50 protein-coding genes and 1 tRNA gene (2 of these 51 only partly in view) are annotated in these 56,943 nt (G+C 62.7%); 23 read left to right on the top strand and 28 right to left on the bottom strand.

All coding sequences use genetic code 11. The annotated features are described in order from the left end of the window. Nucleotides 1-554, top strand: partial view of a glycerol kinase GlpK gene (gene glpK / locus AC2FML_RS11420; RefSeq protein WP_496736007.1) — the 3' end only. It extends 925 nt beyond the left edge of the window; only the last 554 of its 1,479 coding nucleotides appear in the window; the start codon falls outside the window, past its left edge; it ends in the stop codon at nucleotides 552-554. A gap of 28 nt (nucleotides 555-582) precedes the next feature. Here glpK and smpB read toward each other — a convergent pair whose 3' ends face one another. From smpB to AC2FML_RS11370, 10 genes are all read right to left on the bottom strand, one after another. After that, entirely contained in the window at nucleotides 583-1,059 is a 477-nt protein-coding gene (gene smpB / locus AC2FML_RS11415; RefSeq protein ID WP_170360447.1) for an SsrA-binding protein SmpB, read from the bottom strand. Between the two features lie 47 nt (nucleotides 1,060-1,106). Then, on the bottom strand, nucleotides 1,107-1,649 hold the full coding sequence (gene idi / locus AC2FML_RS11410) for an isopentenyl-diphosphate Delta-isomerase (RefSeq protein ID WP_093964071.1): 543 nt from the start codon (nucleotides 1,647-1,649) through the stop codon (nucleotides 1,107-1,109). Nucleotides 1,650-1,837: 188 nt separating this feature from the next. After that, complete coding sequence (locus tag AC2FML_RS11405) at nucleotides 1,838-2,251, bottom strand: c-type cytochrome (RefSeq protein ID WP_170405871.1); 414 nt, start codon at nucleotides 2,249-2,251, stop codon at nucleotides 1,838-1,840. 112 nt (nucleotides 2,252-2,363) lie between these two features. Continuing rightward, entirely contained in the window at nucleotides 2,364-3,377 is a 1,014-nt protein-coding gene (locus tag AC2FML_RS11400) for a P1 family peptidase (protein ID WP_496783204.1), read from the bottom strand. Nucleotides 3,378-3,459: 82 nt separating this feature from the next. Beyond that, on the bottom strand, nucleotides 3,460-4,206 hold the full coding sequence (locus tag AC2FML_RS11395) for an SDR family oxidoreductase (protein WP_496736010.1): 747 nt from the start codon (nucleotides 4,204-4,206) through the stop codon (nucleotides 3,460-3,462). 60 nt (nucleotides 4,207-4,266) lie between these two features. After that, nucleotides 4,267-4,686: an alternative ribosome rescue aminoacyl-tRNA hydrolase ArfB gene (arfB, locus tag AC2FML_RS11390; protein ID WP_005980088.1), complete on the bottom strand. Its 420-nt coding sequence runs from the start codon at nucleotides 4,684-4,686 to the stop codon at nucleotides 4,267-4,269. Nucleotides 4,687-4,948: 262 nt separating this feature from the next. Then, a complete protein-coding gene (locus tag AC2FML_RS11385) occupies nucleotides 4,949-5,593 on the bottom strand; it encodes a queuosine precursor transporter (RefSeq protein WP_170340977.1) in 645 nt (214 codons plus the stop codon). A gap of 91 nt (nucleotides 5,594-5,684) precedes the next feature. Next, nucleotides 5,685-6,569, bottom strand: a complete 885-nt coding sequence (locus AC2FML_RS11380) for an esterase-like activity of phytase family protein (RefSeq protein WP_170582418.1) — start codon at nucleotides 6,567-6,569, stop codon at nucleotides 5,685-5,687. After that, on the bottom strand, nucleotides 6,542-7,405 hold the full coding sequence (gene mepA, locus AC2FML_RS11375; protein ID WP_170391302.1) for a penicillin-insensitive murein endopeptidase: 864 nt from the start codon (nucleotides 7,403-7,405) through the stop codon (nucleotides 6,542-6,544). The genes AC2FML_RS11380 and mepA overlap by 28 nt, the downstream gene beginning before the upstream one ends. Further along, nucleotides 7,402-8,769, bottom strand: coding sequence for an MFS transporter (locus AC2FML_RS11370; protein ID WP_496783202.1), 1,368 nt, complete (start codon nucleotides 8,767-8,769; stop codon nucleotides 7,402-7,404). Before AC2FML_RS11370 ends, mepA begins: the two co-directional genes overlap by 4 nt. Nucleotides 8,770-8,900: 131 nt before the next feature. Here AC2FML_RS11370 and AC2FML_RS11365 point away from each other — a divergent pair, with 131 nt between their 5' ends. The 3 genes from AC2FML_RS11365 (at nucleotide 8,901) to yaaA (ending at nucleotide 12,109) form a co-directional block, all read left to right on the top strand. Next, nucleotides 8,901-9,188: a YggT family protein gene (locus AC2FML_RS11365; protein WP_005980077.1), complete on the top strand. Its 288-nt coding sequence runs from the start codon at nucleotides 8,901-8,903 to the stop codon at nucleotides 9,186-9,188. Between the two features lie 76 nt (nucleotides 9,189-9,264). Continuing rightward, nucleotides 9,265-11,304: a DNA helicase RecQ gene (gene recQ, locus AC2FML_RS11360; RefSeq protein WP_496783200.1), complete on the top strand. Its 2,040-nt coding sequence runs from the start codon at nucleotides 9,265-9,267 to the stop codon at nucleotides 11,302-11,304. Nucleotides 11,305-11,338: 34 nt separating this feature from the next. Beyond that, nucleotides 11,339-12,109 carry a peroxide stress protein YaaA gene (yaaA, locus tag AC2FML_RS11355; RefSeq protein ID WP_496783198.1) on the top strand — a complete coding sequence of 257 codons (771 nt, stop codon included), beginning with the start codon at nucleotides 11,339-11,341 and terminating at the stop codon, nucleotides 12,107-12,109. Here the strand turns inward: yaaA and AC2FML_RS11350 are convergent. The 6 genes from AC2FML_RS11350 to AC2FML_RS11325 all read right to left on the bottom strand — a co-directional run bounded on the left by AC2FML_RS11350 (nucleotide 12,100) and on the right by AC2FML_RS11325 (nucleotide 21,534). Next, on the bottom strand, nucleotides 12,100-12,528 hold the full coding sequence (locus tag AC2FML_RS11350) for a VOC family protein (RefSeq protein ID WP_496783196.1): 429 nt from the start codon (nucleotides 12,526-12,528) through the stop codon (nucleotides 12,100-12,102). The genes yaaA and AC2FML_RS11350 overlap by 10 nt on opposite strands. A gap of 42 nt (nucleotides 12,529-12,570) precedes the next feature. Then, the gene (locus AC2FML_RS11345) at nucleotides 12,571-14,784 is read right to left on the bottom strand and encodes a response regulator (protein ID WP_496783195.1); all 2,214 of its coding nucleotides are present in this window, start codon (nucleotides 14,782-14,784) and stop codon (nucleotides 12,571-12,573) included. A 72-nt stretch (nucleotides 14,785-14,856) separates the two neighbouring features. Then, nucleotides 14,857-16,899 carry a DUF7408 domain-containing protein gene (locus tag AC2FML_RS11340; RefSeq protein ID WP_170529576.1) on the bottom strand — a complete coding sequence of 681 codons (2,043 nt, stop codon included), beginning with the start codon at nucleotides 16,897-16,899 and terminating at the stop codon, nucleotides 14,857-14,859. Then, complete coding sequence (locus tag AC2FML_RS11335; RefSeq protein WP_496783194.1) at nucleotides 16,896-19,658, bottom strand: DUF4159 domain-containing protein; 2,763 nt, start codon at nucleotides 19,656-19,658, stop codon at nucleotides 16,896-16,898. The genes AC2FML_RS11340 and AC2FML_RS11335 overlap by 4 nt, the downstream gene beginning before the upstream one ends. Further along, entirely contained in the window at nucleotides 19,655-20,530 is an 876-nt protein-coding gene (locus AC2FML_RS11330) for a DUF58 domain-containing protein (RefSeq protein WP_170457197.1), read from the bottom strand. Before AC2FML_RS11330 ends, AC2FML_RS11335 begins: the two co-directional genes overlap by 4 nt. Further along, nucleotides 20,527-21,534, bottom strand: a complete 1,008-nt coding sequence (locus tag AC2FML_RS11325; protein ID WP_170364062.1) for an AAA family ATPase — start codon at nucleotides 21,532-21,534, stop codon at nucleotides 20,527-20,529. Before AC2FML_RS11325 ends, AC2FML_RS11330 begins: the two co-directional genes overlap by 4 nt. 65 nt (nucleotides 21,535-21,599) lie before the next feature. Between AC2FML_RS11325 and AC2FML_RS11320 the strand changes: the two genes are divergently transcribed. Next, the gene (locus AC2FML_RS11320) at nucleotides 21,600-22,175 is read left to right on the top strand and encodes a DUF1285 domain-containing protein (protein ID WP_496783192.1); all 576 of its coding nucleotides are present in this window, start codon (nucleotides 21,600-21,602) and stop codon (nucleotides 22,173-22,175) included. Here AC2FML_RS11320 and AC2FML_RS11315 read toward each other — a convergent pair. Next, nucleotides 22,172-23,116: a DMT family transporter gene (locus AC2FML_RS11315; RefSeq protein WP_170582400.1), complete on the bottom strand. Its 945-nt coding sequence runs from the start codon at nucleotides 23,114-23,116 to the stop codon at nucleotides 22,172-22,174. The two genes, AC2FML_RS11320 and AC2FML_RS11315, sit on opposite strands and share 4 nt — an antisense overlap. Nucleotides 23,117-23,290: 174 nt before the next feature. On the opposite strand from AC2FML_RS11315, the gene AC2FML_RS11310 reads away from it, so the two are divergent. Together AC2FML_RS11310 and AC2FML_RS11305 are read left to right on the top strand one after the other, a co-directional pair. Beyond that, nucleotides 23,291-24,043, top strand: coding sequence for a hydroxypyruvate isomerase family protein (locus tag AC2FML_RS11310; RefSeq protein WP_496783190.1), 753 nt, complete (start codon nucleotides 23,291-23,293; stop codon nucleotides 24,041-24,043). 76 nt (nucleotides 24,044-24,119) lie between these two features. Further along, nucleotides 24,120-24,350, top strand: coding sequence for a DUF2798 domain-containing protein (locus tag AC2FML_RS11305; RefSeq protein ID WP_170340948.1), 231 nt, complete (start codon nucleotides 24,120-24,122; stop codon nucleotides 24,348-24,350). A gap of 49 nt (nucleotides 24,351-24,399) precedes the next feature. On the opposite strand, the gene polA is transcribed toward AC2FML_RS11305, so the two are convergent. The 3 genes from polA to AC2FML_RS11290 form a co-directional block, all read right to left on the bottom strand. Continuing rightward, a complete protein-coding gene (polA, locus tag AC2FML_RS11300) occupies nucleotides 24,400-27,198 on the bottom strand; it encodes a DNA polymerase I (RefSeq protein WP_496783188.1) in 2,799 nt (932 codons plus the stop codon). 70 nt (nucleotides 27,199-27,268) lie between these two features. Beyond that, a complete protein-coding gene (locus tag AC2FML_RS11295; RefSeq protein WP_496783187.1) occupies nucleotides 27,269-27,739 on the bottom strand; it encodes a hypothetical protein in 471 nt (156 codons plus the stop codon). An 81-nt stretch (nucleotides 27,740-27,820) separates the two neighbouring features. Further along, nucleotides 27,821-27,997, bottom strand: a complete 177-nt coding sequence (locus AC2FML_RS11290) for a zinc-finger domain-containing protein (RefSeq protein ID WP_496783186.1) — start codon at nucleotides 27,995-27,997, stop codon at nucleotides 27,821-27,823. Between the two features lie 89 nt (nucleotides 27,998-28,086). On the opposite strand from AC2FML_RS11290, the gene AC2FML_RS11285 reads away from it, so the two are divergent. Next, on the top strand, nucleotides 28,087-29,079 hold the full coding sequence (locus AC2FML_RS11285) for an ABC transporter ATP-binding protein (RefSeq protein ID WP_496783185.1): 993 nt from the start codon (nucleotides 28,087-28,089) through the stop codon (nucleotides 29,077-29,079). Here the strand turns inward: AC2FML_RS11285 and AC2FML_RS11280 are convergent. Beyond that, nucleotides 29,069-29,539, bottom strand: a complete 471-nt coding sequence (locus AC2FML_RS11280; RefSeq protein WP_170340942.1) for a DUF1203 domain-containing protein — start codon at nucleotides 29,537-29,539, stop codon at nucleotides 29,069-29,071. The two genes, AC2FML_RS11285 and AC2FML_RS11280, sit on opposite strands and share 11 nt — an antisense overlap. 122 nt (nucleotides 29,540-29,661) lie before the next feature. Here AC2FML_RS11280 and AC2FML_RS11275 point away from each other — a divergent pair, with 122 nt between their 5' ends. From AC2FML_RS11275 to AC2FML_RS11265, 3 genes are all read left to right on the top strand, one after another. Next, nucleotides 29,662-32,616, top strand: coding sequence for an error-prone DNA polymerase (locus AC2FML_RS11275; protein WP_496783183.1), 2,955 nt, complete (start codon nucleotides 29,662-29,664; stop codon nucleotides 32,614-32,616). Between the two features lie 16 nt (nucleotides 32,617-32,632). Beyond that, the gene (locus AC2FML_RS11270; protein ID WP_496783181.1) at nucleotides 32,633-33,046 is read left to right on the top strand and encodes a group III truncated hemoglobin; all 414 of its coding nucleotides are present in this window, start codon (nucleotides 32,633-32,635) and stop codon (nucleotides 33,044-33,046) included. Nucleotides 33,047-33,161: 115 nt separating this feature from the next. After that, nucleotides 33,162-34,100, top strand: coding sequence for a DMT family transporter (locus AC2FML_RS11265; RefSeq protein WP_170433682.1), 939 nt, complete (start codon nucleotides 33,162-33,164; stop codon nucleotides 34,098-34,100). An 8-nt stretch (nucleotides 34,101-34,108) separates the two neighbouring features. Here the strand turns inward: AC2FML_RS11265 and AC2FML_RS11260 are convergent, their stop codons facing one another. Next, a complete protein-coding gene (locus AC2FML_RS11260) occupies nucleotides 34,109-34,828 on the bottom strand; it encodes an NYN domain-containing protein (RefSeq protein WP_496783179.1) in 720 nt (239 codons plus the stop codon). Nucleotides 34,829-34,917: 89 nt separating this feature from the next. Beyond that, nucleotides 34,918-36,030, bottom strand: a complete 1,113-nt coding sequence (locus tag AC2FML_RS11255; protein WP_496783177.1) for an S-(hydroxymethyl)glutathione dehydrogenase/class III alcohol dehydrogenase — start codon at nucleotides 36,028-36,030, stop codon at nucleotides 34,918-34,920. Nucleotides 36,031-36,160: 130 nt separating this feature from the next. Here AC2FML_RS11255 and AC2FML_RS11250 point away from each other — a divergent pair, with 130 nt between their 5' ends. Together AC2FML_RS11250 and AC2FML_RS11245 are read left to right on the top strand one after the other, a co-directional pair. Next, complete coding sequence (locus tag AC2FML_RS11250) at nucleotides 36,161-36,448, top strand: I78 family peptidase inhibitor (RefSeq protein WP_170341819.1); 288 nt, start codon at nucleotides 36,161-36,163, stop codon at nucleotides 36,446-36,448. Between the two features lie 67 nt (nucleotides 36,449-36,515). Continuing rightward, nucleotides 36,516-38,168: a Y-family DNA polymerase gene (locus AC2FML_RS11245; RefSeq protein ID WP_496783175.1), complete on the top strand. Its 1,653-nt coding sequence runs from the start codon at nucleotides 36,516-36,518 to the stop codon at nucleotides 38,166-38,168. A gap of 3 nt (nucleotides 38,169-38,171) precedes the next feature. Here the strand turns inward: AC2FML_RS11245 and AC2FML_RS11240 are convergent, their stop codons facing one another. Next, on the bottom strand, nucleotides 38,172-38,897 hold the full coding sequence (locus AC2FML_RS11240; protein ID WP_496783174.1) for an SDR family NAD(P)-dependent oxidoreductase: 726 nt from the start codon (nucleotides 38,895-38,897) through the stop codon (nucleotides 38,172-38,174). Between the two features lie 239 nt (nucleotides 38,898-39,136). On the opposite strand from AC2FML_RS11240, the gene AC2FML_RS11235 reads away from it, so the two are divergent. From AC2FML_RS11235 to AC2FML_RS11210, 6 genes are all read left to right on the top strand, one after another. Further along, nucleotides 39,137-40,471: an NAD(P)/FAD-dependent oxidoreductase gene (locus AC2FML_RS11235; RefSeq protein WP_170405794.1), complete on the top strand. Its 1,335-nt coding sequence runs from the start codon at nucleotides 39,137-39,139 to the stop codon at nucleotides 40,469-40,471. Continuing rightward, the gene (locus tag AC2FML_RS11230) at nucleotides 40,422-40,958 is read left to right on the top strand and encodes a hypothetical protein (RefSeq protein ID WP_496783171.1); all 537 of its coding nucleotides are present in this window, start codon (nucleotides 40,422-40,424) and stop codon (nucleotides 40,956-40,958) included. The genes AC2FML_RS11235 and AC2FML_RS11230 overlap by 50 nt, the downstream gene beginning before the upstream one ends. After that, nucleotides 40,958-42,181, top strand: coding sequence for an MFS transporter (locus tag AC2FML_RS11225; RefSeq protein ID WP_496783169.1), 1,224 nt, complete (start codon nucleotides 40,958-40,960; stop codon nucleotides 42,179-42,181). The genes AC2FML_RS11230 and AC2FML_RS11225 overlap by 1 nt, the downstream gene beginning before the upstream one ends. After that, entirely contained in the window at nucleotides 42,178-42,795 is a 618-nt protein-coding gene (locus AC2FML_RS11220; RefSeq protein ID WP_170360381.1) for a DUF3833 domain-containing protein, read from the top strand. Before AC2FML_RS11225 ends, AC2FML_RS11220 begins: the two co-directional genes overlap by 4 nt. Before the next feature lie 8 nt (nucleotides 42,796-42,803). Continuing rightward, nucleotides 42,804-43,325, top strand: coding sequence for a DUF3833 family protein (locus tag AC2FML_RS11215; RefSeq protein ID WP_170360946.1), 522 nt, complete (start codon nucleotides 42,804-42,806; stop codon nucleotides 43,323-43,325). Nucleotides 43,326-43,557: 232 nt separating this feature from the next. Continuing rightward, a complete protein-coding gene (locus AC2FML_RS11210; RefSeq protein WP_496783167.1) occupies nucleotides 43,558-44,835 on the top strand; it encodes a tyrosine-type recombinase/integrase in 1,278 nt (425 codons plus the stop codon). A 438-nt stretch (nucleotides 44,836-45,273) separates the two neighbouring features. On the opposite strand, the gene AC2FML_RS11205 is transcribed toward AC2FML_RS11210, so the two are convergent. Next, complete coding sequence (locus tag AC2FML_RS11205) at nucleotides 45,274-46,677, bottom strand: hypothetical protein (RefSeq protein ID WP_496783165.1); 1,404 nt, start codon at nucleotides 46,675-46,677, stop codon at nucleotides 45,274-45,276. Beyond that, a complete protein-coding gene (locus AC2FML_RS11200) occupies nucleotides 46,674-51,548 on the bottom strand; it encodes an NACHT domain-containing protein (RefSeq protein WP_496783163.1) in 4,875 nt (1,624 codons plus the stop codon). The genes AC2FML_RS11205 and AC2FML_RS11200 overlap by 4 nt, the downstream gene beginning before the upstream one ends. Before the next feature lie 445 nt (nucleotides 51,549-51,993). Here AC2FML_RS11200 and AC2FML_RS11195 point away from each other — a divergent pair, with 445 nt between their 5' ends. Together AC2FML_RS11195 and AC2FML_RS11190 are read left to right on the top strand one after the other, a co-directional pair. Further along, on the top strand, nucleotides 51,994-52,245 hold the full coding sequence (locus AC2FML_RS11195) for a hypothetical protein (RefSeq protein WP_170740941.1): 252 nt from the start codon (nucleotides 51,994-51,996) through the stop codon (nucleotides 52,243-52,245). Between the two features lies 1 nt (nucleotide 52,246). Continuing rightward, entirely contained in the window at nucleotides 52,247-54,325 is a 2,079-nt protein-coding gene (locus tag AC2FML_RS11190) for an AAA family ATPase (RefSeq protein WP_496783161.1), read from the top strand. A gap of 140 nt (nucleotides 54,326-54,465) precedes the next feature. On the opposite strand, the gene AC2FML_RS11185 is transcribed toward AC2FML_RS11190, so the two are convergent. Together AC2FML_RS11185 and AC2FML_RS11180 are read right to left on the bottom strand one after the other, a co-directional pair. Continuing rightward, nucleotides 54,466-54,912 (bottom strand): terminase small subunit, encoded by a 447-nt coding sequence (locus AC2FML_RS11185; protein WP_496783159.1) that lies wholly within the window; start codon nucleotides 54,910-54,912, stop codon nucleotides 54,466-54,468. A 390-nt stretch (nucleotides 54,913-55,302) separates the two neighbouring features. After that, a tRNA-Lys gene (locus AC2FML_RS11180) sits at nucleotides 55,303-55,378 on the bottom strand. 211 nt (nucleotides 55,379-55,589) lie between these two features. Here AC2FML_RS11180 and dapF point away from each other — a divergent pair. Together dapF and mtaB are read left to right on the top strand one after the other, a co-directional pair. Further along, nucleotides 55,590-56,432: a diaminopimelate epimerase gene (dapF, locus tag AC2FML_RS11175; protein ID WP_496783158.1), complete on the top strand. Its 843-nt coding sequence runs from the start codon at nucleotides 55,590-55,592 to the stop codon at nucleotides 56,430-56,432. Further along, nucleotides 56,429-56,943: the beginning of a tRNA (N(6)-L-threonylcarbamoyladenosine(37)-C(2))-methylthiotransferase MtaB gene (mtaB, locus tag AC2FML_RS11170; RefSeq protein ID WP_170443970.1), read on the top strand. The gene runs 742 nt beyond the window's last position; the window shows 515 of its 1,257 coding nt (coding positions 1-515); it begins with the start codon at nucleotides 56,429-56,431; its stop codon lies off the right edge, out of view. The genes dapF and mtaB overlap by 4 nt, the downstream gene beginning before the upstream one ends.

Genomic DNA, 56,943 nt, shown 5'->3' with positions numbered 1-56,943 from the left:
AGTGGCTGCGCGACGCGCTGCGGATCATCGACTCGGCCCCGCAAAGCGGCGAACTGGCCGCGCAGGCCGACCCCAACCAGCATGTGGTTCTGGTGCCCGCCTTCACCGGGCTGGGCGCGCCCTATTGGAAGCCCGACTGCCGCGGCGCCATGTTCGGTCTGACCCGCAACTCGGGCCGGGCCGAGATCGCACGAGCCACGTTGGAAAGCATCGCCTTCCAGACCCGCGACCTATGGCACGCGATGCAGGGCGACTGGGGCGCCGACGCGGACGTGATCCTGCGGGTCGATGGCGGGATGAGCGCGTCCGACTGGGCGATGCAGGGTCTGTCGGACATTCTGGGCGCGCCGGTCGACCGGCCGGTGATGCAGGAAACCACGGCGCTGGGCGCGGCCTGGCTGGCCGGGATGAAGGCCGGGGTCTATCCCGATCAGGCGGGATTCGCCGACACCTGGGCGCTGGACCAGCGGTTCGAACCGATCCTGCCCGAGGCTGACCGCGAAGCGGCCTATGCGCGCTGGCAGCGGGCGGTGCAGGCCACCATGGCGTTCTGATTCATCCTGATCCGCGGAGCAGCCCGGGTCAGCTGTGATCCTTCAGCAGGCGCTGTTTTTGGCGAGACCAGTCGCGCTTGGCCTGGGTTTCGCGCTTGTCGTGGATCTTCTTGCCCTTGGCGATGCCGATCTTCAGCTTGGCCCGGCCCTTGTGGTTGAAATACAGCACCAGCGGCACCAGCGTCATGCCCTTGCGCTGCGTGGCGTTCCACAGGTTCGACAGCTCTTTGCGGGACACCAGCAGCTTGCGCCGGCGGCGCTCCTCGTGCTTGAACGCCTTGGCCTGTTCGTAGGGCGCGATGTAGCTGTTGATCAGCCACAGTTCGCCATCCTCGACCGCGGCATAGCTTTCCGCGATGTTGGCCCCGCCCGCGCGCAGAGACTTGACCTCGGACCCTTCCAGCACGATGCCGCACTCGATATCCTCTTCGATCGCGTAATCGAAGCGGGCCCGCCGATTTTCGGCGATCACCTTGTAGTTGGGGTCTGTCTTCTGTTTGGCCATGACGCCGTGATGTATGCGGCTTCGTCAGCCCTTGCAAGATGGGCGCGTCAGGATTTGGCCGAGATGATCAGGTCGGGGCCAAAGATCGTGTCGGCGTGATTGTGCAGATAGATCTTCAGCCACGGGGTGAACCGTTCGGGATGACGGCGCACTTCGGCCAGCAGGTCGTGATAGTCGATCCAGCGGATCTCCATCACCTCGTCGGGGTTCGGCTCGATCTTCAGGGGTCCGCGCACATGCGCCAGGAACACGTCCACGACCTCATTCTCGACCATCCCGTTGCCGACATCCGCGTGATATTCCAGCCGGTGCCGGTATTCAGGATACAGCCCGGTAATGCCCAACTCCTCGCGCAGGCGGCGCACGGCGCAGTCCGAGGAGTTTTCGTCCCAGTCGGGATGGGTGCAACAGGTATTCGCCCACAGGCCGGGCGTGTGATACTTGCCCAGCGCGCGGCGCTGCATCAGAATCTCGGTGCCCCGCACGACGAAGACCGAGACCGCCTTGTGCTTGAGCCCCTTTTCGTGGGCTTCCAGCTTGTCCACGGGTGTCAGCTCGCCATGAACCCAAGCCGGGATCATGATTCCCATCTGTCCTCTCCTGATGTGACTGCGTCGATCTGGCGGCATCGGCGACTGGGCGCGATGCGCGGGCGGGTTGGGCGCAGTGTTTTTTGGTCTGCGACAAAACTGGCGATGATCGACGTTTCAATCAAGCGCACGAAAGGCCGCAGGGCTGCGGCCTTTTGTACTTGTTCCGATTTTTCAGCAAGTGCGGCTTATTCGGCCGAAACGCTCTGCAGATAGGCAAAGACGTCCTCGCCACCGCTTTTCAGCTTGAAGGTCATCTTCGACTTGGCCGAGGTTTCACCCAGGTAGTCTTTCAGGAACGCCTTGGGGTCCTGAACATAGGCGACAAAGCTTTCTTCGTCCCAGACCAGACCTTTTTCGCCGGCCGCAACCAGGCTGTCGCCGTATTTGAAGCCTTCCTCGGTGCCGGCGGTACGGCCTGCAATGCCGTAGAGGTTCGGCCCGGTTTTGCCGCCCTTGACGATGGCTTCGCCGTCCGGCGTTGCGATCATGTGGCAGGACTTGCACTTGTTGAAGGTCTTGGCGCCGGCTTCGGCGTCGCCTTCGGCCAGGGCCGGCACAGCCAGCAGGCCGACGATGGCAGTCGCGATGATACGTTTCATTGGCGTTGCTCCGATATGAATTGGCTGCCCTTTAACCAGTATCAAACGCACGCAGAGTCAATGCGCAATTTGACGCGCGGCGGCGACCTGACGCAGCCGAAAAGGTATATTTTCAAGGCGTATTTTGCAGATCCGACCAGCACGGCAACAGGTCGCCCGGCGCCGGTTTCGCTTGGTAGACCGCGCGTGCGATGGCGCGGGTCAGGCACTGAGCCGCAGTATGGCTCAGCAGGGCCAGATCGGCCTCGGAGGAAGGGATCCGTCCCGTGCTGACGCCGAACACCAGGTCGCCATCGCCCGGCGTGTGGGCGGGCAGGATGGCGCGGGCGATCCCGTCATGGGCGGCCACCGCCATGCGCTGGCATTGCGGTTTGGTCAGGGCGGCATCGGTGGCGACGATGGCGATGGTCGTGTTGGCCTTGTCGGGCGGGGGATGGCCCATCGCCCGGGCCTTGCGGCTGGGCGCGGGGTCCCCCAGACCGGACGCCGCATCCGGCCCCAGCCCGCCAAACTCGGCCCCGATCTCGAACGGGGCGGCCCAGAAATGCCGGTCGCCCGGAGTGGTGACGCTGCCCAGCGGGTTGGCCGCAACCAGCGCACCCACGGTCACGCCGCCAGGCAACGCCGCCGAGGCAGAGCCCAGCCCGCCCTTGCACATGGCCGTCAGCGCGCCGGTTCCGGCCCCGGCGCTGCCCAGATCGAACGTCTCCGCCGCGGCGTCAAATGCGGCGCGGCCCAAGGCGCGGTACGGGTTTTCACCCCACGCCTTGTCGCCGCCGTTCAGCAGGTCGAACAGAATCGCCCCGGGTACGATCGGCACCACAGCCGGCCCCACCTGAAACCCGCGACCCTGTGCATGCAGCGCATCCATCACGCCCGAACAGGCATCCAGCCCGAAGGCCGAGCCCCCCGAAAGCACGATCGCATCCACCCGGTCGACGGTCTTGTCGGCCGCCAGCAGATCGGTCTCACGCGTGCCGGGGGCGCCCCCCATCACATGAACCGAGGCCCGCAGGGGCTGATCTCCGGTCAGGACGGTGACACCGGATTTCAGAGCCGCGCCCTGAGCGTTGCCCACCAGCAGGCCGGGTACGTCGGTGATCAGGTTTCTGGGTCCGGGGGTCATGCGGATTTGTCCTTTACTGCGGGAAAGCGCGCTGGTGCGCGCTGCCTCCGGCGGGGATATTTCGGGCCAGATGAAGGGGTGTTCAGATACAGCGGCCCCCGTCCACCTCAAGCGCGGCACCGGTGATCATGCTGGCCTCGTCCGAGCATAGGAAACAGGCGGCGTTGCCCATGTCCTGCGGGGTCGAGAACCGGCCCAACGGGATGGTCGACAGGAATTTGGCGCGAATTTCGGGCGTGTCCTCGCCCATGAAGGATTTCAGCAGGGGCGTTTCCCCCGCTACCGGGCAGATCGCGTTCACGCGGACACCAGAGGGGGCCAGTTCGACCGCCATCGTCTTGGTCGCGGTGATCATCCAGCCCTTGGAGGCGTTGTACCAGTTCAGATTCGGGCGCGGCGACAATCCGGCGGTCGAGGCGACGTTCAGGATCGCCCCCGCCCCGCGCGATTTCATATGTGGCACCAGCGCCCGCGCAGTCAGAAAGACCGACTTCATGTTCACACGATAGACGCGGTCGAAGTCTTCTTCGCTGACCTCCTCCAGCGGCGTCGGCAGGTGGGTCACACCGGCATTGTTCACCAGAATGTCGAGATGGCCGTAAAGTCCCAGAGCCGCGTCCGCCATCGCCTGGACTGAGTCGCTGTCGGAGACATCAACCTGGTGGTGATCGGCCAGAGGGCCCAGCGTTGCCGCCATGTGACGCGCGGCATCCCCGTTGATGTCGGCGATCATCACCCGTGCGCCCTCGGACAAGAATTTCTGTACGATCCCGGCCCCGAACCCGGATGCGCCGCCGGTCACGATTGCGGTTTTTCCCTCCAGCCTCATGGCCTTGCCTCCCTGCCGCCTGTCGCGGTCAGACTAGCAACGGCAGGGAAAGATGCCAGATCAATCTTCCGCCACCTTGCCGCGCAGCGCCTTGACGTCGGACCGGGCCTTTTTCGCCGCCAGCCGGCGCTTGACCGATCCATAGGTGGGTTTCGTCGCGATCCGCCGCTTGGGTTTGACCAGCGCCTTGCCGATCAGCTCGGCCAGACGGGCGCGGGCGATCTCGCGGTTACGGGCCTGGCTGCGGGTTTCGTCGCATTGGATGATGATTGCACCATCCTTGGTCCAGCGCCGCCCGGCCAGTCGTTTCAGCCGCGCCTTGACCGGATCGGGCAGCGAGGGCGAGCGCGCCGCCTCGAAGCGCAGCTCGACCGCGGTCGAGACCTTGTTCACGTTCTGCCCGCCGGGCCCCGAAGCGCGGATGAAGCTCTCGGTCATTTCCCAATCGTGCAGGGTGATATCGTCGGTGATGCGCAACATGGGCGCGACCTTACAGGCGCCACCCGGAAACAGAAAGGGCCGCCCCGGCGGGACGGCCCTTCGAAAGTTCAGGAGGTCGGGTCGGTTAGATCAATCGACCAGCCGGAGCGCGCGCTCCGCCAAGGGCTGCCCTAGCAGGCGGTCCCCCCGGTTGTTCCGACACCTCTCTCCAATCTCTTTCTCGACACTGGATCACCTCCTTTTCTATCTGTTGCGGTTGAAAAGGATGGTGACACAACTTGTGCCATTCTCAAAGCGTTTTTTACGCGGGCTGTGCGGTCAGGCGCGCGACGATCACCTTGAAGGGGATAAGCGCGACCAAAGCCAGCGACAGCTTCACCAGCCAGTCTGCAAATGCCAGCGTCACCCACAGAGGCGCCTCGGGGCCCGACAGCATGAAGGGCACAGGCTCCCACGCCCAGTTGATGGCCGCATCCGCATCGGCGCCGAAGAAGGTCACCGAGGCCGAGAAGGCGATGGTGAAGAAGATCGCGGTATCCAGCGCCGATCCGACCAGGGTGGATACCAGCGGCGCGCGCCACCAGCGGCCTTCACGCATGGCGTTGAACACGGTGACGTCGGTCAGCTGCGCGATCAGGAACGCCGTTCCCGAAGCCACGGCGATGCGCAGCGGCACGGCGACGTAGGTGAAGCCGTCGCCCTGCAGCATGATCTGGCTGCCGATCAGCGAGCAGATCACGCCGGTGACGAAGCCCGCGAAGACGACCTTGCGGGCCGGGCCCACGCCATAGACGCGGTTCATGATGTCGGTGACCAGAAAGGCCAGCGGGTAGGTGAAGGCACCCCAGGTCAACAGCCCATCAAAGATCAGGAACTGGACCAGGATGTTCGAGGCCACGACGATGGCGGCCATGGCAAGAATGCCGGGGATAAAGTTGCGTTGCATGTTCTGATGCCCGTTTTGACAAGGTAGCGGCGACTTGGCCAAGGGACCGTCCCAAGGCAAGCCGCGCTTCTAGACCCGGGATCGGCCCGTGTCAATCCGGCAGCAGATACTCGACCAGTTCGGTACGCTGCAGGGCCAGAAAGTTGTCGTCCGAGATCATCGTGGCCCGCAACCGCCCCTGCCCGTCGCGCCAGACCGACAGCCCCTCGAGATTGTCATGGGTTCCGGTTCCGGTCTGGAACAGGATTTCCTCGGCCGCAGGTGTATCACCCGCGATCCGCCACCGACGCAAACGCGACCGGAACCCGGTCAGCGAGACCGCGCGTTCCAGCACGTAGAACCGCCCGTCCGGGCCGAAATCGGCCGCTACGGGCAGAAAACCGTCCCGCTGCGCCAGGACGAAGGGCGTGGACCAGGCGCGCCCGTTCCAGCGATAGACCGGAATGTCGCCATTTGCCGTGCGGCTTTTCTCGGGCAACGTGTACAGGCGGCCCTGCGCGTCGATGGCCAGCCCCTCGAACGAACCATTCTGGTCGAGCGCGTCAAAGGCCTTGGGCCGCGGCAGCACCTGAGCATGGGCACCGGGCGCGGCATAACGGGCCACGCGATGCACGCCTTCGAACGAAATGAAGAAGCTGCCATCCGGCGCCAGCGCCAGCCCCTCGGAGTCACCCGAGCTGCCGGGCATGATCCGTCCCCGGCTGGACAGAACCGGCCAGTGGCCAACAATACGGATGCCGACAATCTCATCCCCATCCCGGTCGATGCGGACCGATGCCAGGGTGGAGCGGTCGCTCAGCACCCATGCGCGCTGCCCGTCATCCGAGACATGGATGGCGGAAAACCCGCCGAACCAGTCATGGCCGGCGCGCCATGCAAAGCTGCCCAGATATTCGGCCGATTTGACTTCGACCGCCCAGGCGGAACCGGCCAGAAACAGGCTGGCGATCAGTTGGACTGCAAGACGGCGGCGCATTGCTGGGGCAGATCCGCCAGAACATACTCACGACGTTTCTTCGGAGGCGGCGCGTTGGGGTCGGGCGGCGGCGGGTTCAGGATGTTGCGCACCCACTGTTCGGCCTCGGCGCAGCCGTCACCCTTGGGCGGCGGATCCTGATTGACGCACCCGCGCGAGCCGCGCGGGCAGTTCAGCCGGACGTGGAAGTGATAATGATGCCCCCACCAGGGCCGGATCTTGCGCAGATAGGCACGGTTGCCCTTCTCTTCCTTGCACATCTGCACCTTGGCGCCCGGAAACACGAAGATGCGGGCCACGCGTTTGTCCTTGGCCGCCTCGCGCAGGATGGCGTGGTGCTGTTTCGTCCAGTTGCCGTTCACATAGGCGCCGTTCGAGCGCCGCAAGGAGATCGACGAGATGTTCTCGCGCGCCTTGCGCGACAGGCGCATGTTGTCACCGGGCAGCATCCAGATGTCGATGTCCAAGCCAAGCTGGTGGCTGCGGTGGCCCGAGGTCATAGGCCCGCCCCGCGGCTGGCTGATATCCCCGATGTAAAGCCCGTTCCACCCCGGTTGCTTTGCCGCAAAACGGCTGAGGTCCTGCACGAAGTCGATGGACTGCGGGTGGCCCCAGTTGCGGTTGCGCGACAGACGCATCGCCTGCCAGGTGGGTCCGGTCTCGGGCAGTTGCACCGATCCGGCGGCGCATCCGCGCGAATAACTGCCGAAAGCGGCCGGCTTTTGTTGCGAACTGTACTTCTGAGCCCCGAACAACTGCTTGGCCAGCGGTTGGGCCCCAGCCGCCCCGGCCAGCGCAATTCCTGCCAAAAATACCAAAAAACGTAATGAAATCATCTGCTCTGATCCCCTTCCGGTTTGACCCAGCGCATTAGGAACAATCCCAGAATAAACAACCCGACGATCGGAGACACCCCCAACCGAGCGCTGCCGGTCGCGGTTGTTGCAATTCCGATCAGCAAAGGCGCGGCAAAAGCGGTGGCGCGGCCCGACAGACCATAGAGGCCAAAGCTCTCGACCGGGGCGGCCGGGTCGGTGTGGCGCACCATCAACGAACGGCTGGCCGATTGCAGAATGCCCCCCATCCCGCCGATCAGGATGCCGCAGCCAAAGAACACCATGTCCGGCAGGCCCGACCCTTGGGGCAGGGCGATGCCGAAGATCTGCGTCCGGTCCATCGACACGATGGTGGTGCAGACCAGGATCAGAACCCAGATCGCGGTCAGGATCACCGGCTTGGGGCCGAATTTCCGGTCCAGCTTTCCGCCGATCCAGGCGAAGACTGCCGAAGCCAGCACGCTGATGATGCCGAAGACGCCGATCTTGATCAGGTCCCATTCCAGCACCAGCCGCGCATAGACGCCGCCGAAACTGTACAGCCCGTTCAGCGCGTCCCGGTAGAACATCGATGACCCCAAATAGCTGGCAAGGCTGACCCGGTACCGCAAGGCGGCCACGGATTTGCCCAGCAGGCGTAGCGCCTCGGATACGCTGCCTTTCTTGTCGGCGGCAGGATCGTCGCGAACCCACAGGAAATACGGGACCATGAACAGGATGAACCACCCGGCGGTGAACGGCCCCACGAAACGCGTGCCTTCCCGCGCGCCGGCGTCCAGACCGAACAGCGGCTCCATCCCGATCAGCGTCTTCCCGTTGGGCTGCTCGACGAACAGCGCCAGCATGATCGCCAAGGAAATCAGCCCGCCGAAATAGCCGAAGGCAAAGCCCGAGCCCGAGATCTCGCCCACCTCATCGTCGTCCCCCAAATCGGGCAGTTGCGAGTTGATGAAGATCAGCGCGTATTCGGCCCCCACGAAGCCCAGACCGAAGGCCGACAGCATCAGCCACATGTTCGACCCGTCCGGCAGCGTGAACCACAGCGCCGCGGAGCCCACGGCATACATCACCGAAAAGGCAAAGATCCACGGGATGCGCCGCCCCGAGACATCGGCCATCGCCCCCAAGAGCGGCGCGCCGAAAGCGATGATCAGACCGGTGATCGTCAGGCAGTTGGCCCAGACCGCCTGCGCCTGCGCGGCGGCAGCTTCGGCATCCATCCCGGCGGTTGCGTAATATTCAGCCGCAACACCGGCGAAATACGGGCCAAAGACAAAGGTCACCAACAGGGTGTGATACGGCTGGCTGGCCCAGTCGAAAAACCACCAGCCCCAGATGCGCCTGCGCTTGGAAATCTCTGCCATCTCTGCCCCTTGCCTGCTTTTGATTTCATAAGACGGGCCTTTGGGCCATTTCGCAAGCGTTCTGTGACTGCGGGCTTGCCTATTGCCGCTTGGGCACTTAGGTCTCAGGCCGTACGGAAAACGAGGTGCCCATGCTGTCGCTGATCCAAATCCTGCTGCTGATCCTGGACATCGTCTGGTTCATCATCCTGGCCCATGTGATCATGAGCTGGCTGATCAACTTCCAGGTCCTGAACCTGCATCAACAGCTGGTCGCCCAGATCTGGTACGGCCTGAACCGCCTGCTCGAGCCGATATACGGCCCGATCCGCCGCATTCTGCCCAACATGGGCGGTCTGGACCTGACGCCTCTGGTGGTGCTGATCGGGGTCTATGCGCTGCGGATCATCCTTATCAACAACGCGGTCTATTTCTACTGACCTCTTGTTCCCCGATTCCGACTGTGTGATTGTCCGTTCAAGAGCAGTCAAATCTTGAAACAGGGCACCCCCGCACATGTTCGACGCCGCGCCTCTGCTGCGAGATGTCTTTGGATTCGATGAGTTCCGCCCCGGGCAGGAAGAGATCGTCGATGCCGTGACCGCCGGCGAGAACGTGCTGGCCATCATGCCCACCGGGGGCGGCAAATCCCTGTGTTTCCAACTGCCTGCCCTGCTGCGCGACGGGGTCACGGTGGTGATTTCGCCGCTGATCGCCCTGATGCGCGACCAGGTGCGGGGGTTGCAAGAGGCCGGGGTCGAGGCCGGCGCGCTGACCTCGGGCAACACACCCGAGGAAACCGATGCCGTGTGGGAGGCGCTCGAGGCCGGGCGGCTGAAACTGCTGTATATGGCGCCCGAGCGGCTGGCCGCCGGGTCGGCGCCGGGGATGCTGCGGCGGATCAACGTCAGCCTGATCGCTGTGGACGAGGCGCATTGCGTCAGCCAGTGGGGCCATGATTTCCGCCCCGACTATCTGCGGATCGGAGAGCTGCGGCGCGCGCTGAACGTGCCCTTGGCCGCCTTCACCGCCACGGCGGATGCGGAAACCCAGGACGAGATCGTCGAGAAACTGTTCGACGGCACGCCCCCGCGCAAGTTCCTGCGCGGCTTTGATCGCCCGAACATCCACCTGGCCTTTGCCGCCAAGGACAGCCCGCGCAAACAGATCCTGGATTTCGCAGACGCACGCCGCGGCCAGTCGGGCATCGTCTATTGCAGCACCCGCAACAAGACCGAAGTGCTGGCGCAGGCCCTGCGCGAACAGGGCCACAGCGCCTGTCACTATCACGGCGGGATGGAGGCCGAGGACCGCCGCATCGTCGAAACCCGCTTCGCGCGCGAGGACGGGCTGATCGTGGTGGCCACCGTGGCCTTCGGCATGGGCATCGACAAGCCCGACATCCGCTGGGTCGCCCATGCGGACCTGCCGAAATCGATCGAGGCCTATTACCAGGAAATCGGCCGCGCCGGCCGCGACGGTGGGCCGGCCGAGACCCTGACCCTGTTCGGCCCCGACGACATCCGCCTGCGCCGCAGCCAGATCGACGAGGGGCTGGCCCCGCCCGAACGCCGCGCCGCCGACCATGCCCGCCTGAACGCGCTGCTGGGTCTGGCCGAGGCGTTGCATTGCCGCCGCCAGACTCTGCTGGGCTATTTTGGGGAAGAGGCTCAGCCCTGCGGCAAATGCGACCTGTGCGACAGCCCGCCCGAGTTGTTCGAAGGCACCACGCCCGTGCGCATGGCCCTGTCGGCGATCCTGCGCACCGAGGAATGGTTCGGCTCGGGCCACCTGATCGACATCCTGCTGGGCAATGACACCGACAAGATCCGTGCGCGGCGGCATGACGAATTGCCCACCTACGGCATCGGCAAAGACTGGTCGCGCCCGCAATGGCAGGCGATCTTCCGGCAGATGATGGGCCACGACCTGGTGCGCCCCGACCCCGAACGCCACGGCGCCCTGCGCATGACCGAGGCCGCCAAGCCGATCCTGAAGGGCGAGGCGCAGATCACCCTGCGCAAGGACACGCTGCGCAAGGCCACCCGGCGGCCCGCGGTCAAGATGATGGTCTCGGAAGAAGACGCGCCCCTGCTGTCGGCGCTCAAGGCCAAGCGCCGCGCGCTGGCCGAGGCCGCCCGCGTGCCCGCCTATGTCATCTTCCCCGACCGCACGCTGATCGAGATGGCGGAACAACGCCCCATGACCCTGGACGAGATGGCCCGGATCGGCGGTGTTGGCGCGAAAAAGCTGGACCGCTACGGCGACACCTTCCTTGAAGTGGTCGCGGGCGAGGCGCAGGCGGTCCACCCGGCGCGCCGCAAGCTGGCCGGGCGTGAGCAGGGAAATATCTATGACCGTCTGCTCGAGGTGCAGGCGCAGTTGGCCCGAGGCCCGGACGGGATCGACAAACCACTCAGCTGCTCGGCTTCGCAACTGGCCAAGGTGGCGCAGATGCGCCCGGACGACGCGCGCACTCTGGAACAGGTGCTGGGCGACCGCCGCGCCGAACGTTTCGCGGCCGCCTTTCTGGACGTGCTTCGCGCAGCGGGCTAGGTATCGACGGGCAGGCACGAACAAGGGGGCAGACATGCTGGTGGTGATCTCTCCGGCCAAACGGCTGGACTGGGCAGAGCGGGACGTGGCACCGACCCGGCCCGATTTTCAGGACGATGCGATCCGGTTGGCGAAGACCGCGCGCAACCTGACACTGGGGGATCTGAAAAGGCTTATGAGCCTCAGTGACGATCTGGCCCGACTGAACCGTGACCGGTTCCGCGCCTTTGCCGACGCGCCGCAGCCCGAGGCCACCCGCCCAGCCGCGCTGGCCTTTGCCGGCGACACCTATCAGGGGCTCGAGGCCGCTTCGCTGGACGTCGACGAACTGGCCTGGGCGCAGAACCATCTGCGCATCCTGTCGGGGCTTTATGGCCTGTTGCGCCCGCTGGACGCCATTCAGCCCTATCGGCTGGAAATGGGCAGCCGGCTGAAGACCCGACGCGGCACGTCCTTGTACGACTATTGGCGCGACCAGCTGAGCAAGGCGCTGAATGCGCAGGCCGACGAGATCGGCACCGGTACGCTAGTGAACTGCGCCAGCCAGGAGTATTTCGGCGCGGTGACCCCCAAGGCGCTGAAACTGCGGGTCATCACCCCTGTCTTCATGGAGGACAAGGACGGCGCACCGAAGATCGTCAGCTTCTTCGCCAAAAAGGCTCGCGGCTCGATGGCGCGGTACATCATCCAGCACCGGCTGACCGACCCTGCGGGCCTGCGGGATTTCGACTCCGGCGGCTATGTCTATCGCGCAGACCTGTCCGAGCCGGACAAACCGGTATTCGTGCGCCCCTATCAGGCCTGATCCAGCATCGAGGCATCATACGCCACCAGTTCGACCGTGTTGCCCTCGGGGTCCGTGGTAAATACGCCGCGCCAACCGATCCAGCCGAACCGTTCGACGCGATAGGGCTGGCCGATTTGATCATACCAGCGCATGACGGCCTCCTGTTCCGCAAAAGGAAGAGACAAGGCGATATGGTGCAACGACGATTGCGCCCCGGTCATGGGTTTGTCGGCACCGGTGGGGTGCAAACCCGGCCGCGGCGCTGCCCCATGGTGAAACAGCGCCAGAACTTGTGTGTGTCCTTCGAACCCTTCCGCAATCCGAAAGAATGTGATGGCGCTGTCATGACCGCCATGCAGGCGGGTCAGCCCGATGACGTTTTCATAGAAATCGACCATCGCTGCCATGTCGGCGCAGCGTATTGCTATTTCACCCAAAGCGCGGGGGCGAAAACCTCGTTCCTGTTACATAGCGACAGCCTAGACCGCACCGGCCGGCGCGACAATGACGGGTTGCGCATCCGTCGGGCAGTTGGACTGGATCATCTCGCAAATCAGCTTCTTCTGAAGCGGTTTCGTCAGGTAGTGATCCAGCCCGGCCGCTAGGATGCTGTGCTCGTCACCCGCCAAGGCATGAGCGGTCAGCGCCACGATCGGCACATGCTGCCCTGTGCCGATTTCGCGTCTACGGATCTCACCCGTGGCCTGCTTTCCGTCCATCTTGGGCATCGAGATGTCCATGAGGATCAGGTCAGGGGCGAATTCCGCAAAGGCTTCGACAGCCTCAAGTCCGTTGGCCACCAGCTTGAGGTCTATGTTCAGATCCTTGGTCATCTTGCTCAGGATCAACTGGTTGGTGCGATTGTCCTCGGCGGCCAGAACCCGCATCTTGCGCAGCTTCGTGTCTCCGCCGGGCGATTGGGCCGGTTCCGCGCGGCAGGGCGGGGAAACAGGCGCAGGCAACACAGCCGCGTCCAGCGCCTGAAGCCGTGAGAACAGCTCGGCCCGTGGGATCGGCTTCTGAACCACCCCTTGTATCAGCCGATGGTTCGGATCGGTGTGCACGATGGCCGGGTTTGCGGACATCAGCACGATCGGAACGTCGGACCAGCCTCGCTTGCGCAGAGTTTCCGCCAAATCCAGCCCGTCCATGTCAGGCAGATCGTGATCGCAAAGGATCAGGTCGACCGACGCATCCACCGCCCTCAACGCTTCGGTGCCTGTGGCGCAAACCGTCACCTCGGCCCCCAAACGCCGCAGCTGCTTGTTCAGAATGGCCCGATTGACCGCCAGATCCTCGACCACGAGGACATGTTTCAACCTGTCCGCCAAGGCAGGCGGAGCCGGTTGAGGGCCTTCGGCGGTGGGCAGTGTGATCCGGAACCCAAAGCACGACCCCTTGCCGGCCTCGCTCTCGACCCAGATCGAGCCACCCATCAATGTAATCAGGCGTTTGGTGATGGCCAGACCAAGGCCAGTGCCGTCAAAGGCGCGGGTCTTTTCGTTTTCAACCTGATTGAACTCGCCAAATATGTGCTCGATCTTCTCCGCTTCGATGCCGATTCCGGTGTCTTCAATCGCAATATGGATGTCGCAGGTCTTCTGATCGGCATGCGGTACTCCGGTGACCCGGATCAGAACATGGCCTTGGGCGGTGAATTTGACCGCGTTGCCCACCAGATTGGTCAGCACCTGACGCACCCGGCCCGGATCGCCCACGAACAGCGTCGGCAGGAACAGGTCATAGTCGACCAGCAAGGTCAGCCCCTTGTCGCGCACCGTGGGCTGCAGCAGCATCGCAACTTCGAGAATGCAACGTTCAAGATCGAAATCCTCCGGATGCAGCACAAGCTTGTCCGCTTCGATCTTGGAATAGTCCAGAACGTCATTGATGATGACCAGCAGCGCGTCCCCCGAATTTCGGATTGTCTCGACATAAAGCCTCTGCTCCTCATTCAGAGGGGTTTCCGACAGCAGGTCGGTCATCCCGACGATGCCATTCATCGGGGTCCGGATCTCATGGCTCATATTGGCAAGGAAAGCCGACTTGGCCCGGTTGGCGGCCTCGGCCTTTTCGCGCGCGGCCTGCAGTTGCGCCTCATGCTGGACCGAGGCCGTGATGTTCAGGGCCAGACTGACCACATCGCCACCCTGGCCGCGCTGGTCGATCAGCTTGATATATTGCCCATTCCACAGCTGGATCACTTCGGGCGGCGGGTTGATCCGGGTCCAGCGGCGCATCATGCGGGTTTTCCACGCCTCAGCCGGTTCCGACCCGATATCGATGATGCCCTCGGTGGTCAGCAGATCAAGAATGCGGGGGTATGAAATCCCGGGCGCGACCTCGTCCAGTCCTTCGAATACGCTCAGATAGGCCGTATTTGCGCTGATCAACCGATCACTGCCGTCGAAGAAGGCGAAACCGTCCTGGATCGTCTGGATCGAGTGCCAGAGGCGGCGTTCGGCCACTTCGATCTTGGCATTTGCAACGGTCAGGTCCGATTTGACCTTTTCATTCTCGCCACGCACGGATTCGACCTCGGCCTCGGTCTCGCCGATACGTTTGGTCAGGGCCATCGCATATTCGCCCAGCTTGCGATTGGCCTCGGACAGTTCACTCTGCTTGAGTGCAAGCATGCGTTCGGCGGCCAGACGCGCCCGCCGTTCCTGTGCCAGTTTTTCTGCAAGACTCATGGTCATCTTCCCGGTCGGTTCGGGATCAGCATTCCCGCAGACCGTGAAAATCTGTTTAAGGCCAAAGGTCGGTCAGCGCCGACCTTCGCGCAGCCAGCCCGCCAGCAGGAAGCCACCCGCCAGCAGCAGCACCAGCCAGGGCGGCAACAGTCCGGCCTGGGTCACGTCACGGGTTTCATATGCCTCGCGCGGGGTCAGACCGATCCAGCCACGCCCGGCCGCAGGACGCCCTGCGCGCACGTTGCGGATTGCCGGCAGCCCGTCCTCGACCCGGATCACCCCGCCGCGCATCCCGGCCATGACCGGCTCAAGGATTTCAGCGGTTGCGATGGTGCGTTCGAATTCCCGCGGCGCCGCAGGGCCAAGGCCGATGACCGAGGACAGCTCACCTTCCTGCAGGCGATAAAGCCCAATTTCAGGGCCGAAATACTGCGCCTCGAACCGGCCGGGGGACAATTCTCGCAAGGGCACTTCAAGCGTGTCGCCATTGGGTCGGGTGACCGTGACGGGGCCAACCTCTTCGTTCAGGGTCTGGCGGATGATGCGCATTGACTGCCCGTTGGCCTCTGCCCACAGCGCCTCTTCTTCAAGCTCGGGCTCTTTCATCATCCAGTGGGCAAGGCGGCGCAGCAATTCCAACTGCGGGCCACCGCCCTCGTAGCCGCGGCTCCACAGCCAGGCGTGGTCCGAGGCCAGCAGCGCCACGCGCCCTTCCCCTACCCGGTCCAGTACCAGCAGCGGGCGGTCGTCGACGCCGGTCATCAGCAACTCACCCGAGCGTTGTTTTACGTCGATCTGCCGCAGCCATGCGCCCCAGTCTCCCGTCTCACCCAGATCGGCGGTCACCGGATGACGCTGGCCCAGGTCTGTCACCGTGGGCACGTAGCGTTCTTCGATGACCCGGGCCGAGGGTTGCGCCGGCAGGATCGCAGACAGGGGCGAGCGGAAGATGCTGTCGGCGGTGGCAAAGTCAGGCCCGGCCGCAATCAGCACCGCACCGCCGTCATTGATGTAGTTGGTCACGTTGTCCAGATAGATCGCGGGCAGGATGCCGCGCCGCTTGTAGCGGTCAAAGATGATCAGGTCGAAATCGTTGATCTTCTCCAGAAACAACTCGCGCGTGGGGAATGCGATCAGCGACAGTTCGTCCACCGGAACCCCGTCCTGTTTCTCGGGTGGGCGCAAGATGGTGAAATGCACCAGATCGACCGAGCTGTCGGATTTCAGCAGATTGCGCCAGGTTCGCCCGCCCGGATGCGGCTCGCCCGAGACCAACAGAACCCGAAGCCGGTCGCGCACGCCGTTCATCTGGATCAAGGCGGTGTTGTTGCGGTCGGTCAGTTCGCCGTCGGCCTGCGGAACCGTGAACTGGATGACGTTGCGCCCGCCATGGGGCAGGGTCACCGGCAGCTCGACATCCACACCGATCGGGATACTGAATTGCTGCGGCTCGCCCCCGTCCACCGCAATCTCGAGCGGGGCGGACGCCGGACCGGCGGGCACCGCGCCACTGTCTTCGACCCGCAAGGTCAGAGTGACGGGCTCGTCGATGATGGCAAAGGCCGGCGCATTACGCACGATCAGGCGGCGGTCCCAGTCCTGCGCGCGACCGGTCTGCAACAGGTGCATCGGCGCGGGCAGGTCGGGGGCCTGATCGACGTCATGCACGAGGCCGTCCGACAGGACCAGAATTCCGGCGATCCGGGCGCGCGGTTCCTCGGCCAGCGCGGCATTCAGCGCCGCCATCACCTGGGTACCTTCGTCTCCGTCGCCGTCGCCCACGGTGATGCGGCGCAGTTCGGTGTTGTCGCGGGCCTCGATCTCGGCGGCCAGGGCCTCGGCGGTCTGCGCGGTCTGTTCGGCGCGGTCCGACAGGGTCTGGCTGGCGCTTTCATCCTCGATCATCAACACGATGTCGGTCAGCGGGGCGCGGTCCTCGATCTGGTAGACCGGGCCGGACAAGGCTGCCAACAGCACCAGCGCGGCCAGTCCGCGCAACGCCCAACCTGACAGCCCGCGCCACAGCGCCAGAACCGTCGCGGCCAAAGCGATCGAACCGATGACCACCAGCACAGGCCACGGGATCAGCGGGTCAAAGATGACGGAACCGGTCATTGGCCCAACCTGTCAAGCAGAGCAGGCACGTGCACCTGATCGGATTTGTAGTTCCCGGTCAGCACGTGCATGACCAGGTTGACGCCGAACCGATTGGCCAGCTCGCGCTGGCGTTCTCCGGCATAGCCGCGCCCGACCGGCAGCAGCGCCTGCCCGTTCCGGTCGATTGCCCAGGCCCCGGCCCAGTCGTTGCCACCGATCACCACCGGGGTGACGTTGTCGTTGAGGTTGCGGAAGGGCATGCCTTCGATCTGTTCGGCGTCCAGCGGCGCGGCCTCGACCCAGACCTCGGTTCCGGCAAAGCGGCCGGGGAAATCCTGCAACAGGTAGAACGCGCGGGTCAGGACGTGATCGCGCGGAACAGGCTCCAACGCAGGAATATTCAGCGGAGCAGCCAGTTGCTGCAACTTGCGGCCATTGGGGCTCGAGGCGCCAAACCCAGCGATGTTGGCGTCCCGCGTATCAAACAGGATCATCCCGCCCGACCGCAGATAGCCATTCAGCTTGGCATAAGCTTCGGCCGAAGGCTGGGGCTGATCCGGCGTGATCGGCCAGTAGAGCAGCGGGAAGAAGGCCAGTTCATCACGTTCAAGGTCCACGCCCATAGGCTCGGCCGGTTCGACGGACGTGCGATAAAACAGAGTTTGCGACAGGCCGCGCAGCCCGGCATGGGCGACGTCGTCAATCTGGGCATTGCCGGTCAGTACATGGGCCAAAACCAATTCCTTGGTCGCCTGCAGGGCGAATTCAGTCTCTTCAGGCGTCTGCGCCTGCGCCTGCGGTGCGATCAGAACCGCACCCAGCGCGACCGCCGCCGCCCGGGCCAGCCCAAGGCGCCCTGACAGCGCCAGCGAGGCCACGACGTCAACCGCCAGCAGGATCAGGGCCAGGCTCAGCAGCAGACCCCCGATCGGCGTTTCGGCACTGACCTCCTGCCCCTTGATCGGCACATCCGCAGGCCAACTTATCGGGCGCAGCGTGCTGTCCTCGGTGAGCACGTTCAGGGCCAGTTTCTGCTTGCCGCTTTCATACAGACCCGGGCGCAAGTCGGGGCCAAGGGCGCCGGATATCAGCGCAGGGCCATCGACACCGGCCAGATTGCCCGCATCAGACAAGGTTCCGAACCCGTCCATCACCTGAATCGGCTCCCACGTGGTGCCTTGCAGCTGTTCGACCTGCCGCGTCTTGGCGGCCGAGGCCACGGCCAGCCGGTCCAGCATTTCGACGAACAGGCCCGACAGCGGCAGAGTCGACCATTCGGCATCGGCGGTGACGTGGAACAGCACCACCTGACCCAGGCCCAGTGGCTTGCGCGTCACCAGCGGGGTGCCATCCGACAGCGCGGCGATCACCCGGTCGGCCAGGTTCGGGTCGGGCTGCGCCATCACCTGGGTGCTGACGGTCACGTCGTCTGGAATGCGCAACCCGTAAAAGGGCGAGCCTTCCTGGAAAGGCGCCAGCCCCTTGGCTTCGCCCCAGCTCATCGCGCCGCCGACCGAGCGGCCACCGCTGCGCAGCCGCACCGGCAGCAACGTGTCTTCGGCATCGCGGCCCAGATCGCTGCCTGCCATGTGCGGACCGGCAAAGCGCAGCAACAGCCCGCCCTGTTCGACCCATTCGACCAAACCGGCCTGTTCGCTGGGGGTCAGCTTGGCCACATCGGCCAGCACGATCACATCCGGGTTGGCGGGCAGAACCTCGGTCAGCCCGCCCTCGACGAAATCGGCGGTGGGGATCAGCACCTGCGTCAGGTAGTGCAGCGGCGACAACAGCTCCAGCCCCTCGCGATTGACGGTTCCGGCGATCAGGGCGACCTCGCGCCGGCGCAGGCTGTCATCGGTCAGCGACACCGCCCCGGCCGACCGCTGGCCCTGCAGCTCGAACCGAGTGATGCGGGCGCGCAGTTCGGACGGCAACGCCAGATCGGCCTGCGCCTGGGTCGCGCCGCTGTCAAAGCTGACCTCGACCGATTGCAGCAGGCGCATCACGCCCACAGGGTCGCGCCCCTGCGCATTGATGGTGACGGTCTGCGCCGGACCGGGTGTGGCGCGCACCGCGGTCAGCCGGATCGCCCCGTCCTGATAGGTGGCCGGCCGCAGCGCCAGGATCGGCGCCGCCGCGCGATAGACCGTGACCGCGCCCCGCGCCTGAAGTGCAGACAGCAGGGTTTCACGGCCCGGATAGTCCAGCTTGTCGGTGAACCAGTGCGTGTCGAACCCGCCCTCGACCGCCGACAGGTCGGCCAGCGCCTGTTCGATCTGCGCCGCGTCCGGCTGCCACGGCTGCGGAACCAGTCCGGGCAGGCGGTTGCGCCAGGCTTCGGCGGCCTGGAAAACCGGCGGTTCCGGCTCGGTCAGTCGCAGAATCGACACCGGGCGCCCGGCCCGCCCGGCTTCGGTCAGCTGCGCGTCGATCTGCTCCAGCGTGGCGGGCCAGCGCGTGGCCCCGGCCCAGCTGGCATCCAGCACCAGCAGCAGCGGCCCCGATCCGGTTTGGTCGCGCGACGGGTTCAGCACCGGGCCGGCCAGACCAATGATGATCGCCGCTGCCGCCAGCATCCGCAGCAGCAGCAGCCACCACGGGGTGCGGTCGGATACACTCTCGTCGTCCTTCAGGCCCAGCAAGAGGGTCACCGCCGGGAACAGCCGGCGGATCGGCGCGGGCGGCACGGCGCGCAGGATCAGCCACAGGATCGGCAGGGTCAGCAGACCCAGCAGCACCCATGGGGCGGTAAAGCCGATGCCCGCCAGAACCGTCATCGCGCCCCTCCGTCCAGCGCACGATAGAGCCACAACAAGGCCGCCTGCGCGCTGTCGCCCGTATGGTGCAGGCCCAGCTGCCAGCCGGTCACCCGGCACAGGCGCGTCAGGTCATCCTTGCGCCGCGCCAGCCGCGCCAGATACCGCTCTCGCAGGTCGCCCGCCTTCAGTGTCTCGTGCCGGACCGTCCCGCCGACGCTTTCGAAGATGGTGCGCCCGCGATAGGGAAAGTTCTCCTCGCCCGGGTCCAGAACCTGCAGCAGCACACCGCGCACGCCGCGGTCGGCAGCCTTGGTCAGGGCCAGTTCGACCTCGTCCAGCGGGCCGAGGAAGTCAGAGATGAACACGGCGCGGGCATGGGGAATCATGGCGCGGTGCTCGGGCGGGGCATAATCGGCCTCGGTATCTTCGGACAAGGCCTGCGCCAGCCGGATGATCTGGGCATTGCCGCGCCGGGGCGGCAGGGTGGTGCCGGTCAGGCCCACACGCTCGCCCCCGCGCACCAGCAGGATCGCCGTGGCCAGCCCCAGCAAACGCGCCCGGTCGGCCTTCGTGGGCAGGGATTTATCGGACGCAAAGCGCATCGAGGCGCCCTGATCGACCCACAGCATGATCGACTGCGCGATCTGCCATTCGCGTTCGCGCACATATTGCTGATCGCCGCGGGCCGAGCGCCGATGGTCGATCATCCGCCGGCTGTCGCCGATCTGGGCCGGTCGATATTGCCAGAAATCATCGCCCAACCCCGAACGCCGCCGGCCGTGATCGCCCAGCAGCACGGTTCCGGCCAGGTGTTCGGCCCGCGCCAGCAGCGGCGGCAGCCGGGACGCCTCGGCCTCGGATCTTTCGCGAAGGGTGCGGGCCGCGTTCACGCCGCCGCCTCGGCCCGGACAAGCCCGGCCGCGGTGGTTTCGATCAGGTCGGGCAGGCTGTCACCGCGCGCCCGCGCGGCGAAGTTCAGCGCCATCCGGTGGCTGAGCACAGGGCGCGCCATGTCCAGCACGTCTTCGGCATTGGGAGCCAGCCTGCCCTGCAGCATCGCCCGCGCCCGCACCGTCATCATCAGCGCCTGCGCCGCGCGCGGACCCGGGCCCCAGGCGACGGTCTCGGACACGCGCTCGGACACGCCGGGTTCTTCGGGGCGGAACGCGCGCACCAGATCGAGGATCAGTTCAACAACCGACTCGCCCACCGGCATCCGGCGCAGCAGAACCTGCGCGGCCAGCAATTCTTCCTTGGTGAAGATCTGGTGCGCCTCTTCCTCGGCCACGCCGGTGGTGGCCAGCAGGATGTCACGCTCGGTCTGGCGGTCGGGATAGTTCACGTCGACCTGCACCAGGAAACGGTCCAGCTGGGCCTCGGGCAGCGGATAGGTGCCCTCCTGTTCAATCGGGTTCTGGGTGGCAAGCACGTGGAACGGCACGCCCAGCGCGCGATCCTCGCCCGCGACGGTCACCGTGCGTTCCTGCATCGCCTGCAGCAGCGCCGACTGGGTGCGCGGACTGGCGCGGTTGATCTCGTCCGCCATCAAGAGTTCACAGAAGATCGGGCCGGGAATGAATCGGAAATTGCGGCTGCCATCCTCGGCGGTGTCCAGAACCTCGGACCCCAGAATGTCGGCCGGCATCAGGTCGGGGGTGAACTGGATGCGGTTGCCATGCAGGCCCATGACGGTCGACAGGGTTTCGACCAGCCGCGTCTTGCCCAGGCCCGGCAGCCCGATCAGCAGGGCATGACCGCCACACAGCAGCGCCGTCAGCGTCAGGTCGACGACCCTCTCCTGCCCGATGAAGCGGCGGGTGATCGAGGATTTGGCCTGTTGCAGTTTCTCTTCCAGCGCTTCGATCTCGGAGACGAGGTCGGCAGGTTCGGTCATGACTTTCCCTTCCGTGGACTTATTATGGTTGAAGTGTATCGCGCTGAGAGGAAATGGCAAAAACAATGAGCGGACAAAATTCTGTGAAACCGTCCCCTGAGGGTCTGGCGGCCTCGGTCAAGGCGGGCAAACCGCGGGGTCTGCCCCCTGTCGACAGCTGGAATCCTCCGTTCTGCGGCGATCTGGACATGCGCATCGCGCGCGATGGCACCTGGTATTACCTAGGGTCGCCCATCACCCGGTTCGAGCTTGTGAAGCTTTTTTCCTCAATTCTTAAGAAAGAAGGGGACGCCTATTTTCTGGTCACCCCGGTCGAAAAGGTCGGCATCACGGTCGAAGACGCGCCGTTTGTGGCGGTCGATTTCGACCGGACCGGCGCGGACGAGGATCAGGTTCTGACCTTTACCACCCATGTCGGCGATACGGTGTCGGCGGGTCCGGATCACCCGATACGGGTGGCCATCGACCCGGAAACAAACGAACCCAGACCCTATATATTGGTGCGATCAAACCTCGAGGCGCGGATCGACCGCAAGAGTTTCTACCGCCTTGTGGACATTGCGACGGAACGCGCCGGGCAGGTCGGGGTCTGGTCCGGCGGGCAGTTCTTTGTCTTGGGTCGCGCCGAGGAAACGCCTTAGGCAACCCGTCGTGCGGGACGGTCTTGCGCAAGGACAACCGCCAGCGCCACGACTCCGGCGCCCAGCGCCCGGGTCCAGTTCCACTCCGAACCCAGAACCACCATGATGAGCATCACGTAGAACGGGGCCACATTGATGTGGAATGACGCCAGAGCAACACCCAGCCGGCCGATCGAAGCGATGAACAGGACCTGGCTGAGGCCGAGAGAGATCACGGCGTAGATCGCCAGCATTCCTGCCTGCTGCGGGTCGATCGGCGACGATGGCCAGACTTCGAACCCGAGGACGCTCGACAGATAGAACAGCGCGCCGGCCATGAACGTGCCGCCGATCAGCGTGATCGTGGTACGTCCGGTTTGGCTGAGGTCCGGGAAGTCCCGCGCGGTCGCCATGCTGGCCCAGCAGAACAGCGCGGTCGAGGCGATGGCGCAAAGCGCGCCCAACCCCAGCTGGGCCGGCGCCACCGCGCTGGTTGCGATCAGTCCACCGATGATCGAAACGGCAACACCCAGCGCGAAGTTCCACCGCAATCTGCGCGTTCCTGCAGCCAGCTCGAGCAGTGTCGCAATCAAAGGCGCGCAGGAGGCGATGATGGCAACGGTTACGGGATCGGTCAGTTTCTGCGCCAGGATGATCAGGAACATGCCCAAGCCAAGTCCAAACCCGCCCACTCTCATCGCATGGGCCCAGCGCGCCCGCAGCACCGCATCCGCGCCATCGATCCACAGCCAGATCGGAATCATCACGGCCACCGCCAGCATCAGCCGCGCGGCCAGCAAGGCAACCGGCGGCCAGGTCTGCAGCAGGATTTCGGCCGCCGGGAATCCGGCCGCCCAGGCCAGCATCGACGCCACCGCCAACCCGTTTCCGGACAAGGCGGATTGCCGCGCACCGGGCACAGCGAAACTGGGCCCGCGAACGGGGTCCGGACTCATCGCCATCGGTTTCAATCCTTTTGTTGGTGCAGCGCCACGAAAATGATTCGCTGCAATACCCCGACCCTTCACATTCGGCCCGCGCCGGTCTGGCCGATTTTCGACATATTGTCGTTTTCAAACCCTTTCTCTGCGCGCCGCCCACGACTAAGGTCAGCACGCCATCGGACCGAGAGGACAATGCCCCGATTTGCCGCCAATATCTCGCTGCTCTTTGCCGAGCTGCCTTACCTCGACCGGTTCAAGGCGGCCGCGGATGCCGGGTTCAAGGCAGTCGAGATCCTGTTTCCCTATGACCTGGCGGCCAAGGAAACACGCCGCGCATTGATGACCAACGGTCTGGACTTGGTGCTGATCAACGCGCCGCCGCCCAACTATACCGGCGGCCAGCCGGGCTATGCGGCTGTTCCGGGGGGCGAAGGGCGGTTCCAGTCCGACATCCGCCGCGTCCTGCGCTATGCCGAGGCGCTGAAGCCCGGTTTGATCCACGTGATGGCGGGCTATGCCTCGGGGGCGGACGCGCAGGACTGTTTCGTACGCAACCTGCAATGGGCCGCGGATTTTGCGCCGCATCAACGGTTCACGATCGAACCGCTGAACCCCGTCTCGCAACCGGGATACTTCCTGAATGACTATGATCTGGCCGCCGCGTGCCTGGACCGGATCGACCGTCCGAATGTGGGCCTGCAGTTCGACAGCTTTCATGCCCGGATGATCCATGGCGATGCACAGGCCATCTGGGACAGATTCCGCGACCGGATCGTACATGTTCAGATCGGATCGGCCCCCGACCGGTCGGAACCCGGCCGGGATGAGACCGATTTCCCCGCGTTGTTCGCAGCGATCGACGACAGCGGCTATGATGGCTGGGTCAGCGCCGAATACACGCCCTCGACGCGGCGCACCGACGCCTCTCTGCACTGGATGCGATAGGCCTGTGCACCTGCGCACTGGAAATCACATCTTGGATATCGCATACGAAGCGGCAATTCAGTAGAGGAACAGCCGCATGATCCCCGCCCGCTTTGCCCCCGTCCTGTTCGGATTGATCCTGTCGGGGCTGATGTCCTGCATCGTGACCTGCATCGCAACGGTCAAAGAGATCGGGCTTGGCCCCGAGACCTTTGCCAGCTGGATGGGCGCGTGGAGCATCAGCTGGCCGGTGGCCTTTGCGGTGGTTCTGGTCATGGCCCCGCTGACCCGGCGGCTGGTCGCGCTGTTGGTCAGGCCCGAGGCCTGACCTGCCGCGAAGATGGCCCGCTGGGCCTGATGAGCGGCACGGCGCTTGCCTAATGCGCCTCGGCCCAGTTGGCGCCTTTGCCCGCATCCACCGTCAGTTTCACGTCCAGCTTCACCGCCGGATCGGGCGCGTTCTCCATCACGTCGCGCGCGATCTCGATGGTCTTGTCCACCGTGTCCTCGGCCACTTCGAACAGCAGTTCGTCGTGCACTTGCAGCAGCATCTTGGCCGGCAGCCCGTCGATCGCCTCGGGCATCCGCACCATCGCCCGGCGGATCACGTCCGCCGCTGTGCCCTGGATCGGCGCGTTGATCGCCGCCCGGCGGGCAAACCCCGCATGCGGCCCCTTGGCATTGATTTCTGTCGTGTGTATCTTGCGCCCGAACAGGGTCTGCACATAGCCATGCTCTTTGGCAAACGCGATGGTTTCATCCATGTAGCGCCGGATGCCCGGGAAGCGTTCGAAATAACGGTCGATGAAGCCCTGCGCCTCGGCCCGCGGAATGCGCAGGTTGCGCGCCAGACCAAAGCCCGAAATGCCGTAGATCACGCCGAAATTGATCGCCTTGGCTTTGCGGCGGATCTCGGGCGTCATCTCGTCCAGCGGCACGTCGAACATTTCCGACGCGGTCATGGCGTGAATGTCCAGCCCGTCGGCAAAGGCCTGTTTCAAGGCCGGAATGTCGGCGATATGCGCCAGGATGCGCAGCTCGATCTGTGAATAGTCCAGCGACACCAAAACATTGCCCGGCTCGGCGATGAAAGCCTCGCGAATGCGGCGGCCTTCTTCGGTGCGCACCGGGATGTTCTGCAGGTTGGGGTCGGTCGAAGCCAGACGCCCCGTATTCGCCCCGGTGATGGCATAGGATGTATGCACCCGCCCCGTGTCAGGGTTGATATGGGTCTGCAGCGCGTCGGTATAGGTCGATTTCAGCTTGGACAGTTGCCGCCAGTCCAGCACACGGCGCGGCAGTTCATGCTCGGTCGCCAGATCTTCCAGCACGTCGGCACCGGTCGAATACTTTCCAGTCTTGCCCTTCTTGCCGCCTTCCAGACCCATCTTGTCGAACAGGATCTCGCCCAGCTGCGCGGGCGAGCCGACGTTGAAGGTTTCTCCGGCCAGCTCGTGGATTTCAGCCTCTAAACCAGCCATTTTCTGGGCAAACGCGTTCGACATACGGCTCAGCACGTCGCGGTCGACCTTGATGCCATGCATCTCCATCTCGGCCAGAACCGGCACAAGGGGGCGCTCGAGCGTTTCATAGACGGTGGTCACCTGAACCCGGTGCAGCTGCGGCTTGAACAGCTTCCACAGACGCAGGGTGATGTCGGCATCCTCGGCGGCATAGGCGGTGGCCTCGTCGATCGGCACCTTGTCGAAGGTAATCGCCGATTTGCCCGACCCCAGCAGCGGTTTGATCGGGATCGGCGTATGGCCCAGATAGCGTTCGGACAGCGTGTCCATTCCATGCCCATGCTCGCCCGCATGCATGGCATAGGACATCAGCATCGTGTCGTCGATCGGGGCCACATCCACGCCATAGCGCGCAAATATCTTGGCGTCATATTTCATGTTCTGCCCGACCTTCAGGATCGACGGGTCCTCAAGCACCGGCTTGAGCATCTCCAGCGCCTCGTCCAGCGGCATCTGCCCCTCGGCCAGCGCGTCCGAGCCGAACAGGTCGTCGCTGGACCCATCGCGGTGGGTCAGCGGGATGTAACAGGCCTCGCCCGGCTCGATGCACAGCGAGATGCCGACCAGATCGGCGATCATTTCGTTCAGGCCCGTGGTCTCGGTGTCCACGGCCAGCCAGCCGCGCTCATAGGCCTGATCGATCCATTTCCGCAGCGCGGCCGCATCGCGCACGCATTCGTATTTGCTGGCATCGAACGGAATGTCCTCGGCCTGCGGCTCATCTGCCGCCGGCGCCGGAGTATCCGCGATCACCGGCGGTTCGACCCCCAGCTTGTCGGCGATCCGCTTGGTCAGAGTGCGGAACTCCATCTCGGCCAGAAACTCCATCAGCTTTTCCGGATCGGGGTCGCGCAGCTCCAGATCTTCCAGCGTGAAGTCCAGCGGTGTTTCGCAATCCAGCTGCACCAGCCTCTTCGACAACTCGATCTGATCTCGTTTCTCGATCAGGGTTTCGCGGCGCTTGGGTTGCTTGATCTCCTCGGCGCGGTCCAGCAGCGTCTCCAGATCGCCGAACTCGTTGATCAGCAGCGCCGCCGTCTTGATCCCGATCCCCGGCGCGCCCGGTACGTTGTCGACGCTGTCGCCGGCCAGCGCCTGCACATCCACCACGCGCTCGGGGTAGACGCCGAATTTCTCGAACACCCCTTCGCGGTCGATGCGCTTGTTCTTCATGGCATCCAGCATCTCGACACCGTCGCCCACCAGCTGCATCAGGTCCTTGTCGGAACTGACGATGGTCACCCGCCCCCCGGCCTGGCGCGCCTGGCAGGCCAGCGTGGCGATGATGTCGTCGGCCTCGTACCCCTCCAGCTCTTTGCAGGCGATGTTGAAGGCCTCGGTCGCCTGCCGGGTCAGGGGGATCTGCGGGCGCAGGTCCTCGGGCATCGCCTCGCGGTTGGCCTTGTAAAGGTCGTACATGTCGTTGCGGAAGGTGTGCGAGCCTTTGTCGAAGATCACTGCCAGATGGGTCGGCGCGTCAGGGCCGTGGTCGCCATCCACGTACCGCTGCAGCATGTTGCAAAAGCCCGAAACGGCGCCAATCGGCAGCCCGTCCGATTTCCGCGTCAGCGGCGGAAGGGCGTGATAGGCGCGAAAGATGAAGGCCGATCCGTCGATCAGATGCAGATGGCAGCCTTTTCCGAATTTGCTCATGCGCGCTCTCCCTGTCGGTCAGGGACGGTTCTGCCACAGGGGCAGCCGGGTGACCAGTCAGGAACGCGCCCTAGCCGCCAAACACGCCGCTGAAAACATCCGAGAAACTGTTCAGCAACGCCATGATGACCAGCGCACCGAGGAACGCAAAAAACGCCATCGCGAAGAACTGGAACAGGATCGCACCCGTTCCGATGACCACCCCGGCGATGGCCGGGCGGCGTTTTTCGTGCCGCAGGATGCCGATGACCGAGACGACGATCGCCAACCCGCCCAGCATGGCGACGCCGATCTGCAGAAAGTCATCCAGATCGCGGGTGGGGGCGACCGGCGCAGGCTGCTCCATCCCTGCGGCGGCCCGCAGGGTCGATTTACCCAACTCGGCGGCCAGTTCGCCCAGCGTCACGCCGGTGGATTGCTGCGGTGCGAACGGCCCTGCCCAGAACACGAACAAGGCTGCGAACAGGGCCAGTACCGCAAGCATAAACCCGGCCCAACCAAAAACCGGGTTGCCGGTATCAGCAGCAGTCATATCGGTCATCATTCGCACCTACGTTGCTCACACCAACGCACTAGGTGAAAATCGCGGCGAGATTTGGGCGGACCGCGGTTGGGCAGGCAATCAGTGTTGCTGTGCGCCCTTCAGAACATACTTGCAATCGCAATAGGGGCACTCGACCCAGCCCTGATCTTCGGGGACCTGCAACCAGACGCGCGGATGGCCCAGCGCGCCCTCACCGCCATCACAGGCGACACGGCTTGTCTCGACGATCTTGGTTTCCGGAGCTTCGATTGTCACGGCGTGCGATCCTTCACTGGTTGTCGGCCTCGCGGGCATGCATTAGGTGCGTTTATGAGGGATCAGGAAACCGGGGGCAAGAGCCAGCAATGACCGATGCAGCGATCAGCCTTCGCGGCCTGCGCAAAACCTATCGCGGCGGCAAGGGCCAGCCCGAGAAACACGCGCTGAAGGGCATCGATCTGGATATCCCGCGCGGGTCGGTCTTCGGCCTGCTGGGGCCGAACGGGGCGGGCAAATCGACCCTGATCAACATCCTGGCGGGGCTGGTGATAAAGACCGCCGGCCAGGTGACGATCTGGGGGTATGACCAGGACCGCAACCCGCGCCAGGCCCGCGCGGCCATCGGGGTGATGCCGCAGGAGCTGAACCTCGACCCGTTCTTTACTCCCCGCGGCGCGCTCGAGGTGCAGGCCGGGCTGTATGGCGTTCCCAAATCGCAGAGGCGCAGCGACGAGATCCTCGAACTGGTCGGCCTCAGCGACAAGGCCGAGGCCTATGCCCGCACGCTGTCGGGCGGGATGCGGCGGCGGCTGCTGCTGGCCAAGGCGCTGGTGCACCACCCGAAAATCCTGGTGCTGGACGAACCCACCGCCGGCGTGGACATCGAACTGCGCCAAATGCTGTGGGCCAATGTGCGCAAGCTGAACCAGCAGGGCATGACCATCATCCTGACCACCCACTACCTGGAAGAAGCGCAGGAGATGTGCGACGAGATCGCCATCATCAACCACGGGGAAAAGGTGGCGCAAGACAGCACCGCCAACCTGCTGGGCCGCATGGACGGCCGCACCATGGTTATCACCCCCGAGGCCCCCGTGACCGCCCTGCCCGCCGCCCCCGGCATTCAGGCCAGCCTGCGCGACGACGGCAGCCTCGCGCTGCACTACCGCAGCCCGGAAACCAGCGCCGAGCAGGTGCTCGAGGCGGTCCGCCTGGCCGGCATCCGCATCCGCGACGTGCGCACCGAAGAGGCCGATCTCGAGGACGTGTTCCTGGCCCTGACCTCCTCGCGCGCCGACGATGCCCCGGCCGACGATCAGGACCAGCCGCGCCGGGGCCTGCACCGGGTCAAGCTGTGACCCGGTCGATCCGCGCCTGATAGCAGTTGTTCCGGGCCGAGCGTACATGGATATAGGCCACCTCGGGGCGGGCAAGTATTGCATCCACCGCCGCGCTGATCCGTCCGGTGGGTGTCACGACGCCGGTACCGTAGACAATCCGGTCATCGCGGCCATAGCCCTTGATCAGATAATCGGGCGATGAGGTCAGAACCTCTGGCAGATCAGTCCCTTCATACCGTTCACAAGGGCTTGCACACAGGAAGATCGGCCCCGTTTCGGCATAAGGATGTGTCTCTGCAAAAGGCCGATGGGCCAGAATCAGCATTTCTGCACCTTCGGGAATGTGCTGCAAGCAATGGCGGCACGGATTTCCGGTTCCGGTTGATACCGCGCGTTCAGGCGCGTGTCCGTAGGCATCGGGCGCGCCTGCCTGAAAGGCGCGTACTTCGTCGGTAGGCAGGGCGGTGATCTTGAACATCTCGAGTCTCCTTTTGTTGCCCTGACAATGCGCCTGCCACACGCGGGCAGACGACCCGTTTCCTGCGCAATGCAGACAGGGACTCGAAAAAGAACAAAACGTGAATATAATGTGGAATCGCCATGTATGCCGAGCTGTCGATCACGTCGAACTTCACCTTCCTCACCGGGGCCTCGCACCCCGAGGAGTACATGGAGCGCGCCGTCACCCTGGGCCTGCCCGCCATCGCCATCGCCGATGACAACTCGGTGGCCGGCATCGTCCGCGCCCATACCCAGGCGCGCGAGATCGCCCGCAAGGTGCGCGAGCGCCGCGCGTGGGAGGAGCAGAACACGCCCATCGGCCCGCCCCGCCCCGATCACATCCCGAAACCGCCCTCGTTCCCGGTGCATGCGGTGCCGCGCCTGATCCCGGCGGCGCGGCTGATCTTTACCGACGCCCCGCCCGTCACCGCCCTGCCCCTCAACCGGCAGGGCTGGGCCAGCCTGTGCCGCCTTCTGTCCACCGGACGGCTGCGCGCGGCCAAGGGCGACTGCATCCTGCACCTGTCCGACCTGCTGGAGTTTTCCGACGGCCTCCACCTGCTGCTCTGGCCACAGGCGGGCCGTCCGACCGGCGGCGCGAGCGGGTGGCGGACACAGGCGCAACAGCTGACGCGCCGCTTTACCGGGCGCATGCATTTGCTGATGCATCCGCGCTATGACGGGGCGGATTCGGCGTTTTTCCATTTATTAGAGACTGAATCGTGCCATCTGGGCCTGCTCACCATCGCCAGCGCCGCGCCGATGATGCATCACGGCTCGCGCCGCCGGCTGGCCGATGTGCTGACCGCGATCCGGCTGCGCCGCAAGGTGGACGATCTGGGCCGTCACGCGCTGGCCAATGGCGAACAGCGCCTGCGCTCGGAACCCGAGATGCTGCGCATCTTCAAGGGGCATGAAGGCGCCGTGGCCCGCGCTTATGCGCTCAGCCAGGAACTCACCTTCTCGTTGGACGAGCTGCGCTATGAATACCCCAGCGAGGTCAGCGGCACCGAAACCCCCGCCCAGCGCCTGCACCGTCTGGCGCATGAGGGGCTGGCCTGGCGCTATCCCGCCGGCGCGCCCGAAAAGGTCAAGGCGATGCTGGCGCATGAGCTGACCCTGATCGGCAAGCTGAAATACGAGCCCTATTTCCTGACCGTCCGCGACATCGTGCACTTCGCCCGCGGTCGCGGGATCCTGTGCCAGGGGCGCGGCTCGGCGGCCAATTCGGTGGTCTGCTACTGCCTGGGCGTCACCTCGGTCAGCCCCGAGATGGGCACCATGGTGTTCGAACGCTTCGTCTCCGAGGCGCGGGACGAGCCGCCCGACATCGACGTGGATTTCGAACATGAACGCCGCGAAGAGGTGATCCAGCACATCTATGAACGCTATGGCCGCCACCGCGCGGGGCTGTGCGCCACGGTGATCCACTATCGCGGCAAGCGCGCCATCCGCGAGGTGGGCCGCGCCATGGGCCTGACCGAGGACACGATTTCCGCCCTGTCCTCGCAGCTGTGGGGGTTCTTCTCGACCGCAGGGCTCGAGGCGGAACGGATGCGCGAAATCGGCCTCGACCCCGAGGACCGCCGCCTGAAACAGACTCTGACACTGGTGCATCAGATCAACGGCTTCCCCCGCCACCTGTCCCAGCATGTGGGCGGGTTCATCATCACCGAGGGCCGTCTGGACGAGCTGGTGCCCATCGAGAACGCCACGATGGAGGACCGCACGGTCATCTGCTGGGACAAGGACGACATCGACAGTCTGGGCATCCTCAAGGTCGATGTCCTGAGCCTTGGCATGCTGACCTGCATCCGCAAGGCCTTCGACCTGATCGCCCAGCACCATCAGACGAGTTACACGCTCGCCACCCTGCCGCCCGAGGACCCGGCGGTCTATGACATGCTGTGCCGCGCGGATTCGGTGGGCGTGTTCCAGGTGGAATCACGTGCTCAGATGAACTTCCTGCCCCGGATGCGGCCGCGCAATTTCTATGATCTGGTGATCGAGGTCGCCATCATTCGCCCCGGCCCCATCCAGGGCGACATGGTGCATCCCTATATCCGGCGTCGGAACGGCGAGGAGGAGGTCAGCTTCCCCTCGGACGCGCTGGGCGAGGTGCTAGGCAAGACGCTGGGCGTGCCGCTGTTTCAGGAACAGGCGATGCAGATCGCCATCGTCGGCGCGGGCTTCACCCCCGAACAGGCCGACCGGCTGCGGCGGTCGCTGGCGACCTTCAAGAAGCACGGCAATGTCAGCGAATTCCGCACCCTGTTCCTGCGCGGGATGCAGCGCAACGGCTATGACGCCGAATTTGCCGAGCGCTGTTTCTCGCAGATCGAGGGGTTCGGCTCCTACGGCTTCCCCGAAAGCCATGCGGCCAGCTTTGCGCTGCTGGTCTATGCCAGCGCCTGGATCAAGTGCCACCATCCGGGGATTTTTGCCTGCGCGCTGCTGAATTCGCAACCAATGGGGTTCTATGCCCCCGCCCAGATCGTGCGCGATGCGCGCGAGCATGGCGTGCAAGTGCGTCCGGTCTGCATCAATGCCAGCTTCTGGGACAACGTGATGGAGCCAGACGGCCATGGCGGGCTGGCCCTGCGGCTGGGCTTTCGCCAGATCAAGGGCCTGAGCGAAGAGGACGCCAGTTGGCTGACCGCCGCGCGCGGCAACGGCTACCACCAGGTTGACGACGTCTGGCGCCGCGCGGGCCTTGGCCCCTCGGTGATCGAGCGTCTGGCCGAGGCCGATGCCTTTGCCGCCTGCGGCCTGACCCGGCGCGAGGCGCTGTGGCAGGCCAAGGCGATCGCCACCGCCAAACCCCTGCCCCTGTTCGCGCAGGATCTGGAAGGCGAGGCGCTGGACGAACCCGCCGCCCATCTGCCGCAGATGTCGCTGGGCGAGCAGGTGGTCGAGGATTACGTCGCCACCCGCCTGAGCCTGCGGGCACACCCGGTGGCCCTGTTGCGGCACCTGCTGACGCCGGGGCAGCGCGACAATTCCGCCCCTGCATCCGGGCCGAAAAACGCGGTATCTGCCCGGAACAGAGCCTGAATCGAAAGCCCCGATCATGACCCGGCCCGTACTGCCCCCGCGTTTTCCCGCCACGCCCGACCAGATCCAGGCGCAGGTCACCGCATTCTACGCCCGCGTCCGGCAGGACCCCCTGCTGGGCCCGATCTTCAACCGCCACGTCACCGACTGGCCCGCGCATGAGGACCGGATCGCCGCCTTCTGGCGCAACGCCATCCTGTACGAGCGCGGCTACAGCGGCAATCCGCAGCGTGTGCATATCCAGCGTCCGGACGTGAAACCCGAAATGTTTGCCCATTGGCTGGACCTGTTCGAAGAGGTCGCCCACGGCACCCTGCCCCCGGAAACGGCCACGCCCTGGGTGGCGCTGGCCCGACGCATCGGCGCGGGGATGCAGGCCGGTGTCGCGGCCGCCCGCCAACCGGCCGGGGCTCCGCCGATCCTGCGCTGAACGGCCGGCCCTGCAGGGATGTTAGCGGTAAAGTTTGGACTATCCGACTCTGCCGATTGGGTTTAATCAGGCCTCAGACACCTGCCACAGCATCCAATCGCCCGGGACCAGCCAGATGAGCACACAGAACTCGACCCTGCAGGGACTTGGCTTTGCCTTTCTCGGGTTTGCCGTCTTTGCCACCCATGACGCGCTGATCAAGACGCTGGGCGGCACCTATTCCGTGCTGCAGATCATCTTTTTTGCCACGCTGTTTTCCTTTGTGCCGATGGCGGTCACGATCCTCGCGGACCGGACCGCTGACAATTTCCGGCCCCATCACCCGTGGCTGGTGATGCTGCGCTCGGGGCTGATGGTCACGTCGATGTCCTGTGCGTTCTACGCCTTTTCGGTCCTGCCCCTGGCCGAGGTCTATTCGCTGCTGTTTTCCTTTCCGCTGATCGTCACCGTCCTGTCGATCCCGATACTGGGCGAGGTCGTGCGCGCCCAACGCTGGGCCGCAGTGGGCGTGGGCCTGATCGGAGTGCTGATCGTCCTGCGCCCCGGCGCGACCGAGATCACCCTGGGCCATCTTGCCGCCCTGACGGCCGCGTTCTGCAGCGCCTTCGCATCCGTGCTGGTGCGCAAGATCGGAAACGAGGAACGCTCGGCTGTGCTGATCCTGTATCCGATGCTGCTGGCGATCGCGGTCATGAGCCTGGCGCAACCGGCGGTCTATCAGCCGCCTTCGCTGATCCATCTGGCGATGATGGCGCTGGTCGGCGTGTTCTCGGTGATCGCCCAGCACCTGATCATCCTGGCCTATCGCGCGGCACCAGCAGGCGTGGTTGCACCCAGCCAGTACAGCCAGATCATCTGGGCCACGATTTTCGGCGCGGTGTTCTTTGGGGAAAAGCCCGACAAATGGGTGGCCGTGGGGGCCGCGATCATCATCGCATCGGGCATCTTCGTCGTCTGGCGCGAAAGCCGCGCAAATGTATCGCCGAATAAGCCGGTTCTGCGCGTGCGTTCACCGCGCTCTGACACCGGCGCCTCAGCGCGGCCGGGGTCATAACGCGGCGGCTACTGATCCTTCAGTCTGATCTTAAGGCCGCCGTTTTCGCCTGTTTCCTCGAACTTTCCGGTGGCTCGTACCAAGTCGCTCAGCCGCTTGAAGCCATAAGTTCGCGTGTCAAAATCCGAATAGTTCATACTGAGCTGACTACCTATCCAACCAAGGTCCGCCCAGCCGTCCGGTTCCTCGGACTTAAGCACGACATTCCGCATCAACTGGAACGCATGATTCAGTTCTTTTTTGGGCTGAACTGTCTTTACCTTCTCGCCGCCATTCGTCTCTTCCTTTTTGATGTTCTCAATAAGAATGAAGCGGTTGCAGGCTTTCTTGAAGGCGTTGGGCGTCTTTTCCTCGCCGATCCCAAACACGCTCAACCCTTGCTCGCGGATTCGGCTGGCCAACCGCGTAAAATCGCTGTCTGACGACACCAGCACAAAGCCGCCAAATCGGGCAGAATGCAGTATATCCATGGCATCAATTACTAGGGCGATATCCCCGGCGTTTTTACCGGTGGTATTGGCGAATTGCTGGTGCGGAACGATGGCGTATTCCGCCAGTTTCTCAGCGCTCCAACCCTGTAGCGTGCTGTTCGAAAAATCGCCATAAATCCGGCGCAGACCGGCCTCACCCAATGTGGCAACTTCTTCGAAAATCTCGGCAACATGCTTTGCCGGTACGTTTTCGGCGTCAATCAGAACGGCCAAACGTTCCGTTGTTTCAGTGGTCAATTTGATCTCTCTATTCAGATATTCATCAATGTTCTGATGATAGGCGACAAAAAGGGCGGGATAAACCCCGCCCTTGCAATTTCCGATTGTCAGTAAACCACCACCGACCGGATGCTTTCGCCCTTGTGCATCAGGTCGAAGCCGGTGTTGATGTCGTCCAGACCCATGGTGTGAGTGATCATCGGGTCGATCTCGATCTTCCCTTCCATGTACCAGTCGACGATCTTGGGTACGTCCGTGCGTCCACGCGCGCCGCCGAAGGCGGTGCCGCGCCACGATCGGCCGGTGACCAGCTGGAACGGACGGGTCGAGATCTCGGCCCCCGCGGGCGCCACGCCGATGATGATCGATTCGCCCCAGCCCTTGTGCGCCGATTCCAGCGCCGCGCGCATCACCTGCACGTTGCCGGTGGCATCAAAGGTGTAATCTGCGCCGCCCTTGGTCAGGTTCACCAGATAGGGGACAAGATCGCCCTCGACCTCGGACGGGTTCACGAAATCGGTCATGCCGAATTTTTTGGCCATTTCGACCTTGGCGGGGTTCAAGTCAACGCCGACGATCTGATCGGCCCCGGCCAGACGCAGGCCCTGGATCACGTTCAGGCCGATGCCACCCAGGCCGAACACGATGGCGCGGCTGCCGATTTCCACCTTGGCGGTGTTGATCACCGCGCCGATGCCGGTGGTCACGCCACAGCCGATATAGCAGATCTTTTCGAACGGCGCGTCCTCGCGCACCTTGGCCAGTGCAATCTCGGGCAGAACCGTGTGGTTCGAGAAAGTCGAGCATCCCATGTAATGCAGGATCGGATCCCCATCCAGCGTCGAGAAACGCGAGGTGCCGTCGGGCATCAAACCCTTGCCCTGCGTCTCGCGGATGGCCTGGCACAGGTTGGTCTTGGGGTGCAGGCAGTATTCGCACTCGCGACATTCGGGGGTGTAGAGCGGGATCACGTGATCGCCCGGCTTCAGGCTGGTCACGCCGGGGCCGACCTCGACCACGACGCCCGCGCCCTCGTGGCCCAGAATGGCCGGAAACAGGCCTTCGGGGTCGGCGCCCGACAGGGTGAATTCGTCGGTATGGCAGATGCCGGTGGCCTTGATCTCGACCAGAACCTCGCCCGCCTTGGGGCCTTCGAGGTTCACGTCCATCACTTCCAAGGGCTTGCCCGCCTGAACGGCGACGGCGGCACGGGTTCGCATGTTGCTTGTCTCCCTGTCTTGTTTGACCCGACCCTGCGTCAAATACAGGGTGTTTTCAACTGCGCTTTCATGGCAGTCTCTGTAAGCTTTTGATATTTCAGAAACGACATTGCCGAAAAGAGGAGCGCCAATGTACCGGTTCATCCCGATCCTGATCGTCCTGGCCGCCTGCGCCGAAACCGACCTGCCCGAACCGGGCTCTGCCGAGGTGGATGCCGCCCCGGTGGATCTGGCCTTCTGCAAGGGCGAACCCTTTGCCCAGTCCGTGGGGCAACCGGTCTCGACCATTCAGGCCAGCCTGCCGGAACGGAGCCGCGTTCTGGGCCCCGATGACATAGCTACGCAGGATTACCGCATCGACCGGCTGAACGTCTATGTGAACGGAGCCGGGGTCATTCAGCGGCTGACCTGCGGATAAGGGCGGACTCGACTCGAGGTATGATTCTCAGGTAAGAACAAAGTGAGAACACTTTGATGTCTGCCCGATGCCCAAACGCCGAATACTCTCGCTGTGGTTTCCCCGTCTGGGGGCCGAACGGCTGATCCGTGCCGCGCGGGGCCTACATACAGGCCCGCTGGCAGTGGTGGCCGAACAGTCGAACATGCAGGTCATCACCTCGCTGAATGCCGAGGCACAGGCCGCCGGTCTGCGCGTGGGCCAGCCGGTGCGCGATGCCCATGCCATGTGCGCGGCTCTTGTCACCCGCCCCCGCAACGCCCCAGCCGAAGCCGCTTTTCTGACCGCGCTGCGCCGCTGGGCGGGCAAGTTCAGCCCCTGGGTCGCCGAAGAGGCGCCCGACGGCCTGATCGTCGATTTGTCGGGCTGCGCCCACCTGTTCGGCGGGGAAGAGGCGTTGCTGGACGTGATCGAGACCGACTGCGCCGACATGGGGCTGAGCGTGCAGATGGGCATCGCCGACACGCTGGGCGCGGCCTGGGCCCTGGCGCGTTATGCCGGGCAAGAGGCCACCTCGGACCGCAATGGCGACGCCATTTCCCAAGAGGCCCGCGCCACCCGCGCCCGCGCTGGCAAACGGCGGCACTGGACCAAGGGCGGCGCCGCGCCGCAGGTGATGGCCGCGGGCGGCGGGGCCCGGATCGCGCCGCCGGGGCAGGCCTATGGCGTGCTCAGCCCCCTGCCCATCGCGGCGCTGCGGCTGGACGACCAGACCGTGGCGCAGCTGAACCGGTTGGGCCTGCGGCGGATCGGCGACCTGCTGGGCCAGCCGCGTGCCAGTTTGGCCCGCCGGTTCGGGCGCGGACTGGTGCTGCGGCTGGATCAGGCGATGGGCAGCGCACCCGAGCCGGTCTCGCCCGCGCGGCCCCCACATCACTTTGCGGTGCGGATGACCCTGCCCAACCCGATCGGCTTGGCCGAGGACGTGATGGCCGCCATCGACCGGATGCTGCCGACCCTGTGCGCGCGGCTGGAAGAAAAGGCGCGCGGGGCGCGGACCCTGCGGCTCGAGGCGCACCGCACCGATCAGGCGGCCGAGATCATCGAGATCGGGCTGGCCCGGCCGAGCCATGACAAACACCGCATTCGCCCTTTGTTAGAGATGAAAATCGATCAGATCGATGCGGGCTATGGCATCGACATGCTGCGCCTTGCGGCGGTGCAGACCGAGCCGGTGCATGCCCGCACCCTGACCGGCCATGCCGAGGCCAGCCGCGCCGTGCGCAACCGGCTGGAAGGGAGCACGGCGCTGGACGATCTGATCGGAAAGCTGGGCGCGCGGGTGGGGCTCGAGGCGATCACGCGGCAGCACCCGGCGGCCTCGCACATCCCCGAGAAAACCGCACAGACGCTGGCGGCGGCCTGGTCGGAACCGGCGCGCGACTGGCCCGCCCCGCCGCGCCCGCGCCCCCTGCTGATGTGGCGGCCCGAGCCGGTGATGGCCCCCGACCGTCCCGATGTGCCCGCCAATTTCCGCTGGCGCGGGCGCGACTGGCACCTGGCGCAGGCCACCGGCCCGGAGCGGATCGCCCCGGAATGGTGGCTGGACGACCCCAACTGGCGCAGCGGCGTGCGCGATTACTGGGTGGTGGTGACTGAACAGGGCGAGCGGCTGTGGCTGTTCTACGGCCATGGCGGCACCATGTCGGCGGGCTGGTTCTGCCAAGGGCGCCTTGGTTAGAGTCTATTTTCCACGATAGACCAGAATATCCGGAAGGTAATCGATCAGCCGGATGACCCACGAGAACGGCGCCGGAAAGTCGGTCCGGAAGCGCCGGCGCGCCATTGCGCGCAGCACGCGCTGCGCGGCGTCTTCGGGCTCCATCAGCATCGGCATCTTGAAGCTGTTCTTGTCGGTCAGCCGGGTCTTGATGAACCCCGGATTGACGATGCGCACCGTCACCCCGGTTCCGGCCAGGTCATGCCGCATCGTTTCGGCCAGCGAGATCAGCGCCGCCTTGCTGGACCCGTACCCGATCGCCGCAGGCAGTCCGTGATAGCCCGCCAGCGACCCGATCAGGGTAATGTCGCCACGCCCCGCCTTCACCATGGCCGGCACGGTTTCCCCCAGAACCCGCAGCGCGCCTGAGTAGTTCACGTCGCTGATGGCCAGCGCGGCTTCGGTCTGCCAGTCCTGCGCGCGCATCGGCTCATAGGCCCCGGCGTTGTAGACCAGACCGTCAACTTGGCCGATCTCGGCCACGGCGCGGCGCACCTGCGCCAGATCGGTCACGTCCAGCGGTACCGCACGGGCATTGGGCAGCGCGGCGCAGATCTGCTCCAGCCGCTCGGCATTGCGCGCGGACAGCACAAGGTGCGCGCCCTGACCGCCCAAGGCCTCGGCCAGCGCCCGGCCCAGCCCTTCGCTGGCGCCGATGATCCAATAGATTTTTCCGTCAAAACTACTCATACCGCGCGGTTCACATGTGCCGAAGCGTGAACAGCCGCGGTCTTGGGTTGGGTTGTCTCGATCATAACACCTTTCATTACGCGGAAGGGCATACCTCGGATCACCAGCAAACGCGATTGATGCAATCCTGACGCACAGCCCGCCGATCAGCGGGAAACAGGTAAAAACATGGCCCGGATTTGATCCGCTCCGGCCTACCCTGCGTATCCTATTGTAAAATGTCGCATAAAGAGGATGGCATGTTCGACGAAACCCGGGGCGTACGGAAAAAAATCGCAATTGTAGGCGCAGGCATCTCAGGATTATCAGCGGCTTATTACCTGTCAGAGAGCCACGACGTCACCCTGTACGAGGCCGAACCCCGTCTGGGCGGACATGCGCGCACGGTGATGGCCGGGCGCAATGGTGATCAACCGGTTGATACCGGGTTCATCGTCTTCAACTATGCCACATATCCCTTTCTGACCAAGCTGTTCGGTGAACTGGACGTGCCGGTCATCAAAAGCGAGATGAGCTTTGGCGCCACCATCGACAATGGTCGCATCGAATATGGCCTGAACAATCTGCGCACCATCACCGCGCAGAAGCGCAACCTCGTGCGGCCCTCCTACTACAAGATGATCGCCGACATCCTGCGCTTTGGCAAAGAAGCGCCCGAGGCCGCCCGGGATGATGACACTACGATTGGTGAGCTGGTTGACCAGATGCGGCTGGGCCACTGGTTCCGCAACAATTACCTGATGCCGATGTGCGGCGCGATTTGGTCAACTCCGGTGGAGTTCGTCGATCAGTTTCCGGCGCGGTCGCTGGTGCAGTTCTTCCGCAACCACGCCTTGCTGTCCAGCAAACGCGGCGCCCAGCACCAGTGGTGGACGGTAAAGGGTGGCAGCATCGAATATGTCCGCCGGATCGAATCCGCGTTGCGCGGCCGGGGTTGCGACATCCGCCTGGGCGCGCCGGTCTCTAACGTCGAACGCGATGCCTTGGGCGTGACCGTTCAGGCGCAGGGCCGCTCGGATCAGTATGACGAGATCATCCTGGCCACCCATTCCGACCAGTCGTTGGCCATTCTGGGCCAGAACGCCACCGCCGACGAGGCCGCGGCGCTGGGCGCGATCCGCTATCAGCCCAACCGCGCGGTCTTGCACTGCGACCCCAGCCAGATGCCGCGCCGCCGCGCCTGCTGGTCCAGCTGGACCTACCGCTCGCAGGCGGGCAACGTGGGCGTGACCTATTGGATGAACCGGTTGCAGAACATCCCTGAAAGCGACCCGTTGTTCGTCACCCTGAACCCGTCTTCCGACATCGCGCCAGACAAGATCTATGACGAGGTGGAATTCGCCCATCCGGTGTTCGACAAGGCCGCGCTGAAAGCGCAGGGCCAGATCCGCGAGATGCAGGGCCGCAACCGGACCTGGTTCGCCGGCGCCTACAACCGGCACGGGTTCCACGAAGACGGAATCGCCAGCGCGATGCACGTGGTCGGGCTGTTGACCGGCGATCCGCAAACCAACGGAGCTGAAAATGCGATATCTGATCCAAGCGTCGCTGTCCCGGTTACGGCCAGCCCGTAACGCAGCGATCCTGAGCCTGGTTCTGCTGGCCCCTGCCGGGCTTGCGGCCACCCCCGTCACCAACCTGCTGCCCGATGCCGAGCTGCGTGGCACTGCCACCTTCCGGTTCCTCGGTCTGCCGATCTACGACGCGCAGCTGTTCACCAAAGGCGGCGGCCCGCTCAGCTGGTCGCAGGATTTCGGGCTGAAGCTGACCTATCGGAAATCGCTGAAGCAGAAGGCGCTGATCGAATCCACGCTGGACGAGATGGCCCGGCAGGGCAACAGCGCCCCGATCGAGGCGCAGTTGAAAACCTGCTATCAGGCGGTCGGCGCCGGTGACAGCTACATGGCCGTCACCAAAGGCCCCGACGCGATCGAGTTCTGGCGCAACGGGCGCAAGACCTGCACCCTCTCCTATCCGGGGATCAAGCGCAGTTTCATGTCGATCTTTCTGGGCAACAACACCCGGTCCGCCGCCTTTACGCGCCAGCTGCGAGGTCAGTGATGCTGTATCCGCGTGTCAGCCTCTATGCGCTGATGCTTGCTGCGGCGGGTATCCCGCTCTACATCCACCTGCCGCGTTTCGCGGCGGTGAACCTCGGGATCGGCCTGGGCGTGATCGGCACGGTTCTGCTGCTGATCCGGCTGGTGGATCTGGTGCAAGACCCGCTGATCGGCTGGGCCATTGACCGCTGGCCCGGCGCGCAGATGGGTTTTGCCGTCTTGGCCGCCGGAGGTCTGGCGGTCGGTTTTCCGCTGTTGTTTTCGCTGCCGCAGGGGGCGAGCGTCGGCGTCCTCGTGGCGATCCTGATCCTGCTGTTTTCCGCCTACAGCCTGGGCACGATCCTGCTTTACGGCCGCAGCGCGACGCTGGCGAAACAGGCCACCCCGCGCGAGTTGATGACCCTCGCCGCCTTTCGTGAGGGCGGGCAACTGGCCGGCGTGGTTCTGGCCGCCAGCGCACCGGCGCTGTTCGTGGCGTTGGGCGCGGGCGCGCAGGGCTATCCGGCCTTCGGGCTGTTTCTGGGCGCGCTGGCGCTGGTCACCATGGCGCTGACATTGCCGATCTGGCGGCGCGCGCCCGTCACCGGGCAGGGCCTGTCCTTCGACGGGCTGGGTCAGGCCGGGGCCCTGCGTCTGCTGGCGCTGGCGCTGGTCAACAGCCTGCCGGTTGCGATCACCTCGACCCTGTTCCTGTTCTTCGTCGAGGACCGGCTGCAATTGCCGGGCAAGGCCGGGCCGCTGCTGATCCTGTTCTTCCTCAGCGCCGGGGCCACAGTGCCGCTCTGGGCGCGGCTCAGCAACCGGATCGGCCCGAAACAGACTCTGATCATCGCGATGCCGCTGGCCATTCTGGGCTTTGTTGGCGCGGCCATGCTGGCAGCCGGCAACCTGGCCGGGTTCGCGGTGATCTGCCTGGCGTCGGGGGCGGCGCTGGGGGCGGACATGGTGGTTCTGCCGGCCATGTTCTCGGTGGTGCTGACACGCGCGGGGCTGAATGCCTCGGCGGCCTTCGGAATCTGGTCTTTCGCCGGCAAACTGGGGCTGGCATTGGCCGCATTCTTCACCCTTCCGCTGCTGGAACGCAGCGGCTTCGTGCCCGGTCAGACGAATTCGGCGCAGGCGTTGGAAACGCTCAACCTGGCCTATGCCGTGCTGCCCTGCATCCTGAAACTCGGCGCGTTCGGAATGGTCCTGACGCTGCCTACAGAGGTACCCGCAAAATGACATTCCTTCTGATTGCCGCACTGGCCGTATTGGCCCTGATCGCGGTCAAAACCCGCCTTCTCAGCTTTCGGGCGCAATCGCCGTCGGACTATGCCGGAACCGGCCCCGATTTCTCGCTGAAGGACAATCTGAATGGAGAAATCCTGTCAGAAGGGCTGATCTATGGCCCGACCGGCAAGATGTCGAACAGCTTCGTGGCGCGGATGATCGGGGAATGGAACGGCAATTCCGGCACCCTGACCGAGTATTTCACCTATTCGAACGGCAAGCAGATGACCCGCAAATGGTACCTGACCATGGGCACAGGCAACAGCTTTACCGCAACCGCCGACGACATCGTCGGCGAAGGCCGCGGCGTGATCTCGGGCGCGACGGTCAAGCTGACCTATCGCATCGTTCTGCCCGAAGACGCCGGAGGCCACACCCTGGACGTCACCGACTGGATGTACCTGACCGAGAGCGGGGCGATCATGAACCGCTCGGAGATGCGCAAGTTCGGCCTGAAGGTGGCCGAGCTGGTCGCCACGATGCGCCCCGCCCCGCCAGAAAAGACCGCGCATGTGCCCGGCGCAAACGGTCATGACCGCACGGCCGACCCGAGGGCCCTGCAATGACCCGGCTCATGAAACGACTGGCCTTCGCGTGCCTGCTGCTGACGGCGGCCTGTGCCTTCAAACCGAAAGTCCCGACCACTTTCCTGTCGGACCGCCAGCTGAACCTCGAAGAGTTCTTTGAGGGGCACACCGTGGCCTATGGGCAGTTCCAGGACGTTCTGGGCAACATCCCGCGGCGGTTCACGGTCGACATCAACGGCACATGGGACGGCCAGATGCTGACTCTGGTCGAGGATTTCGTCTATGACGACGGCGCCACCGAACAGCGCATCTGGACCCTGACCAAAACCGGCGAGGATACCTGGACCGGCACCGCGCCCGGCGTTCTGGGCACGGCGTCGGGAACCGAGCGTGGTGACACGTTCAACTGGGAGTACCGCATCGACCTGCCAGTGAAGGACGGTACGATGCGTGTCGATTTCGACGACTGGATGTGGCTGCTGGACGATGACCGCCTGCTGAACCGCGCCTATGTCTCGCGCTTTGGCATCCGGCTGGGCGAAGTCGTGCTGTTCTTCGAAAAGAAGTAACCGCGCGGCGTCCCGATCAATCTTTGGAAAAAGTGGTGAGCCGTGCAGGATTCGAACCTGCGACCCACTGATTAAAAGTCCGTTTCATCATGCTGACTTATTCCGACATTTCTCGGCATGCTCAGGCATAGGTTATTGTTACTATTGACATTATCTACCCGCCTGACTCCACTAGCGGACAGGTCGAGGCAAGACTCGACATCAGAATGTCCGTTAATAGGCCGTGAAAACCATGCCCATCACAAAGACTGTCAAACTTACCAACAGCGTCGTGGATAAGGCCCTCAAGAACAGGGTTGAACCCACCATATACAGAGACACAGAGGTCAAAGGCCTCATGCTGCGGGTTGGTTCGCGCAATGCCACATACAGCCTTGATTACAGGCAACCGGGTAAACGCTCAGACGGCCGCCGCTGGCCGTCACAGACGTTCAAGATCGGCACGCCTGCATCGCATGATGTCGCGTCAGCTCGAAAGGCCGCCGCTGCTTTGAAGGTCAGTGTAAACGAAGGACACGACCCCGCCTCTGACCGCAAGACCCAGCGTGCGAAGCGTGCCTTGGAACTGGCACAATCCAAAACTTTGAATGACTTGGTCGAAGACTACATCGCCGCCAACCTCTCAGAGCCCACAAACCATTGCGTGACGCAGAAGGGTGCGTTGCGTAACGCCGTGCGGGAGATGAACGTCGAAAAGGTTGGACCAGAGGCTGTAACCGCCGGTGTAATCATGGACATGTTGCGCCTTCACAAGGGTCGCCCTCGTGCCCTTCACCGCTTTGGGGCTCTGAGCAGGTTCTTTGACGACCTCGTCAGCAGAGAGGTGGTTTCGGCTAACCCTTGCCAGAAAGTGCCAAAGCCAAAGCGACCCAAGCCGCCTGCGCCACGCACTCGGTACTATACAGCACGCGAAGTACAGGCGCTGTACGAGGCCAATGACCTCCCTCCCAACGAGCTGCTGTTTTTACGTTGCGCGCTATACCTGCCATTGAGGCAGGGCGAGCTTGCCAACCTTAAGGTTGAGCACGTCGACAAAGCGGGTGCCCGCGTTCTGCTGCCAGGTAAAATCACAAAGAACGGTGACCCATTTGCATTACCTGTGCCCAGCGTGGTTTTCGAACTTTTAGATAACGCTGAGGTCGATCTCGTTGATGGGTCAAGCGTGTTTGGTTTGTCGTCCACGGACAAGCTCTTTTCCGGTCACAGTGCGTTGGCCGCGCGGGTCAGAGCGGCTTCAGGGATAGCTGACTTCAACATGCATCACCTGCGCCGTACTTTCCTAACTACTTTGGCTGAGTTGGGTGTTGGTGACGCCACCGTGGCAGATGCATTGTTGAACCACCGGCAATCAGAGACCCGTTCTGGAGTCCGCGCGGCCTACAACCATGCGAACCTTTGGCATCAGAAGGTTAAGGTTATGGATGCTTGGGCCAATCTGGTTGCGCAGGCCATCGCCGAAGGTACGTGGAAGACAGAAATTCAAGTAGTGAGTATCCACCACCCTGCCTAACTTCTAATCGACAGGGCCTGAGAGGCTGGCAGCAGTTGCCATTGAGCTAACAACGTGTCTAAGACTACAGGCGGGAGTAGCGGAGCTGTATGCGACGCTCAAGTAGCATTAAATAAACTCTCCTCCTCCTGCCACCTGTGACTCACAATTGTCGCTAAGGATCGATTGGGCGAGCGGCTTTGCCGTTTGCTGCCACCGATAATCGCACAGTATATTCGACTATCAGGCGGGGCTTCCCGCTGGCAGCCGTGTTCGACAAGAGTAGAAGAGAGTTCCAACGTGCACGACCATACGGCGCTAGACTAGAGCCCACCAGGAACTAGAACTTCAACTGAACGACTGGTGTATTAACTGATAGGCACCCTAAAGAGTAACTATAAGCCGGCCACCTAGTAGATCCAAATCCATCCAGATCGTTGAGATCAGCTTTCGGTCCCATCAATTGCCACATGGCAACCCTGCTCTTTCGTCTGCTGTCCAGCAATGCTCCAAATAAGAACAGGCTTGGCAGCAGGTTCGACTATCTATGGATTGAATGAGGCAACGCGTCTCGCGACGGTCCTGAATTACTTGGTGCGCGCAATGATGACATTGTTCATCAACGAAAAACGCCGGAGGAACAACCGAGCGCGCGCTGATGGCGGACTGCGATGCGGCGTCGACGCCGCATTTGGCCCAGGTGTGAAACCGGCATTGCTGAACACGAGGTTCCGCGAGCAAAAAATGGGTCGCGCTACCGGTTGCGACTAGCCATTCGTCTGGCTCGCGAAGCTCTCCTACCGGCTTCTTCGCCATGCCATCGTTGGGGAACCCGGGAAAAGCTGGAAGCTCTGCCACGGGAAGTGCACCCCCTAGTTCATTTCCACATGCGTTGTGCAAGGCATCACTGCGGTTCTGAATGACACGCAAATGTGGGGCCAGCGTTTTGACGCCATTATCATCCATCTGATAGTCAAGTACGACGGGATCGTGGCTGTCCATCACGGTGAAGATAGCGTCGTCCTTGCGAGTTAGGAATAGTGCTGGGTAGATCAGGATGCGGGGCAGAGGAGCGTAAAATGAGCTGCCTGTCCGTTCGTAGCGGACATGGACCCCCCGAAACGCTCCAGCGACGTCTTTTAACTCGACGAACTGCTTAAGCTGTGACGGTCGTAGGGGTATCGGCGCGTCTTCAGTGAGGGCTGAGCGATGAAGAAGCTTGAAGATTTCAACTGCGCTCTCAAAAAACTGCGAACGCTCGAATATCTTGATTTGATCCGGCAGTGCGGCACCCAGAAAGGTTTCAATGGGGTTGGTGAACACCACCATCCATTCACCACTGATAATGACAACCCTAGGTAAATCGTGATCGTATTGCTCCTTGAGTGTTTTCACGTATCCATAGACTTGCCGCAGATAGCTATCCCACTCCGCGATGACCGGCGATGTGCTCTCTACCTTTCCATCGCGTATGTGCTTAATCGCCTCAAGAACCAGCCTCGTTTCACTAGCGTCCTGATTACCGCCTCGAGCCGAGACCCTTGGCTTGTCCCAAGCTTTGGCTTCGACCAACAAAAGCGGTTGGCCAGAAATATCGACGACCCCGACATAATCCATAAATTTTGTTGTGTTCGATTGGAGACGAGCTTCCTCAATTACATTTCCGCCGGCGCCAAGCTCCCAACCCAGAAGTTCGAGCAAAGTATCAACGAAGAGAAGCCGCGTATCGTGCTCGTGTGGTCGTCGGTTCGGGTCGAACTCTGCGTACGGGTCACGTCCAGGTCTATCCAACTCACGGTCAACCGCCGCAAGGAGTTCGCGGAGGTGTCGCTTGAATAGGTTACGAAGCGTCTGTTGGTTCACTGGATGAGCTCTGGCAGTCGATAGAGCAGGCGTCGCGCTGCGGGCCACCCGGCTTCTAGAAAAGTCTCCAAACACTCAACGAGAGCATCACGCCGGGCTGGATCCTCGAAGATTTCCTTGTGGTCAGCAAGGAACACGCCAATCAATTGGATCAGCAGGCCCACACCCAGAGACTCGTTTTGATACCCTGAACGGCGGCCGGCTTGCAGGTAGCTAGCTGCTAAATCAAAGGCGGCAGCCGCATCCACATCGACCAGGCGCTCGACTAGTTGCAGCAGGTAGTGGGTGGAGTGCGGCTGCGCGTATTCCCCAATCAGCTTCAAAAGGGCGGAGTTTTCTTTGAGAAATACGCCTAGAGCCTCTTTGCTCAGCGCAGGGTTTCGGTCATTTTGTCTAGTCGACCCACCTATTGCAAAGAACATCTGGCTGGCGATTTTATCAATTAGACGCGCGCACTTTTGCGCCTCCGATTTCGCGGTCTCGTCCAACTCAGAAGCTGCCATATGCACAGCGAGCCTGGCGTTCGCCGCTTCGGCAACGTCGGTGATGAGCGCCTGAGATCGCTGACGTAGACCTGCGTCATTGTCCGGATTGTCGCCGATCCCGGCAACTATGGCGCTCCGCATAGTGGCCAGAATACTATCTACTTCTTTGTCGTGCTCCCATGGCACACTAAGCCAACCGTCAAGAACAGCCTTCGCTTCCAGCGATTGGTAGGTGACCCACAGGACGCTAAGCATATTCGCGACGGCCTTGTTAATCCGGCGTTCGCGGCTTGACCCCGGTTCTTCACGTTGCAGCAGCGCAAGCAGTAACTCTAGGCTCTGTTGCTGATCTGAGTGAACCAGCCTTGAGACGAGGCCGCTGAGCAAGTGCTCGATCACAGTTAGGTTCGGTTCGAACGCTAGGCGATCTGTCAAAATTTTCCAAAATCGATCGCGGTCAATATCCCATATGTACCCAATCCGCACCGATGCGTTCAATCGGACAGCCGGATGGCGATCAGACAGTAGCGCTTCAGCCTCCGAGATTAGGATGGAGTAAAGATCTGGGCGTTTGCGGATCAGCTCCCAATAGCCTTGAGCGGCTTCGACTCGTGCAGCAGGGGAACCCCAGAATGCCGAGTCCTCGAATTGCGCCTCGGTATCGGCCTCAGGCTCTGGATCTTCTGATCGAGCGGCGATCTCCAGCAGCATCAAAAGGGTTGCTTCTTGTTTCTGCGTTGGCGGCGACTCTGTGGACGTTGGCAGCCCTCGAGACACTATCTCATTGCTGCCTTGGCCAATGATGCCCTCTGCATGTCGCCGTAGTTCAGTATGGGGCGCACCTACTGCTAAAACCGTATGTATGGCCTCAAGGGCTGCGAGCGACTCCGAAAGGGACGTTGCGGTATCCTCAACCGAGCCCTGCTCAAGATGCAGGAGCCGCTTCGCGGTGTTTATGGCATCAATAACCGGAGCGTTCTCCGGATCTTCTCGGTCTAGCTCATTGATCCAATGCAAATCTTCTGGAACGCCAACATGGGAACGGATTACGAGGGGCCGTTCGTTTGTGGGAGTTTGGTCGTAGGGCTCTGCGTCTAGGAATTGGCGAGCCTCTTCAGTGCCGAGGTTTTCGCGCTTTATTGCCGAGAAAAGGCGCAGCAGGAATGTGCGGCGCGATAATGCACTATCGTGGAACCGGGAGAAATCGAATTCCAGTGCAGCTCGTTCGAGGGCCTGTCGCTCCCTTTTTGGCTGACAATTGAAGCCAGCCGCGACAATATCAATCGCGTCCTTGCGGGTGTCGGGTAGAACTAGAAAGTGCTCGGTTGCAGCAATTGGCCATAGTTTACTTACTAGGCTATCGCCGCGCTCAACAGCGCATAGAAACATCCTAGACCAGAAGACCGCGAATGAGGCCTCTTCGATCAGGAAGTCGACCAAAGCTACAGCTTCGTCTTCTGAGGTGTCTCTGAGGTGCGTTCGTAACTTCACTACGAGGCTTTCCGCATCCTGGTCGTATTTGGTGTCGGGGTCATGGGCCCAGACGTAGCTGCGGTCTTCCCGCAGACGGATCATTCGCCTACCGACCTCAAACTCGGTGTTGAGGGCATTGTCGGAGACGGGATGTTCTCGCGCGATGAATCCCTCAACTGCATTGACGACGGCTTTGACTGCAGCACGCGGATGGGCTTCAAGAAAATCGGGCAAGTATTCGCCGAGCGACCATCTTGCCATGCCGTAGTCCTGCCGCGAGGTCGAAGTTAGGCTGAGAATCTGACTCTGTCCGATCCGTGTCTCTCTGTCCTCTGAGACTTCGTGGTCGAACACCACCCGGTAGATGTCGCTGGCAAACTCTGGGTCGACCTCGCCGATATCAGCGATCTTGTAGCAGATCGCAGGCACCTCTTCGTGCCCAAGCAAAACCATTCGATCGCGTTCGAACAGTCGCTCCAGCAGGCCGCGCGAAGCTACGACATCGGTGCTATATGTATCGATAACGAATTCAATGGCTGCACGCACCGTGTGGTCAGCTTCTGGCTGGGCAAGCCCGTGTGCAAGTAGCGCACGGGCTGCCGTACCAAGCATCGATCTGAGGACGCGGTCCTCACTTCGTTCAATGAGACTATGGAGCAACACGCGAATGGTGCCAGCAGTGCCGGAGGGTGCCGTAGCTAGTCGATCAGTTAGGCAAACCCATGGTTCGAGCGGAACGTGCTTTTCATCCTCAAGCCGCACGATCAGAGCGCCAGTGACGTGTGACAACGTTTTTTGTGCCTTCTTATCGCCCGAGATAGCGAGGTCTCCCAACCACAGGCAATCTTGAACCTCAGTCGGAAACTCCGCACCTAATCGGGCGACAGTGCTGCGAATAATTGGATCGCCATCTTCGTCGTTGATGAGGGCACTTGCCGCTGTCCAAAAACGCGCGCGATCCGTCTCATCTTCCCAAATTTCCCTGAGCACAAATCCGAGCGCTGGTGCGAGCATCAGCCCTAAGGCATCTGCCTTACTGAACCTGTAGGAACCGCGGACAATTTCACTTGGCTCAAGGGCGAGGCGTGCCGCTGTGTAGTCGAAAAGAAGATGATGGCGGAACTGAACGGCCCGCTCGTTATCAACCACAACAAGCACTCCCTCCTCACAGAGTGAGTCGATCATAGCTGGATCGTCGCCCGCGGCTTTGAGTCTTGGAGCTCGAAGCGCTCTGGCATCAACCATGAGTTGGATCACGCGACTGAGACTGCTTCTCGCACGCAAGCCATGTTGGCCAATGCGGTGATCCCAGTAGAGTCGCAATAGGTCCACTTGAGACGAGACTTTGTCTAGACCGTCTTCCGCGCCGCCTAAAATCAACGCGCTGAGCAGCCGAGTGTTGAACGGCACCATCGCCAAGTCACGCAATCGCGACGATGCCTGTTCAATACAAGTTTTAAGCGCAGGTGACTGGCGCAGAAGCTGGCCGAACTCGGCATCTGTCCAAGGTGGCACTTGAATGTGCCGTACGTCGGCGAAAGATGGATCTGCAAGCGATGTCTCGGGGGGTGTACCTTTAAACAAAGCTCGGAACTGTTGACCCATACGCAGGTCGAAGCTGCGGATCGAGGCGACGACATTCCAGCGCCCCTTGAGTTCCAGAACACGCTCGATGAGCGCTCGGAAGACGCCTTCGCCGCGACTGCCACGCGTTGCGTCCAATGCGTCTATCACGAGATAAGCCGGTTCCGGCCCGTCCCACGCCTCAAGCACGTCCAAAAGCGGGTGTGCTAAGCCAAGCTCGCGGGTCAGACCCTCGAGGCTTTCAACCGAATACCGATCAACCGCGAGTTCGAGGACATCGCTGCCATCTTCGCTAAGTTTGCGGGTGAGTGCATTCAGAACACCGCTCTTGCCGGCCCCTGGCTCACCGACAATTAGTAGCGGGCCGTTTCGCGCAGCGACTTCAACCGAAACTTGGCAGTCGCGACGTACGCTCAGCGATCCGCCACTAGTGACCTCGATCTTTTCGTAGCTGCCCAACGCGTCGGCGATGCGTTTGGAATGCAGTTTGAGAGCTTCAATGTCAGCACGGTATTCGGGCGGCGCACCCAGAGCAGATCCGTGGACAGCGAGGAGTTGCCGCAATGTGGAAAGGTCGCCACCGCCACGTTCCTTAATCAGCTTGTTGCTGATATCGGACAAGGTCGTAAATGCGTTCTGTGCGTCCACATCGGGCCCGAAAGCCCTGACGATGGAACCGCTTGCCAACGCATCGCCGCGGTCGCCGTCAAAGGTGAAAATGACCACCAGTTTCGCCAATTCGGGTAAAAGCCGGTCGTCGACTGGATCCTTGGTGACGTTTGCCCAAGCTCGCTCGACCAAACTGGAAAAGACATCATAGGCTCGTTGTTGTGCCTGGTTAAGCACACCTCCGCCAGGTTGCGACATAAGTCGGAGTGCAGCCGGAAGGTCCTTCCTGACTTGGGGCGAGGCTTCAGGACCAACGGCAAGTACAAGCCGGTCTCGGGCCGAATCGAGCGGCCGGTTCCATCCCATCGAGCCATCACCCTGTCGAGCAACAAGCCAGTAGCGGACAAACTGTTTGATCGTCTTACCCAATGGCGAGTTGAGGTCTGCACCCAGATGTACCGTTGTCTTGGCCTGCACGGCGACGTAGCCACCGTCGGTGGTTTTGATCAATAGGTCGTCGACCGGCACTTCTGTCTCGAAGCGGACCCACTCCGGCGAGGCAGCCCCGAGGCGGAAGTCATCATCAAATCGGTCACCTGCCAGAAGCCAGCATGAGAACAACGCACCAAGCTGCTGTTGGAAGCGAATACCTGCGCCAGTCGCAGCGCCTCCACCGCCGATCCGATCATTGTGCGGGGCATTTTGCGGAGTATCAATCAAGGTGCGCTTTCGATTTGAGTCTTTAGAATGGCTTACCGATATCGGGATCACTGTTCTAACGCAACTTGATCGCCGTCGTCTGCAGCGCGCATCGTGGCTTTCTGGAATACTACGGCTCGGCGCTTAACTCGTTTGACCTGCAGCTATTCTATAGACCGAGTAAGTTCTTCATCAAGCTCGGCCTTTCTGCATTGGCAAAGTCGGCTTACTGCGGTCGGTGCCTATGGCGACCCAAAGTTGCAACCGCAGTGAACAACGCCAGGCGACGCAATTGAGACCACGATGATTTGCTTGATCAGCGCAGTGTCGTCCAAGTTGCTTTCATTTTTGCTGTGTTGGTCAGTTCAGTAGGTGAAAAAAAAATTAAAATAATATTTCGGAAGGGACGACCGGATTCGGCGGGTGGTGACAATTGGGGTCATCTCAAATTCAAAGGAGACGACTCATGACCCGTCCTGCCAGGACCCCTCAGCCCATTTGCACCTGCGGTGCTGAATTGCCGGAGTATGCTGACCGTCAGACCTTGGCTGCGATCATCACTAAGCGGTACTTCCCGATCACCGCGCGCACTATCCGTACATGGTCTCTTACTGTTTACCATCCCAACAAGAAGGCAGTGCATAACGTGGCTGAGGCGTTGGAATACGCCAAGAACAAGCTGTCATCCTGCCCCGGCTACAAGCAGGAGGGCCACTAATATGAAGGATGCCGCACCCAGCCACGAAGAGAAGCTGACCGGCAACAGCCTCGCGTTTTATCAAGCCTGCCAAGGGCTCGTGGAACGTGGGTTCTCCGTCTTTCCATGCAGGCAAAACAAAGCCCCCTTCACTCCCTCTGGGTACAAGGACGCGTCCCGTGACTTGAACGAGGCGTATATCTGGGCGCAGGATCACCCTGACGCTCAGCCCGCCATCGCCTGTGAGGCATCTGGCTTGGTCGTCATCGATGTGGATGACCTCGAAGCATTTGAGGCATTCCTCGAACGCAGGGGCTATTCAGTCCCTGACACGCTGTCCGCATCTACGCCCAGCGGAGGACGGCATTTTTATTTTTTTGCGCCTGCGGGGTTTCACCCTCCGGCCCGTCTGTGTGACGGAGTGGACATCAAGTACAAGGGCTACGTGCTGGCTCCACCGGCACAGGCATTCTCAAAGCGCGCGAATGCCCTCGGCCATTATGAATGGCAGAACGAGGACGCGAGTGTCGCACCTATGCCTGAATGGCGTGAACTGACGATGGCCTCGCCCGTGCCCGAAACTGTTAAAGGTGGCGCACATGTGGTCAAAGGCGCGTTTGCAGAAATGCAGGCGCTCCTGTCGCACATTCCCGCAGACATCACTTACCCTGACTGGGTGCAGGTGCTCGCGAGTGTCTATGAGGAGACCTCTGGGTCCAATGAGGGCCTGAGCATCGCGGATGAATGGTCTGCCACTGGATCAAAGTACAAGGCTGGCGAAGTTGACCTGAAATGGCGTTCATTTGTCCTAGGGAAAGCGGGTGGAATGAGCACGTTGGCTCACTTTGCCCGTGAACATGGGGCTGACCTTAGCGCCATTGCGCGCAGCCATAGTGATCTCAGCCACCTTTGCAATGAACTGGATGGTGTAGGCGACATCGACGTTTCCGGCCTACTCGCAGGTCACGTGGACACTACCAGCAAGCCTGAGGCGGCTGCCACGAGCGTACAGGCGACCGATCCCGATGCGTTGGTTCAACACAGGGTCGACAGCCTCAGCAAGTCCATCATACGCGGTGATGCCGCTACGCCGCTGCTGGACCAAGACTACCTGATCAAAGGGTGGTTCGGTCACGGCGACCTCTCCACACTCTACGGCCCGTCCAATGTCGGGAAGAGCTTCGTTGCGTTGGACATCGCCAACCACGTCGCCAAGAGCTCTGAATGGAATGGTTGCAAGGTTCGTGGAGGCACCGCGATCTACTTCGCCGCAGAGGGCGGCAGGAGCCTGCAAAATAGGCTCGTCGCGCTGCGCGGAGGTGCGAGCAAAGATCTCATTCTGGTCCCCGAGCCTGTCGACCTGTTCGCCAGCAGTTTGGACGTTCAGGCGATTGTTAAGTTGGCACAAGAACAGTGCAGCGGGCCTATCGCAATGATTGTTTTCGACACGTTGGCCCGGTCTATGCCGGGTGGCGATGAAAACAGCGGCACAGATATGGGCCGTGTGGTTCGCCATCTTGACTACATTCGCTCAGCTACAGGGGCGCACGTGATGGTCGTGCACCACACAGGCAAGGATCATGACCGGGGCTCAAGAGGTCACTCTTCCCTTCCCGCTGCCGTGGACACTGAGCTTGCCTGTCACAAGAAAGATGGCATCCGCACCTTGATCACGACAAAGCAGCGGGACATGGAAACCGGTAAGGAACTGGCTTTCGACCTTGTGCCCTATGTCTTAGGGCATGATGAGGATGGTGAGGAGAAGTCCACCTGCTACGTGGAGTTCAGGTCTGTGAGCAGCGGTGCAGGCAGGCCGAAGGTTCAGGGTAAGAACCAGAAGCTGCTACTTCGCCTCGCCAAAAAGTTCATTGTCGAAAATGGCGCTCCACTGAGCGCCCCGACTGACGATGAAACGATCCTTCTGGGTGTCGATCGGGACGACCTGTTCACCTATGCGACGATCGAGATGCAACGCAGTAGTGGCAAGGCCACCAACCGGGCGGTTTCGGAAGCATTCCGGGAATTGGTGAAACGGGGAGAACTGATCGAGATTGACGACAAGGTCAGCCTCCCCGCTAAAAACGAAAAGCCCGTTTCGTGACCTTTCGTTCTCGTTCGTCACTGTAAAACCCCTGAACGAACGGAACGGTTCCGCTATAGGAACCGTACCGTTCGTACCAAGACAGGTCTCAAAATCATTTCTCAAGGCCTCAAAGGATGGCTATGGCGACAGTTTCGGCGTCACGCCTGACCCGACAACCTCAGCAAAGACTCATTGTCCAGCCGTACATATGGGCTACCAGACACCATCGTCTCCAACTCTTCCAATGAACATTCAGTCAGGTCACGTGGCCCAGTGTTAGTGACTGGTTCGGGACGTTTGGGTTGCACCCACCCGAGCCGGTCCAGCACGTCCCGTGCTGCCTGCAAGCGCAGCTGAGGGCTGGCTGTTGGGCTCAACAGCACCTCCTGCACCACCCCCAACGCGGCGGGACCCAATGCCTTCAACCGATCATTCATGGCATCGCGCACCATCTCCGTGACTTGCGGATCACGCAGCCACCTATAGCCCATGCTGTGCGCTGAAGGCTTGGGGACTCCAGCGTGCAATGCCGCCTGAGTGGCGTTACCATACTCAGCATAGGCTTCGGCGAACCTTGCTCTTTTAGCCCAGTCGGCTGCTGCCATCCCACTTTTCCCTTACAGTCAGTACAGGCTAAGCCTAGCCTAAACAGCCCGCACTGATCGTCCTTCAAAGATGCGTGTGGGCCAACACTACGATGGCAAATGTGAGAAACCATCTTCGCTCGGTTGGATGGCTGGGGAGGTGCATTTATTGGCGGGACTCCTACAGGCGGGGTACACCCCCGCCCCCCCCCACACACTGGAAGGTTCAAGTCCGCTCTGAGCATTCCATGGAGGTTCAAACGGTTCCGGCTGATACGAGAGAACGCCAAACGCAAATGATGTTGACCTGTTGCATCAATGTCGTCCGCGAATAGTCCGTGAAAACCGGGCGCGCCTATCTGCCAAGCAGTGTCAATCACGCCGTAAGGTGCTGTATTTTATCGAAAAAAGTGGTGAGCCGTGCAGGATTCGAACCTGCGACCCACTGATTAAAAGTCAGTTGCTCTACCAACTGAGCTAACGGCCCACTCTTTTCATCGGATCGTTGCGATCCGTGGCGCTGTCTAAGGCATTTTCCCGACCGGGTACAAGCCCTTTTTCGCACCGCGTTCCGCCTGAAATCATTGTGTTCCCGGCGTCCCGATAGGCGGCCTAATTAGGGTTGAGGCGGCGGGGGGTCAACCCCTTTTTTCAGGAATCTTCGCGCCGGGCTGGATTCATGTCTGCGGCAAGGCTATATGCCCGCCATGCAGCAACGATCCGACACCGGTTTGCCCTTCATGAAGATGCACGGGCTTGGCAATGACTTCGTCATTGTGGACGCGCGCGCGCATCCGGTGCAGATCACGCCGGCGCTGGCGCGCGGGATCGGACACCGGCAGTTCGGGGTCGGATTCGACCAGCTGGCCGTCATCGAAAACGGCGAATCGGATGCGCATCTGGTGTTCTACAATGCTGATGGGTCGATCTCGGCCACCTGCGGCAACGCCACCCGCTGCATCGCCCGGTTCCTGATGCAGGAAAGCGGCAAATCCGAACTGACGCTGACCACCAGCCACGGCACGCTGCAGGCGCGGGACGCGGGCGACGGGCTGACTTCGGTCAACATGGGGCACCCACAGCTGGACTGGGCCGACATTCCATTGGCCGAAGAGGTGGATACGCTGGAACTGCCGATCGAAGGCGGACCGGTGGCCACCGGCATGGGCAACCCGCATTGCACCTTCTTCGTCGAAGACGCCGAGGCGATTCCGCTGGCAGAATTCGGCGCGCGCTACGAGCATCACCCGCTCTATCCCCAGCGCACCAATGTGCAGGTCGCCCAGATCATCGGGCCGGATCACATCCGCATGCGGGTGTGGGAGCGCGGCGTGGGCATCACGCTGGCCTCGGGCTCGTCCTCCTGTGCCACCGCCGTTGCCGCGGCCCGGCGTGGCCTGACCGGGCGCAAGGTGCGGATCGAGCTGGACGGCGGCACCATCTGGATCGACTGGCGCGAGGACGGCGTCTGGATGACCGGCCCCACCTGCCATGTCTTCTCGGGCACGCTGAAGCCCGAGTTTCTGGAGTCGCTGGGATGAACCCGCCGAAATTCACCACGCTGGGCTGCCGGCTCAACGCCTATGAGACCGAGGCGATGAAGGAGCTGTCGCAGCAGGCCGGGCTGACGGACGCGGTGATCGTGAACACCTGCGCCGTCACCACCGAAGCCGTCCGCAAGGCCCGGCAGGAGATCCGCAAGCTGCGCCGCGAGAACCCCAACGCCCGGCTGATCGTCACCGGCTGCGCGGCCCAGACCGAACCCCAGACCTTTGCCGAGATGGACGAGGTCGATGCGGTGATCGGCAACACCGAAAAGATGCGCCCCGAAACCTGGAAAGGCATGGCCGCCGATTTCATCGGCGAGACCGAGACGGTTCAGGTCGATGACATCATGTCGGTCACCGAAACCGCCGGCCACCTTATCGACGGATTCGGCACCCGCTCGCGCGCCTATGTGCAGGTCCAGAACGGCTGTGATCATCGCTGCACCTTCTGCATCATCCCCTATGGCCGCGGCAACTCGCGCAGCGTCCCGGCGGGCGTGGTGGT

This window comes from Ruegeria sp. BHSC029 (assembly GCF_059613085.1).
This window is presented reverse-complemented; position numbering and strand designations above follow the sequence as displayed.

What these genes read in the sequence shown, in the direction of transcription:
- smpB (WP_170360447.1), bottom strand. Translation starts at nt 1,059, where the DNA reads ATGGCCAAACAGAAGACAGACCCCAACTACAAGGTGATCGCCGAAAAT.
- idi (WP_093964071.1), bottom strand. Translation starts at nt 1,649, where the DNA reads ATGGGAATCATGATCCCGGCTTGGGTTCATGGCGAGCTGACACCCGTG.
- AC2FML_RS11405 (WP_170405871.1), bottom strand. Translation starts at nt 2,251, where the DNA reads ATGAAACGTATCATCGCGACTGCCATCGTCGGCCTGCTGGCTGTGCCG.
- AC2FML_RS11400 (WP_496783204.1), bottom strand. Translation starts at nt 3,377, where the DNA reads ATGACCCCCGGACCCAGAAACCTGATCACCGACGTACCCGGCCTGCTG.
- AC2FML_RS11395 (WP_496736010.1), bottom strand. Translation starts at nt 4,206, where the DNA reads ATGAGGCTGGAGGGAAAAACCGCAATCGTGACCGGCGGCGCATCCGGG.
- arfB (WP_005980088.1), bottom strand. Translation starts at nt 4,686, where the DNA reads ATGTTGCGCATCACCGACGATATCACCCTGCACGATTGGGAAATGACC.
- AC2FML_RS11385 (WP_170340977.1), bottom strand. Translation starts at nt 5,593, where the DNA reads ATGCAACGCAACTTTATCCCCGGCATTCTTGCCATGGCCGCCATCGTC.
- AC2FML_RS11380 (WP_170582418.1), bottom strand. Translation starts at nt 6,569, where the DNA reads ATGCGCCGCCGTCTTGCAGTCCAACTGATCGCCAGCCTGTTTCTGGCC.
- mepA (WP_170391302.1), bottom strand. Translation starts at nt 7,405, where the DNA reads ATGATTTCATTACGTTTTTTGGTATTTTTGGCAGGAATTGCGCTGGCC.
- AC2FML_RS11370 (WP_496783202.1), bottom strand. Translation starts at nt 8,769, where the DNA reads ATGGCAGAGATTTCCAAGCGCAGGCGCATCTGGGGCTGGTGGTTTTTC.
- AC2FML_RS11365 (WP_005980077.1), top strand. Translation starts at nt 8,901, where the DNA reads ATGCTGTCGCTGATCCAAATCCTGCTGCTGATCCTGGACATCGTCTGG.
- recQ (WP_496783200.1), top strand. Translation starts at nt 9,265, where the DNA reads ATGTTCGACGCCGCGCCTCTGCTGCGAGATGTCTTTGGATTCGATGAG.
- yaaA (WP_496783198.1), top strand. Translation starts at nt 11,339, where the DNA reads ATGCTGGTGGTGATCTCTCCGGCCAAACGGCTGGACTGGGCAGAGCGG.
- AC2FML_RS11345 (WP_496783195.1), bottom strand. Translation starts at nt 14,784, where the DNA reads ATGAGTCTTGCAGAAAAACTGGCACAGGAACGGCGGGCGCGTCTGGCC.
- AC2FML_RS11340 (WP_170529576.1), bottom strand. Translation starts at nt 16,899, where the DNA reads ATGACCGGTTCCGTCATCTTTGACCCGCTGATCCCGTGGCCTGTGCTG.
- AC2FML_RS11335 (WP_496783194.1), bottom strand. Translation starts at nt 19,658, where the DNA reads ATGACGGTTCTGGCGGGCATCGGCTTTACCGCCCCATGGGTGCTGCTG.
- AC2FML_RS11325 (WP_170364062.1), bottom strand. Translation starts at nt 21,534, where the DNA reads ATGACCGAACCTGCCGACCTCGTCTCCGAGATCGAAGCGCTGGAAGAG.
- AC2FML_RS11320 (WP_496783192.1), top strand. Translation starts at nt 21,600, where the DNA reads ATGAGCGGACAAAATTCTGTGAAACCGTCCCCTGAGGGTCTGGCGGCC.
- AC2FML_RS11315 (WP_170582400.1), bottom strand. Translation starts at nt 23,116, where the DNA reads ATGGCGATGAGTCCGGACCCCGTTCGCGGGCCCAGTTTCGCTGTGCCC.
- AC2FML_RS11310 (WP_496783190.1), top strand. Translation starts at nt 23,291, where the DNA reads ATGCCCCGATTTGCCGCCAATATCTCGCTGCTCTTTGCCGAGCTGCCT.
- AC2FML_RS11305 (WP_170340948.1), top strand. Translation starts at nt 24,120, where the DNA reads ATGATCCCCGCCCGCTTTGCCCCCGTCCTGTTCGGATTGATCCTGTCG.
- polA (WP_496783188.1), bottom strand. Translation starts at nt 27,198, where the DNA reads ATGAGCAAATTCGGAAAAGGCTGCCATCTGCATCTGATCGACGGATCG.
- AC2FML_RS11295 (WP_496783187.1), bottom strand. Translation starts at nt 27,739, where the DNA reads ATGACCGATATGACTGCTGCTGATACCGGCAACCCGGTTTTTGGTTGG.
- AC2FML_RS11285 (WP_496783185.1), top strand. Translation starts at nt 28,087, where the DNA reads ATGACCGATGCAGCGATCAGCCTTCGCGGCCTGCGCAAAACCTATCGC.
- AC2FML_RS11280 (WP_170340942.1), bottom strand. Translation starts at nt 29,539, where the DNA reads ATGTTCAAGATCACCGCCCTGCCTACCGACGAAGTACGCGCCTTTCAG.
- AC2FML_RS11275 (WP_496783183.1), top strand. Translation starts at nt 29,662, where the DNA reads ATGTATGCCGAGCTGTCGATCACGTCGAACTTCACCTTCCTCACCGGG.
- AC2FML_RS11270 (WP_496783181.1), top strand. Translation starts at nt 32,633, where the DNA reads ATGACCCGGCCCGTACTGCCCCCGCGTTTTCCCGCCACGCCCGACCAG.
- AC2FML_RS11265 (WP_170433682.1), top strand. Translation starts at nt 33,162, where the DNA reads ATGAGCACACAGAACTCGACCCTGCAGGGACTTGGCTTTGCCTTTCTC.
- AC2FML_RS11255 (WP_496783177.1), bottom strand. Translation starts at nt 36,030, where the DNA reads ATGCGAACCCGTGCCGCCGTCGCCGTTCAGGCGGGCAAGCCCTTGGAA.
- AC2FML_RS11250 (WP_170341819.1), top strand. Translation starts at nt 36,161, where the DNA reads ATGTACCGGTTCATCCCGATCCTGATCGTCCTGGCCGCCTGCGCCGAA.
- AC2FML_RS11245 (WP_496783175.1), top strand. Translation starts at nt 36,516, where the DNA reads ATGCCCAAACGCCGAATACTCTCGCTGTGGTTTCCCCGTCTGGGGGCC.
- AC2FML_RS11240 (WP_496783174.1), bottom strand. Translation starts at nt 38,897, where the DNA reads ATGAGTAGTTTTGACGGAAAAATCTATTGGATCATCGGCGCCAGCGAA.
- AC2FML_RS11235 (WP_170405794.1), top strand. Translation starts at nt 39,137, where the DNA reads ATGTTCGACGAAACCCGGGGCGTACGGAAAAAAATCGCAATTGTAGGC.
- AC2FML_RS11230 (WP_496783171.1), top strand. Translation starts at nt 40,422, where the DNA reads ATGCGATATCTGATCCAAGCGTCGCTGTCCCGGTTACGGCCAGCCCGT.
- AC2FML_RS11225 (WP_496783169.1), top strand. Translation starts at nt 40,958, where the DNA reads ATGCTGTATCCGCGTGTCAGCCTCTATGCGCTGATGCTTGCTGCGGCG.
- AC2FML_RS11220 (WP_170360381.1), top strand. Translation starts at nt 42,178, where the DNA reads ATGACATTCCTTCTGATTGCCGCACTGGCCGTATTGGCCCTGATCGCG.
- AC2FML_RS11215 (WP_170360946.1), top strand. Translation starts at nt 42,804, where the DNA reads ATGAAACGACTGGCCTTCGCGTGCCTGCTGCTGACGGCGGCCTGTGCC.
- AC2FML_RS11210 (WP_496783167.1), top strand. Translation starts at nt 43,558, where the DNA reads ATGCCCATCACAAAGACTGTCAAACTTACCAACAGCGTCGTGGATAAG.
- AC2FML_RS11195 (WP_170740941.1), top strand. Translation starts at nt 51,994, where the DNA reads ATGACCCGTCCTGCCAGGACCCCTCAGCCCATTTGCACCTGCGGTGCT.
- AC2FML_RS11190 (WP_496783161.1), top strand. Translation starts at nt 52,247, where the DNA reads ATGAAGGATGCCGCACCCAGCCACGAAGAGAAGCTGACCGGCAACAGC.
- AC2FML_RS11185 (WP_496783159.1), bottom strand. Translation starts at nt 54,912, where the DNA reads ATGGCAGCAGCCGACTGGGCTAAAAGAGCAAGGTTCGCCGAAGCCTAT.
- dapF (WP_496783158.1), top strand. Translation starts at nt 55,590, where the DNA reads ATGCCCGCCATGCAGCAACGATCCGACACCGGTTTGCCCTTCATGAAG.